The 57671-nt window shown below is 42.1% G+C and carries 51 protein-coding genes (1 of these 51 running past the window's edge); 31 read left to right on the top strand and 20 right to left on the bottom strand.

Translation table 11 applies throughout. The features are described from left to right. On the bottom strand, window positions 1–1476 hold the 5' portion of the coding sequence (polA, locus tag QZT69_RS10720) for a DNA polymerase I (RefSeq protein WP_294673914.1). Its footprint begins 1329 nt before the window's first position; 1476 of the gene's 2805 nt are visible here — the first part of the coding sequence; the start codon lies at window positions 1474–1476; its stop codon lies beyond the left edge, outside the window. 445 nt (window positions 1477–1921) lie between these two features. On the opposite strand from polA, the gene QZT69_RS10715 reads away from it, so the two are divergent. The 6 genes from QZT69_RS10715 (at window position 1922) to QZT69_RS10690 (ending at window position 10126) form a co-directional block, all read left to right on the top strand. Next, complete coding sequence (locus tag QZT69_RS10715; protein ID WP_294673912.1) at window positions 1922–4771, top strand: hypothetical protein; 2850 nt, start codon at window positions 1922–1924, stop codon at window positions 4769–4771. Between the two features lie 171 nt (window positions 4772–4942). After that, the gene (locus QZT69_RS10710) at window positions 4943–6556 is read left to right on the top strand and encodes a hypothetical protein (protein WP_294673910.1); all 1614 of its coding nucleotides are present in this window, start codon (window positions 4943–4945) and stop codon (window positions 6554–6556) included. A 155-nt stretch (window positions 6557–6711) separates the two neighbouring features. Continuing rightward, window positions 6712–7482: a 5'/3'-nucleotidase SurE gene (gene surE / locus QZT69_RS10705; protein WP_294673908.1), complete on the top strand. Its 771-nt coding sequence runs from the start codon at window positions 6712–6714 to the stop codon at window positions 7480–7482. Next, window positions 7482–7793, top strand: a complete 312-nt coding sequence (locus QZT69_RS10700; protein WP_294673906.1) for a hypothetical protein — start codon at window positions 7482–7484, stop codon at window positions 7791–7793. Before surE ends, QZT69_RS10700 begins: the two co-directional genes overlap by 1 nt. Further along, entirely contained in the window at window positions 7793–8902 is a 1110-nt protein-coding gene (gene lpxB, locus QZT69_RS10695; RefSeq protein WP_294673904.1) for a lipid-A-disaccharide synthase, read from the top strand. Before QZT69_RS10700 ends, lpxB begins: the two co-directional genes overlap by 1 nt. Before the next feature lie 42 nt (window positions 8903–8944). Next, entirely contained in the window at window positions 8945–10126 is a 1182-nt protein-coding gene (locus tag QZT69_RS10690; protein ID WP_294673902.1) for a SpoIID/LytB domain-containing protein, read from the top strand. A 67-nt stretch (window positions 10127–10193) separates the two neighbouring features. Here QZT69_RS10690 and QZT69_RS10685 read toward each other — a convergent pair whose 3' ends face one another. The 5 genes from QZT69_RS10685 to QZT69_RS10665 all read right to left on the bottom strand — a co-directional run bounded on the left by QZT69_RS10685 (window position 10194) and on the right by QZT69_RS10665 (window position 15879). Further along, window positions 10194–10478, bottom strand: coding sequence for a septum formation initiator family protein (locus tag QZT69_RS10685; protein ID WP_294673900.1), 285 nt, complete (start codon window positions 10476–10478; stop codon window positions 10194–10196). Window positions 10479–10605: 127 nt separating this feature from the next. Beyond that, window positions 10606–11328, bottom strand: a complete 723-nt coding sequence (locus tag QZT69_RS10680) for a hypothetical protein (protein WP_294673898.1) — start codon at window positions 11326–11328, stop codon at window positions 10606–10608. 316 nt (window positions 11329–11644) lie between these two features. Next, window positions 11645–13777: a methylmalonyl-CoA mutase gene (gene scpA, locus QZT69_RS10675; RefSeq protein WP_294673897.1), complete on the bottom strand. Its 2133-nt coding sequence runs from the start codon at window positions 13775–13777 to the stop codon at window positions 11645–11647. Then, window positions 13774–15102, bottom strand: coding sequence for a methylmalonyl-CoA mutase family protein (locus QZT69_RS10670; protein ID WP_294673895.1), 1329 nt, complete (start codon window positions 15100–15102; stop codon window positions 13774–13776). Before QZT69_RS10670 ends, scpA begins: the two co-directional genes overlap by 4 nt. 12 nt (window positions 15103–15114) lie before the next feature. Continuing rightward, window positions 15115–15879 (bottom strand): hypothetical protein, encoded by a 765-nt coding sequence (locus tag QZT69_RS10665; RefSeq protein ID WP_294673893.1) that lies wholly within the window; start codon window positions 15877–15879, stop codon window positions 15115–15117. A 169-nt stretch (window positions 15880–16048) separates the two neighbouring features. On the opposite strand from QZT69_RS10665, the gene QZT69_RS10660 reads away from it, so the two are divergent. Continuing rightward, window positions 16049–16222: a hypothetical protein gene (locus QZT69_RS10660; RefSeq protein WP_294673891.1), complete on the top strand. Its 174-nt coding sequence runs from the start codon at window positions 16049–16051 to the stop codon at window positions 16220–16222. Window positions 16223–16285: 63 nt separating this feature from the next. Here the strand turns inward: QZT69_RS10660 and QZT69_RS10655 are convergent, their stop codons facing one another. From QZT69_RS10655 to QZT69_RS10635, 5 genes are all read right to left on the bottom strand, one after another. Beyond that, window positions 16286–16735 (bottom strand): DUF1569 domain-containing protein, encoded by a 450-nt coding sequence (locus QZT69_RS10655; protein ID WP_294673889.1) that lies wholly within the window; start codon window positions 16733–16735, stop codon window positions 16286–16288. Window position 16736: 1 nt separating this feature from the next. Then, window positions 16737–17651 (bottom strand): diacylglycerol kinase family protein, encoded by a 915-nt coding sequence (locus QZT69_RS10650; RefSeq protein WP_294673887.1) that lies wholly within the window; start codon window positions 17649–17651, stop codon window positions 16737–16739. Further along, a complete protein-coding gene (locus QZT69_RS10645; RefSeq protein WP_294673885.1) occupies window positions 17648–19546 on the bottom strand; it encodes an LTA synthase family protein in 1899 nt (632 codons plus the stop codon). Before QZT69_RS10645 ends, QZT69_RS10650 begins: the two co-directional genes overlap by 4 nt. 121 nt (window positions 19547–19667) lie before the next feature. Then, the gene (locus tag QZT69_RS10640; RefSeq protein ID WP_294673883.1) at window positions 19668–20117 is read right to left on the bottom strand and encodes an RES family NAD+ phosphorylase; all 450 of its coding nucleotides are present in this window, start codon (window positions 20115–20117) and stop codon (window positions 19668–19670) included. 1 nt (window position 20118) lies between these two features. After that, on the bottom strand, window positions 20119–20547 hold the full coding sequence (locus QZT69_RS10635; RefSeq protein WP_294673881.1) for an MbcA/ParS/Xre antitoxin family protein: 429 nt from the start codon (window positions 20545–20547) through the stop codon (window positions 20119–20121). Window positions 20548–20716: 169 nt separating this feature from the next. Here QZT69_RS10635 and QZT69_RS10630 point away from each other — a divergent pair, with 169 nt between their 5' ends. Further along, a complete protein-coding gene (locus QZT69_RS10630) occupies window positions 20717–21574 on the top strand; it encodes a ChaN family lipoprotein (protein WP_294673879.1) in 858 nt (285 codons plus the stop codon). An 86-nt stretch (window positions 21575–21660) separates the two neighbouring features. On the opposite strand, the gene QZT69_RS10625 is transcribed toward QZT69_RS10630, so the two are convergent. The 3 genes from QZT69_RS10625 to QZT69_RS10615 form a co-directional block, all read right to left on the bottom strand. Continuing rightward, window positions 21661–21990 carry a CRISPR-associated protein Cas4 gene (locus QZT69_RS10625; protein ID WP_294673877.1) on the bottom strand — a complete coding sequence of 110 codons (330 nt, stop codon included), beginning with the start codon at window positions 21988–21990 and terminating at the stop codon, window positions 21661–21663. A 159-nt stretch (window positions 21991–22149) separates the two neighbouring features. Then, the gene (locus QZT69_RS10620; RefSeq protein ID WP_294673875.1) at window positions 22150–22488 is read right to left on the bottom strand and encodes a CRISPR-associated protein Cas4; all 339 of its coding nucleotides are present in this window, start codon (window positions 22486–22488) and stop codon (window positions 22150–22152) included. 285 nt (window positions 22489–22773) lie between these two features. Then, a complete protein-coding gene (locus QZT69_RS10615) occupies window positions 22774–23037 on the bottom strand; it encodes a helix-turn-helix transcriptional regulator (RefSeq protein WP_294673872.1) in 264 nt (87 codons plus the stop codon). A gap of 363 nt (window positions 23038–23400) precedes the next feature. Here QZT69_RS10615 and QZT69_RS10610 point away from each other — a divergent pair, with 363 nt between their 5' ends. From QZT69_RS10610 to QZT69_RS10565, 10 genes are all read left to right on the top strand, one after another. Then, window positions 23401–23607, top strand: a complete 207-nt coding sequence (locus QZT69_RS10610; protein ID WP_294673870.1) for a hypothetical protein — start codon at window positions 23401–23403, stop codon at window positions 23605–23607. A gap of 61 nt (window positions 23608–23668) precedes the next feature. Then, window positions 23669–24568 carry a hypothetical protein gene (locus tag QZT69_RS10605; RefSeq protein WP_294673868.1) on the top strand — a complete coding sequence of 300 codons (900 nt, stop codon included), beginning with the start codon at window positions 23669–23671 and terminating at the stop codon, window positions 24566–24568. Continuing rightward, the gene (locus QZT69_RS10600; RefSeq protein WP_294673866.1) at window positions 24565–25539 is read left to right on the top strand and encodes a hypothetical protein; all 975 of its coding nucleotides are present in this window, start codon (window positions 24565–24567) and stop codon (window positions 25537–25539) included. Before QZT69_RS10605 ends, QZT69_RS10600 begins: the two co-directional genes overlap by 4 nt. A 5-nt stretch (window positions 25540–25544) precedes the next feature. Further along, on the top strand, window positions 25545–25736 hold the full coding sequence (locus QZT69_RS10595) for a hypothetical protein (protein ID WP_294673864.1): 192 nt from the start codon (window positions 25545–25547) through the stop codon (window positions 25734–25736). Continuing rightward, window positions 25733–26815, top strand: coding sequence for a grasp-with-spasm system SPASM domain peptide maturase (gene gwsS, locus QZT69_RS10590; RefSeq protein ID WP_294673862.1), 1083 nt, complete (start codon window positions 25733–25735; stop codon window positions 26813–26815). The genes QZT69_RS10595 and gwsS overlap by 4 nt, the downstream gene beginning before the upstream one ends. Then, window positions 26812–27549, top strand: a complete 738-nt coding sequence (locus QZT69_RS10585; protein WP_294673859.1) for an OmpA family protein — start codon at window positions 26812–26814, stop codon at window positions 27547–27549. The genes gwsS and QZT69_RS10585 overlap by 4 nt, the downstream gene beginning before the upstream one ends. 5 nt (window positions 27550–27554) lie before the next feature. After that, window positions 27555–29756: a peptidase domain-containing ABC transporter gene (locus QZT69_RS10580; protein ID WP_294673857.1), complete on the top strand. Its 2202-nt coding sequence runs from the start codon at window positions 27555–27557 to the stop codon at window positions 29754–29756. Window positions 29757–29766: 10 nt separating this feature from the next. Continuing rightward, window positions 29767–31056, top strand: a complete 1290-nt coding sequence (locus QZT69_RS10575) for an HlyD family efflux transporter periplasmic adaptor subunit (protein ID WP_294673855.1) — start codon at window positions 29767–29769, stop codon at window positions 31054–31056. Beyond that, the gene (locus QZT69_RS10570; RefSeq protein ID WP_294673853.1) at window positions 31053–32342 is read left to right on the top strand and encodes a TolC family protein; all 1290 of its coding nucleotides are present in this window, start codon (window positions 31053–31055) and stop codon (window positions 32340–32342) included. The genes QZT69_RS10575 and QZT69_RS10570 overlap by 4 nt, the downstream gene beginning before the upstream one ends. Before the next feature lie 47 nt (window positions 32343–32389). Next, window positions 32390–32737 carry a hypothetical protein gene (locus tag QZT69_RS10565; RefSeq protein WP_294673852.1) on the top strand — a complete coding sequence of 116 codons (348 nt, stop codon included), beginning with the start codon at window positions 32390–32392 and terminating at the stop codon, window positions 32735–32737. Between the two features lie 68 nt (window positions 32738–32805). Here the strand turns inward: QZT69_RS10565 and QZT69_RS10560 are convergent, their stop codons facing one another. Next, complete coding sequence (locus QZT69_RS10560) at window positions 32806–33651, bottom strand: hypothetical protein (protein ID WP_294673850.1); 846 nt, start codon at window positions 33649–33651, stop codon at window positions 32806–32808. A 66-nt stretch (window positions 33652–33717) separates the two neighbouring features. On the opposite strand from QZT69_RS10560, the gene QZT69_RS10555 reads away from it, so the two are divergent. Beyond that, window positions 33718–36627, top strand: coding sequence for an AsmA-like C-terminal region-containing protein (locus QZT69_RS10555; RefSeq protein ID WP_294673849.1), 2910 nt, complete (start codon window positions 33718–33720; stop codon window positions 36625–36627). 73 nt (window positions 36628–36700) lie between these two features. Here QZT69_RS10555 and QZT69_RS10550 read toward each other — a convergent pair whose 3' ends face one another. Further along, window positions 36701–37366 (bottom strand): DUF4956 domain-containing protein, encoded by a 666-nt coding sequence (locus QZT69_RS10550; protein WP_294673848.1) that lies wholly within the window; start codon window positions 37364–37366, stop codon window positions 36701–36703. Further along, complete coding sequence (locus tag QZT69_RS10545; RefSeq protein WP_294673846.1) at window positions 37338–38138, bottom strand: polyphosphate polymerase domain-containing protein; 801 nt, start codon at window positions 38136–38138, stop codon at window positions 37338–37340. The genes QZT69_RS10550 and QZT69_RS10545 overlap by 29 nt, the downstream gene beginning before the upstream one ends. Before the next feature lie 198 nt (window positions 38139–38336). Between QZT69_RS10545 and purT the strand changes: the two genes are divergently transcribed. Both purT and QZT69_RS10535 read left to right on the top strand, forming a co-directional pair. Next, a complete protein-coding gene (gene purT / locus QZT69_RS10540; RefSeq protein WP_294673843.1) occupies window positions 38337–39503 on the top strand; it encodes a formate-dependent phosphoribosylglycinamide formyltransferase in 1167 nt (388 codons plus the stop codon). 1 nt (window position 39504) lies between these two features. Next, window positions 39505–40674 (top strand): TIGR03862 family flavoprotein, encoded by a 1170-nt coding sequence (locus QZT69_RS10535; RefSeq protein ID WP_294673842.1) that lies wholly within the window; start codon window positions 39505–39507, stop codon window positions 40672–40674. Between the two features lie 78 nt (window positions 40675–40752). Here the strand turns inward: QZT69_RS10535 and QZT69_RS10530 are convergent, their stop codons facing one another. Then, window positions 40753–41133: a hypothetical protein gene (locus QZT69_RS10530; protein ID WP_294673841.1), complete on the bottom strand. Its 381-nt coding sequence runs from the start codon at window positions 41131–41133 to the stop codon at window positions 40753–40755. Between the two features lie 323 nt (window positions 41134–41456). Here QZT69_RS10530 and QZT69_RS10525 point away from each other — a divergent pair, with 323 nt between their 5' ends. The 9 genes from QZT69_RS10525 to ruvB all read left to right on the top strand — a co-directional run bounded on the left by QZT69_RS10525 (window position 41457) and on the right by ruvB (window position 54487). Beyond that, window positions 41457–42794: a cytochrome c3 family protein gene (locus QZT69_RS10525; RefSeq protein ID WP_294673839.1), complete on the top strand. Its 1338-nt coding sequence runs from the start codon at window positions 41457–41459 to the stop codon at window positions 42792–42794. A gap of 33 nt (window positions 42795–42827) precedes the next feature. Then, window positions 42828–46148 carry a TAT-variant-translocated molybdopterin oxidoreductase gene (locus QZT69_RS10520; RefSeq protein ID WP_294673837.1) on the top strand — a complete coding sequence of 1107 codons (3321 nt, stop codon included), beginning with the start codon at window positions 42828–42830 and terminating at the stop codon, window positions 46146–46148. 20 nt (window positions 46149–46168) lie between these two features. After that, window positions 46169–47614: an NrfD/PsrC family molybdoenzyme membrane anchor subunit gene (nrfD, locus tag QZT69_RS10515; protein WP_294673835.1), complete on the top strand. Its 1446-nt coding sequence runs from the start codon at window positions 46169–46171 to the stop codon at window positions 47612–47614. A gap of 9 nt (window positions 47615–47623) precedes the next feature. After that, complete coding sequence (locus QZT69_RS10510; protein WP_294673833.1) at window positions 47624–48160, top strand: DUF3341 domain-containing protein; 537 nt, start codon at window positions 47624–47626, stop codon at window positions 48158–48160. A 45-nt stretch (window positions 48161–48205) separates the two neighbouring features. Next, a complete protein-coding gene (locus QZT69_RS10505) occupies window positions 48206–48955 on the top strand; it encodes a cytochrome c (protein WP_294673831.1) in 750 nt (249 codons plus the stop codon). A 28-nt stretch (window positions 48956–48983) separates the two neighbouring features. After that, window positions 48984–50180, top strand: a complete 1197-nt coding sequence (locus QZT69_RS10500; RefSeq protein WP_294673829.1) for a quinol:cytochrome C oxidoreductase — start codon at window positions 48984–48986, stop codon at window positions 50178–50180. A 33-nt stretch (window positions 50181–50213) separates the two neighbouring features. Continuing rightward, window positions 50214–51494, top strand: a complete 1281-nt coding sequence (locus QZT69_RS10495) for a cytochrome c oxidase subunit II (protein WP_294673827.1) — start codon at window positions 50214–50216, stop codon at window positions 51492–51494. A gap of 51 nt (window positions 51495–51545) precedes the next feature. After that, the gene (locus QZT69_RS10490) at window positions 51546–53354 is read left to right on the top strand and encodes a cbb3-type cytochrome c oxidase subunit I (RefSeq protein ID WP_294673825.1); all 1809 of its coding nucleotides are present in this window, start codon (window positions 51546–51548) and stop codon (window positions 53352–53354) included. Between the two features lie 110 nt (window positions 53355–53464). Then, the gene (gene ruvB, locus QZT69_RS10485; protein ID WP_294673823.1) at window positions 53465–54487 is read left to right on the top strand and encodes a Holliday junction branch migration DNA helicase RuvB; all 1023 of its coding nucleotides are present in this window, start codon (window positions 53465–53467) and stop codon (window positions 54485–54487) included. 93 nt (window positions 54488–54580) lie between these two features. Here ruvB and QZT69_RS10480 read toward each other — a convergent pair whose 3' ends face one another. Together QZT69_RS10480 and QZT69_RS10475 are read right to left on the bottom strand one after the other, a co-directional pair. Then, entirely contained in the window at window positions 54581–54934 is a 354-nt protein-coding gene (locus QZT69_RS10480) for a hypothetical protein (protein ID WP_294673821.1), read from the bottom strand. After that, a complete protein-coding gene (locus tag QZT69_RS10475) occupies window positions 54916–55368 on the bottom strand; it encodes a hypothetical protein (protein WP_294673819.1) in 453 nt (150 codons plus the stop codon). Before QZT69_RS10475 ends, QZT69_RS10480 begins: the two co-directional genes overlap by 19 nt. Before the next feature lie 210 nt (window positions 55369–55578). On the opposite strand from QZT69_RS10475, the gene queG reads away from it, so the two are divergent. Beyond that, window positions 55579–56520, top strand: a complete 942-nt coding sequence (gene queG, locus QZT69_RS10470; RefSeq protein ID WP_294673818.1) for a tRNA epoxyqueuosine(34) reductase QueG — start codon at window positions 55579–55581, stop codon at window positions 56518–56520. The last annotated feature ends 1151 nt before the right edge of the window (window positions 56521–57671 follow it).

Raw genomic sequence — 57671 nt, 5'->3', positions numbered from 1 at the left:
GCCCATATTTCCCTGGCCTTTTCCTTTCTTCCCGATCAGGGTTTCGATGCTGATAGGTGTGTAGTTCAGGTAATATTCCGCCAGGAAGTCCATTCCTTGTTTGGATTCCGGTTGGATCAGGTAATGAGCAATCATGGTGTCGAATAACGGTCCTGCGAAAGCTACTCCATAACGATGCAGTACCTGCATGTCGTATTTCATGTTGTGAGCGATCTTTTCGATTTTCTCACTTTCGAAGAAGGGTTTGAATTCGTCTACAATTGCCTGTGCTTCAGCCCTGTCTTTCGGAACGGCAACGTAATAAGCCTCACGTGCCTGGAATGAAAAAGACATTCCGACCAAATCCGCATGCAGGGCATTTACGTCGGTTGTTTCCGTGTCGAAACAAACGGATGTCTGCTTGAGCAATTTAGTTAGTAAAGCTTTACGTTCTTCTGGCAAAGTAACCAGATGGTATGCTGCTTTTTCAGTTGCAATTGTTTTCACACCGCTTGTAGGCTGTGCCTGTTGTACTTCTACCAAACTTTGAGTACCGAAAAGGTCGAGTTGACCATTTTCATCCACCCCTGCAGAAGTAACGACAATCTCTTCTCCGGTTACACGTTTTGCCAGGTTGCGGAATTCCAGGTCTGTAAAAATATCCAGGATGAGGTTTTTATCCGGTTCCTGGTACTTCAATTCTTCAGGATTGAATTCCACCGGTGAGTCCAGGATAATTGTTGCAAGGAGTTTGGAAATGATTCCCTGTTCCTTGAAATTGATCATGTTTTCCTTCATTTTCCCTTTGAGGGATTCTACGTTCTCAAAAACCCCCTCCATGGAACCATAATCAGCGATCAATTTTTTGGCTGTTTTCTCACCAACTCCCGGAATTCCCGGAATATTGTCGGCTGCATCACCCCATAGTCCAAGAATATCTATAACCTGCAACGGATCTTTCACTTCAAACTTTTCACAAACTTCTTTTACGCCCATCACCGTAGCCGGATCTCCACCACGGCCTGGTTTGTAAATGAAAATATTTTCGCTTACCAACTGACCGAAATCCTTGTCCGGTGTCATCATGTAAGTAATGAACCCTTCTTTTTCCGCTTTTTTGGCTAATGTTCCGATCAAATCATCCGCTTCGTAACCTTCCACGACATACATCGGGATGCGGAAAGCTTCAATAATGCGTTTGATGGGTTCGATCATGCTGCGGATGTCTTCGGGCATTTCTTCTCTGTGCGCTTTGTAGTCTGCGAAATCCACGTTTCGGTTGGTTGCACCTCCTGGAGGATCAAAAACAACTGCGATGTGTGATGGTTTCTCCTTGTTCAGGATATCGATCAACACATTGGTGAACCCAAAAGCGGCGGATGTGTTTTGTCCTTTTGAATTAACTCTTGGATTTTTGGCAAAAGCAAAATATGCCCTGTAAATCAAAGCAAAAGCATCTAAGAGGAACAATTTTTTATCGGATTCCGGAGTAAGCATAATCTTTAAGAATTGTGAAGTACAAGTTTAAGGCAAATTCAGCAATAATTTCCCACGCGGTTTTTGAATTTTTGTTCAAACAGAATTTAAGACGAGGGCAAAGCATTTATGTGACTTAAACGGGAGTGTTTTGTGAAATAAATTTGCCAAAATCACTAAATATGTTATTTAAAACACTGTTGGTATGAAGGGATCGTGGACATGGAGTATTCATTTTGTGGCGTGGAATCTACTTAGTAAATGAAAAACGTATCAAGTACGAAGCTTTCTTAAATGTTAAACTTTTGAACAGTGATGAAAACACTTCTAACATGCTGTATATTAGCCTTCTCACGAATAACTATTCACGCCATGGAAAGAATCCACATCGACTCGTCTTGAACATTTCAATGTTAAAAAAATAACTACTAACAGTTTTATTACACACTATTTACTTTTACATCTTATGAAACAATTTCTAAAATTAGTCTGTTTCGTGCTGCTTTATTGTGCAGGAAACAATTTAACCGCTCAGACCAGTGCTGGGGGACCTTGCCCGGATATCAATGTCAGTACTGGAATTGATGCTGCGGGAAATGCAATTGCCATCGGTGCAACCGATCCTTTCTGGACAATCAGTTCGGGTCCGGTTGGGCCGGCTGCAAAACGTGTACAAAGCTACCTTCCTTATTGGCAAGTAACGCCTGTAGCGGTAACAAATGCTTGCTGGATCAATGGTTCAGGCACGATTTTTAACAATGCAGCTGGAAATTATACGTTCTCACGGACCTTTAACATTGCAGCCGGAACCACCAGTTTTACCACAAATTTTGGTATCGCCTGGGATGACGTTTTGGTTTCAATCCAGCTAGTTCCGCCGGGTGCCGGAACTCCTATTCCGCTTACTGTTCCCCCATCCGCGCCTTACATGGTAAGTCCGCCGATTGGTTATACGGTTGCGTCGCCAGCCGCCGGAACATGGACCATTGAATGCGTTGTTAATTTTGTAGACAATGTTGGAGCTTTTATTCTGTCAGGTTCAATCGACGTAGATTGCAACGATAATCCTTGCACATGTGAAAACATTCATCCTGAATTTACGTACACAACATCTGCTGATTGTATTACTACATTCACTGGGATGATTAACCCTAACTGTGCTAACACTTCGACTCAGATTGAATGGATTATCGATGGAGTTTCAGCTGGATTTGGATCGACATTCAATTATGCATTCTTAACCAACGGTCCGCATACTGTCTGCATGGTTGTAACCGTAACTTTAGCTGATGGAACGACTTGCATAAGGGAATCCTGTCGTACGGTAAACATTGATTGCAACCCTTGCAGTTGTGATCTGGTCATACCTCATTTTACTTTTACGGTTGATAAGTGCATCGCCCAATTCGTAGCAGATCCTTCGTTACCTTGTTGTATTAAAGATATCAATTATGAATGGTATGTGGATGGCTTACCTGTGGGAACCGGACAAAACTTTAGTCACACGTTCACTTCGAATGGATTCTATAATGTCTGTTTGTTTATTACAGCGACTTTAAATGATGGAACAGTATGTTACAAAGAAATATGTCAGTTGGTCGAAATAAATGATTGTGAAGAATGTAATTGTAATCAACTTCAACCGTCATTCAACTTCAACATCGTAAACTGCGAAGGTCATTTCGATGCCGCAGTTCTGGCTCCACCATGTATGACACAATTTACGTATCAATGGTATGTCAATGGACTTCCTTCGGGAACAGGACCAAATCTGATTTATACTTTCCCTGCTAACGGACCATATAACATTTGTCTGCAGGTAACTACCATTATGCCGGATGGAAGTCCTTGTACGAAGGAATTCTGTAAAATCGTTAAGGTGAAAGACTGTGATCCTTGTAATTGTGATCAGCTTGAGATAGGTTTTGATCACTTCTTAGATAATTGCGTCGGGAATTTCACTGGCCTCGTAGGACTTCCTGCCTGTATGCAGATTACTGGATGGAATTGGTCGGTAAATGGTGTTTACGTTGGTTCGGGTCCGGTATTTAATTATACTTTCCCAGCGAATGGTGTCTACAATGTTTGCCTGACAGTAACTACAATTATGCCAAATGGACAGAAATGTTTGAAAGAAGTATGTAAGCTGGTTGACGTGAAAGATTGTGATGAATGCAACTGTCAACAGTTACAGACCAATTTCGAATACCTGATAAACCAGTGTAATGTGGAACTACTAGGAGACGCTTATGGTCCTAATTGTATGTCCAATTACCAATACGAATGGTATGTAAATGGTTCACCTGTAGGAAGCGGACAAAATTTCGTTTGGACTGCTCCGGCTAATGGAACTTACACAATCTGTCTATTTGTTACGGTAACTTTACCTGATGGGACCCTGTGTCACAAAGAACTGTGCAAAGACATTGTGATAACGGATTGTGATCAATGCAATTGCAGTGACATAGTAGCAGGATTTAATTGGCAGATTGCTCAATGCACCGCTTACTTCAACGGATTTTTTAATCAGACTCCATGTATACAAAGCTACTCGATTGACTGGTATGTAGATGGTCTGTACGTTGGTTCCGGAACACCATTCTCTATGCCGGTAGCAGGAAATGGTACTCACACAGTTTGTATGGTGCTTACTACTGTTCTTACCAATGGACAAGTATGCCAGACCGAATCATGCAAAACGATTGATGTAGTTGGTTGTGGATGCCCTTGCAGTCTATTGAATGGAATAATTAATTTCCAGGTTGACAAATGTAATATCAACCTTGTTGCACAACCGCAGATTCCGCAGTGTATGATGAATTCATCGGTTCCAACAAGCTATAGTTGGACAGTGAATGGTTCGTATGCGGGTTCAGGTCCTGTAATTAACTATACAGCCGGAGGAAATGGTACTTACCATGTTTGTGTACTGATCGTTGTTACGAAGCCAAACGGACAGAAGTGTGAAAAAATGATCTGTAAGGATATCGTTGTAAGCAATTGTAATTCAACGCCACCCAATCCACAGACAATTTCTCAGCCAAGTCCAACAATGGAAGAGTCGTTAAAGCTTTATCCAAATCCGGCCAGTACGGAGCTCAATATCGATTTCACAACGAAAGACGCGGGAACCGTAAACATTACCTTCAAAACAATAGATGGTAAAGTATTCCTAAATCAATCGATCGACGCCCAAGCGGGACAACAACGGCTTAAAATGCCTATTCCGCCAATGGTTTCAGATGAAATGATTTTGGTTGAGATCACTATGGACGGTGAAACAACTATCCGCAAAGTAAGTGTTGTAAAGCACTGATTTTAAATCACAGCAAATAACACATTTGAAAAGCCGTTCCTCTCTTCTGAGAGGGATGGCTTTTTTACTTTTCCAATGATTCGTGATTCTGTTTGCGAATTAACAGCTGAAACTTTATAACTATTCCAAATTACTGAACTTTCAGCTCCTGATTTCAACGAAATTTGTAAAGTGATCAAAGCCTTTAAATTAGTTGTTGCTTACGGAATTGTTTTCCTGGTTGGTTACCTGGGAACCGGGATTACCTTACATTACGTAAAACCGGAAATGCGCATACTTCCTGAATTCGTAGAGAATATGTTGGACGGAGGTGCGACCTGGAAGGTCCAATACCCCGAAGAATCGGATGTTTCGATGTTTGACGTGCGAACGTATAATCCGGAAGCACACGATCCGGAAGAAGAAATTCTTTTCACGGATGATTACAATTCGGAGAACGGAATTTTTTGTTTCAGGGGAAATGCCCAACGCAATGCCCCGACACGCGGAATACTGAAGGGAAGGCCAAAAGACATTCGCCTGGATTGGGAATTTACGACGGGTTACGACGGAAGAACGACCGAATACGGTTCCTGGGGTGGCGGTTCGGGCTGGACCGGCCAACCGTTGGTGGTTAAGTGGCCGAAGAATATTGCAAAACGTCTTTACGGAATAAACCCGAAATATGTGAACCAGAAGAATTTCCGGGAAGTAATTGTAGGAAGTTTGTGCGGGGATATTTATTTCATCGATTGGAAGACCGGGAAAGCAACTCGTCCGCATGTGACGATTGAAAATCCGATCAAGGGAACTGTATCCGTAGATCCTAGAATGAATGGTTTGCTCTATGTAGGACAAGGAATTAAGAACGGGGAACGTTTCGGTTCTTACATTTTCAACCTGTTTACCGGTAAGGAAATCTTCTTCCGGAATGGTTTGGATCCGAAAGCACGAAGAGCCTGGGGTGCATTTGACAGCAACTCCCTGGTAGATGCAAAAACGGGATATTGGTTCCATCCTTCTGAGAACGGCCAGATCTACAAGACCAAAATTGCGAAAGGGAAAGAAATCCCGAAACCATTTATTTTCAATTACCAGATTCAAAAACACCCGGATTTGGGGATTGAATCGAGTTTTGGTGCCTGGAATAACCTGGGCTGGTTCGGGGATAACGGCGGAAATGTATTCTGTATGAACCTGATGACCATGAAACCTGTCTGGTACCTGGATAATTACGATGATACGGATGCTTCTATGGTAATCGATCTGCAGGAAGACAATCATCCGTATTTGTATACCGGGAACGAAGTAGATAAGCAAGGTGAGGCCGGTACGGCACATATTCGCAAGATTGACGGACTGACCGGTAAAGAGATTTGGGACGTTTCCCGGAAATCAACCAATACCAGGCTCAACGGACGCGTCAATTCAGGAGGTGTCCTGGCTTCTGTTTTACCCGGAAAGAAAAAGGCAGGCAAACTGGTTTACGGGATTTTCTCTCGTGTGAACGGTACTTTGGCAGGAGAATTCGTAGCTATCGATAAAACTACAGGAAAGGAAAAGTTTTCCATTCCGATGGATTATTACAGCTGGGCTTCCCCGATAGATCTTTACGACAAAGCAGGAAACTGCTATATTTTCTTCACAGATGTCTATGGAACGATTTACCTGGTGGACGGATTGAGCGGCAAGATCATTGTGAAGCGAAAAACCGACTGTGTTTGGGAATCCTCCCCGGTTGCCTGGGGAAATCGGATTGTGGTTGGAAGCCGTGGAAAGAAGATCGTTAGCTTTGTAATAGAATAAGGTGCCTTCGACTCCGCTCAGTTACCTTGTTCGGTCCGTTTTGAATGAAATTCATTAACGGTGGCTGAGCGGAGTCGAAGCCCCGTTGTTACTTTTCAAAACTTTAGCATTTCAGGTTAAACCAGTGAGAAACTAAAAATGTATCTTTGTTTTCAATGAAAAATTCGAATCGCCCGCTCATTTTCGTAACCAACGATGACAGTCTGCATGCAAAAGGAATAGCTTCTTTAGTTACTGTTGCTCAGGAGTTTGGAGATGTAGTGGTAATAGCGCCCGACAAACCGCAATCAGGAATGGGCCATGCCATCACTATTTCACATCCGTTGAGATTATTCCGTTCAGATATTTTTGAAGGAATTGAAGCGTATTCCTGCAGCGGTACACCTGTTGACTGTGTAAAGCTTGGAGTTTATGAAGTATTGCACCGCAAACCGGATTTAATCCTTTCGGGAATCAATCATGGATTAAATTCTTCTACGAATGTTTTGTATTCCGGAACGATGTCGGCTGCGGTTGAGGCTGCTATGGAACACATTCCAAGCATCGGTTTTTCGTACGGTGATTTTGACCCCGATGCGGATTTTTCTGCTTCCATGTATGTGGCAAGACAAGTTATTCCTCAAATCCTTGCACATGGATTACCGCAGGGGGTTTGCCTGAATGTAAATATTCCGAAAGGGCCCGTGGAAGCCTTGAAGGGAATTGAAGTCTGCAGACAAGCTTATGCTTTTTGGGAAGACCGTTTCGATAAACGCATGGATCAGTTCGGAAGACCTTACTATTGGCTGACCGGTACATTTGATTCCCGCGAAGATGCTACGGATACGGATTTACATTTTTTAGATCAGGGGTATGCGACTATTGTACCGACTCAATTTGATCTGACAGCTCACCAAACGATTGCTGATTTGAAAAAGATATTCTAATGAAAAAAAGATTTAACTGGAATGCACGTACAACAGTAGGAATGCTCATCGGCATCCTTTCTCCGTTTATCTGTGTTCCGCTGACTATATGGATCATTTCCTGGGCACAGCATTATCCGTTTTCGCTGTTTTGGGACCGCTTTTTCATCGATCTGAATGTTATGAGCAAATTCCTTTCGCTTTCGATAATCCCGAATCTGGTTTGGTTTTATGTGTTCCTGAATAAGGAACGTTATGACCTGGCACGTGGGATTATTGTCGGATCTGCTTTGTTCCTGCCGTTTATTATTTATGTCAACTTAATTCGATAATGAGTAAAAAACTGTATATCATTTCGGGGGAAGCATCCGGGGATTTGCATGGAGCAAATGTGATGAAGGAGTTGTATGTGGAGCAGCCTGATCTCGATATTCGTTTTTGGGGTGGAGATAAGATGCAGGCGGTCGGTGGAACCATGGCAAAGCACATTCGTGAACTGGCGTTTATGGGGTTTGTGGAGGTGTTGATGAACCTGCCGACGATTCTTCGAAATATACGGTTCTGCAAAGAAGATATTCTCACATTCAAACCGGATGCCTTGCTGTTGATTGATTACCCGGGCTTCAACATGAGAATCGCTGAGTGGGCAAAGAAAAATAATATCAAGGTTTACTATTACATTTCTCCGACAGTGTGGGCATGGAAGGAAAATCGCGTGCACAAGATTAAAAGAGATGTTTTCAAACTATTCTGCATTCTTCCGTTTGAAGCGGACTTTTACAAAAGGTACAATTATGATGTGGAGTACGTTGGTCACCCTCTATTGGATGAAATAGAACAATACCAGCAGCTCCCGAAACAGGAACTGCAAATTACTCCAACGTATAAACCGATTATTGCGATGCTTCCGGGCTCCAGGAAACAGGAACTTCGTACGAAATTGCCTGTCATGCTTCCTTTGGTGGACTTGTTCCCGCAGTATCAATTCGTGATTGCCGGGGCACCTAACATGGATATTGCCATTTACAAAGAGTTGATCGGCGATAAGGCTGTGGATGTCGTGTATGGCCAGACTTACCCCTTGCTGCAGCAATCCGAAGCAGCTGTGGTGACTTCCGGAACTGCTACACTTGAAACCGGTCTGTTCGAGATTCCCGAAGTGGTTTGTTACATTGGAAATGCAATTTCATATCAAATAGCCAAAAGATTAGTGAACGTGAAATATATTTCATTGGTAAACCTGATCCTGGACAAGGAATCAGTTACGGAATTGATCCAGAATGAATGTACAACAGAACGTTTGGCGAAAGAGCTGTCACTGGTAATTAAAGGCGGAAGCAAGCGTGAACAGGTACTAAAAGACTATACCGAACTAAAGAATATGTTAGGTAAGGGTGGTGCATCGAAGAAAGTTGCACAATCAGTGTTGAAAACTATTTGAGTTCGAGCCCATTTCAGTTTGGTACAGAACTAATTTTGTAGGATGTTGCGCTTATTCGTGCTCATAGGGTTCATTTTTCCGTGTTTCGTATTTTCTCAGCAAATGCGGATAGGCGTTTTGCGTGATTATTCCGTACAACGGATTGTCTTTGCTTATTCAGAAGGAAGTTACAATGTGTTTGGTGACACGACGCAGTTCACAACGCTTTTACCCAGTGAATTCGTGGAGCTTTCCGTTACAGCTAATAATCTGATCTCGCTGAAAGTGGGGGTAAATGAAGTAGCTGTCGTTTCCAAAGTGCTTCTGGTTGCCACGAAACTGAATAATTCCTTGGTATATTCCACAAAAACACCTGCGGTTAAAGAACGCAAATACAAGGACGATGTTGAAATTACCGTTCTGAACGGAGCTTTGACAATCGTCAACCTGGTGGATATTAATAATTATCTGAGCGGTGTTGTAGAATCGGAAGGAGGTGGAGGAAAAGGGATCGAATATTATAAAGTTCAGGCTTTGATGAGTCGTACCTATGCCTTAAAGTACAAAACAAGGCATCAAAAAGAAGGATTTGATCTGTGCGACCGAACTCACTGTCAGGCTTATCACCACCAGTTGAGACTGAATCCGATCATTGACTCAGCAGTTCTAAAAACAGAAGGAATGGTGATGGTTGACCAGCAGGGACATTTGGTAGATGCTTATTTTCATGCCAACTGCGGTGGTCAGACCTCTGAACCGGATTATGTATGGAACAACAAAATTCCCTACCTGAGTACTTTTAAAGATACGTTTTGCATTTATACCAAGCAGGCTACCTGGGAAAAACGGATTCCGCAGACAGACTGGATGGAGTACCTGGTAACGGCTTTTCATTATCCTGTCAATGATTCCGTGCTGGGGCCAATGATCTACACCTTCAATCAAACCGATCGATGCGCTTTTTACCAGTATCCCTGGCTTGGAATTCCTTTGAGAGATATCCGGGAACATTTTAAATTGAAATCCACGTTTTTCAATTGTTATCCGGAAGGAACGGAGGTGGTTTTGCGCGGCCGTGGTTATGGGCATGGAGTAGGTCTATGCCAGGAAGGAGCTATGAAAATGGCTAAATTCGGGTTCAATTATGTGCAAATAGCTTTGTATTATTTTCCCGGGGTGAAGGTGGTGAATTACCAGGAACAGCAGTATTTTAATCAACAGCCGAAGATCGTGGAATTGGATTAATTGTCAGAAATGTTCAAATGTTGCTTTAAACTATGTAATTGTTTTGAACGCTTTAACCTTTTGAACATCATTTATACGTGATCACAAAAATATCTTCGTTGTCTTTCTTGAAGTATTTGTCTTCTCGTGCTAGTTTTTCGAGGTAAGAAGGGTCCTTGATCTGTGAAAGGATGTATTTCGTATCCCTCAGTTTCAGGTTCATTTCAGATTGCGCTGAACGAAGCTCCGAGAGCTTTTTATTTTGATTGATGATGGTAAAGATATCCACCTCGTCCAAAAACAAATTGTACACCGTGAAAAGGCACAAAGCAAGGATGTATTTGTTTCTGAAAGGTGTAAGATACTTCTTCATATTCCAAAGTTAGGGCTTATTACTGCGTTTCCGGCTAAAGAAATTTAGGAGATATCCTCCGGTCAATGTTAATAGAAACAAATCGGGCCGTGATTCATCACGGCCCGGTTATTCAATTTGGTTCAAATCAATTGACAATCTGATCGTATTTTGCTTTAAAGTCTTCGTTGTTTTCATACCACTGAGCAACTTTACCCATCACAGCTTTCGCTTTATCCGTCTGCTTAGCGCTCAGGTAACATTCTGCAGTTTGGATCACTCCCATCATCAAGAGGTCTTTTTCAGCCTGATCCCAGCCGGAAATATCCGTAACGTTTTTCAGCATTGTTTCAGCTCCTTTCCATGCAGTGTTTGCACCACCTTTGTCTGAATTTCGGTATTTACAAACACCGTCCAGGTATTTTGCACCGATACTCGACATATTGATTTTATAGAATTTGATAATCCAAGTGGAAGCTTTCCTGTAATCTTTTACATCAATTTCATTTCTAATCATTTCCACCAGGCTATTCTTGAATTCATCATAAAATTCAGCGTATTCAGCCTGAACGCTTCCGTCTTTATCGTACTTGATACTTTTCCCAACTTCTCCGATCGCTTCTTTGTAAGCATTTTTATACTTTTCGTCATCGGAACCGCTTAAAGAAACTTTGTAAAGACCTCTTCCCATCCACATGTGCGGCAGGGGATCGCTCTTTGTTTTGTCATTCATGGTATATTTTTCAGACGCACGAACCAGTTTTTCATAGTCACCGTCCGCAAAAAGAATGCGCAAATCGTTGTATTCCGGTGCTTGTGCAACCAGTAATTTGGTAGTAAGAAGAGCACCAATCAGAACAAGCTTTTTCATAATATTTAATTTCGTTGAATGGGTAAAACCAATAACTATGCCGAATGTACGAAAACTTTAAATAAAAGTTTCGTTGTTGTTTTAAAAACAACTCAATTACCGGAATGTTACCAAACTTACTTTAAAAAATGTTCAAATGTTCAAATGTTCAAATGTTCAAATGTTCAAATGTTCAAATGTTCAAATGTTCAAATTGAATTTTTTAAAAGCTTGAACCTTCGAAGCTCTAAGAGCGTTTTCAAATCCTGACACCGAAGGTCGTCAGTGAAAGAAGATTTGAACCCTTTGAACCTTTGGAACGTTTTTGAAGCTTTAATTATTGAGCACTTTGGATCAGCAGTTCCAGAATTTTCTGAGCGGCCTTAGAGATCTTTGTCCCGGGTCCAAATACTCCGAAAACTCCGGCGTCGTACAAGAAATCATAATCCTGAGCGGGAATAACGCCTCCGGCAACCACCATAATATCCGGTCTGCCCAATTTTTCCAATTCGCCAATAACCTGCGGAACCAGGGTTTTATGTCCTGCTGCCAATGACGAAACTCCCAATACATGGACATCGTTCTCAATAGCTTGTTTGGCAGCTTCTGCAGGTGTTTGGAAAAGGGGTCCTATGTCTACATCAAAACCAATGTCAGCAAAGGAGGTCGCGATGACTTTCGCTCCGCGGTCGTGTCCGTCCTGGCCCATTTTTGCGATCATGATGCGCGGTCTTCTTCCTTCCAATTTTGCAAAGGTTTCGACCAGAGTTTTAGCTTTTTCAAAATCGGTATCACTCATACTTTCCGCTGAATAAACTCCGCTGATTGAACGGATGGTTGCCTGATGTCTTCCGAAGGTCTCTTCCATTGCCAATGAGATTTCACCCAGGGATGCACGTTCCCGGGCGCATGCTACAGCAAGCTCCAGTAGGTTACCTGTTCCCGTGCGTGCCGCTTCGGCTAATTTTTCCAATGCAGCTTTCACACGTTCCGGATTTCTGGTTTCGCGAAGTACCTTTAATCGTTTTAACTGGGATTCACGAACCTTGGTATTGTCTACTTCCAGGATGTCAATCACGTCTTCTTTTTCCAATTGGTAGCGGTTAACGCCAACAATAATGTCCTTTCCTGCGTCAATTCGGGCCTGCTTGCGTGCTGCCGCTTCTTCGATGCGCATTTTAGGAATACCGGTTTCTATAGCTTTGGCCATTCCACCCAATTCTTCTACTTCCTGGATGAGTTTCCAGGCTTCGTCAACCAATTCCTGTGTCAGGCTTTCTACGTAATAACTTCCGCCCCACGGATCGATGAGGTCTGTCATTCCAGTTTCCTGCTGCAGGTAAATTTGGGTGTTGCGGGCAATACGCGCCGAGAAGTCTGTCGGTAGTGCGATGGCCTCATCCAATGCATTGGTATGAAGTGATTGTGTTCCGCCGAAACCGGCTGCCATGGCTTCGATGCAGGTTCTTGCTATGTTATTGAACGGATCTTGCTCGGTTAAACTCCACCCGGAAGTTTGGCAGTGCGTTCTAAGCGCCAGTGATTTCTCACTTTTCGGGTTGAACTGGGAAACAAGTTTTGCCCAAAGCAGTCTTCCTGCGCGCATTTTCGCGATTTCCATAAAGTGGTTCATCCCGATCGCCCAAAAGAAGCTCAGGCGCGGAGCAAATGTGTCTACGTCCATTCCTGCGCCGATTCCTGCACGCAGGTATTCCAATCCGTCTGCTAAGGTGTAAGCCAATTCAATACTGGCAGTTGCACCTGCTTCCTGCATGTGGTAACCGGAGATGGAAATGGAATTGAAGCGCGGCATTTTTTCAGCCGTGTAAGCAAAAATATCTGCAATGATGCGCATTGATGGAGCGGGCGGGTAGATGTAGGTATTCCGCACCATGAATTCTTTGAGAATGTCGTTTTGAATAGTTCCGGAAAGTTCCTCTTGCTTAACTCCCTGTTCTTCGGCTGCTACGATGTAAAATGCCATGATCGGAAGTACGGCGCCATTCATGGTCATGGAAACCGACATCTCGTTCAATGGAATCTGGTCGAAGAGAATTTTCATATCCAGGATGGAATCAATCGCCACTCCTGCTTTTCCTACGTCACCGACTACGCGCTCGTGATCCGAATCGTATCCGCGGTGCGTTGCCAGGTCAAATGCAACGGAAAGACCTTTTTGACCTGCCGCCAGGTTCCTGCGGTAAAATGCGTTTGATTCTTCTGCAGTTGAAAATCCTGCATATTGTCGGATTGTCCACGGACGAATCGCATACATGGAACCGTAAGGTCCGCGCAAAAACGGAGCTAAACCACTTACGAATCCTAAATGTCCGACCTTTTCAAGATCTGCTTTGTTGTAATAACTTGCCAGTTCTATTTTCTCCGGTGTGGAAAAGACTTCCTTTTCGGCTTTCCCTGACAGTGCATCCGAATTTAAGGATACGTTTTCAAATGATTGACGGATACTCATAGGGTTTGTTCTAAAATTAAAGGTTTCAGATTATTCCAGCATGCAGGGAGTTCTGTCCAGCTGTTCTCAACCTGTTCCGGATTAGGGAAAATATTGATTCCTATCCTTTTTTCCGTTTTGTCTTTGATCTCTGCCGTGCGCATAGCCGCTTTTTCTTCGATTTCCGAAGCAAGTGTTTTTCGCACTTCGGAATTGGAAATACTTCCGTTTCGTTCTATCCATTGGAACGAACTCCATGCACGTTCGGCAATAGTTTCGGTTAAAGCATCCAAAGCATAAGAACCACCTGCCGGATCAAGTACGATCTGTAAATAGGATTCTTCTTTCAGAAGCAGGGAAATATTGGTTGCCATGCGGCGTGTAAACACCGTATTGGAATTTGTGGAGTACCAATCATATGGCTGAATGTTCAGGTGTTGAATTCCACCCAAAACTGCAGACATTGCTTCGGTAGTCTGGCGCAGCAAATTGGTGTACGGATCTTTGAGACTTGTGTTCAAAAAGCCGGTGCGGGCTGTAATTGTAGCAGCTAATGAGCAAGTGTGTTTCGGAGAATAAGCCGAAACAATCTGCGCCCAGCAAGTTCTGAATGCGCGGATTTTTGCCAATTCGAAGAAGTATTTGCTTCCGATACCAAGTGTGAAATGAATGGCTGCTGCGGCTGTATCACAATCGATGCCTTTTTCCAGTTGTTTGAGGAGTAATTCATGACCTTCCGCTAAAGCGATGCTCAATTCCTGCCAGGTTGTTCCACCGGCTTGCTGTACCAGAAATGCGTCTATATGGTATAACTTCAGATTTGGATTTTTATCCTGGCAAAGTTGAAGATTGGTCTTAAGTAATTCGTCATTGTCGGCGTATTCGATCAAAACAGGAGCTTCTTTGGCGAAGATTAAGAATTGATTTACCTGATCAATACTTTTCGCTTTAAGGGTGGTATGGATAAAGGACAAACCAACTTCGTGCAAAAGCATTTGAAAATCAATGGGCTCTGAACTTGTTGCTTCCAGTACCAAATGATCCGTACCTGCCATCAGCGCAGCAATAATTTCCCGGTTTGTTTCTTTTAAATCACCGATACGGAAAGTCGTTGCGATGGTCCAGTCGTTGTTTTTGGATTGGATACCACGGGTGTAAGGAGCTAAGCCCGGATCGGAGAAATGACTTTTTTGATCTTCGCGGTGGAAATAGGCCGGGAAAGCAATTTCTTCTACGCGATTGATCTTGTTTAATGTATCGATCGATTCACCCTTCAATTCCTTTTTCAGGATGGCGATCCATTCTTCTTTAGAACTTGCCCGGAAGGATGAGAATAATTCATTCATGTGTTTATTCTTTTATTTATCTAATAGATCTTGATCTTTAATGGCAGGAGCAGGCTGTGTTTCCGGTTTTTTATTCATCAGGATGTAAACAGCTGTTGAAAGCATTGCTGTTAGAACCGGCGCCACAATAATCCCGATTACCGGTATTTTGATCATCAGGGTAAAAATTCCTCCTGTGATCAGCATGTAGCTCATTCTGGAGAATCCCATTCCCCAGCTTTTGAAGAAGTTCAAACCATAGCGTTCCATGCTGTAATCGTAGAAAGAAAATCCTACGAAGAAAGAGGCGATTAAGAAGAAGACTGTTTCTCCGATGAAGTCAGGTATAACCCAGGAGAAAAGCCACCAGATCCCAAGGAAAACATACTCCAAAAATAAGGCGCTGATCACAATCAGGATCATTCTCAGGAAGTCGTTAAATAATCGAATGAAATCGAATTTATACTCATTTCCGGTCAGGTAACTATCGAATTTTTCGGAAAGAATACAGTTTACCGGAGAGAGAACCACTAAAATGACAAATTTGTAGAATTCCGAAACAATCAGGTCGAAGATGCTGAAGATACCATCTGCCAGCCATCCTATTGCAGATCCAACTAACGGAACATCATCAGCAACGTGAGCAACAGCCAGAACTTTTTCAGCCTGCCATTTATAGTAGAGATAAATCAATCCAACGATTAGTCCGGGAACAAAAAACCACAAAAACTTCCCTTTCAGTAACGCTTTTGCAACTTGTTCTATTCCTGTCCAATGATTTTTAAAGGCTTGAACCATGTCTTTGTTGTTTCGCTTTCAAATATAGTGAAAGTTAAAAGGTTTAAACCGTTCAAATGCTCAATTCTTTGACTACCGAAAGATTTTGAACCTTTTTACCGTTTGAACCCATTTGAACTTTATGTATATTGGCATATAAATTGTAAATCCTTCGTAAAAAATTAAGAACATGAAAAATTTAGCGATTATTATCATTGCAGTTCTTGGAACTTCTGTTGCAGTTTTTGCACAAGATGGAACAAAGAAACAAGAGCCCAAAAAAACAGAGCGCAGAACACCTGCTAAGAAACAAATTTCTGTTGAGAAGAAAAAAGAGGTTCCCGCAGAAAAATTAAAGAAATAATAAAAAAACCCTGATCGATCATCAGGGTTTTTTAGTGCCTTTTTAATTTGGTTTCCGGACTATTTAAATAATCCCGAATTGGGTAAAATGATGCGTCAGGTGTTTCTTATGCAGCAAATCCCATTGTTCGTAATTCAAAGGACCGTAATAAGCATGGATCGTTTTCAGCTCGGGATTTTCAGCAAAAAGTTCCTGGAAATCCAGGTATACTTCCACAAATTCATCTATTGCCAATTCCAGTTCTTCATGACGAAGCGGAGTGTCTTCTTTCGCGAAAGGAACCTGCATATCCTGTGCCATTGGTTTATCGGTATACAGGAAAGCAACCATGCGTTCCACCTTGTCTTCCGGAATGAGTAATTGCTGCGGGTTTTCTCCTGTCGCAATGCGGAGGGTGTCTGTTAAATGTTCCACCATTCGCTGGGCAGACATTTTCCCCCAAGCCGGCTTTTTATCAGCTGTCAATTTATTCAAATGTGACAATACGGTTTCCAAATCAGTTTCAATAAACATCTTATTCTGTTTTAAGTTTCAAATGGACGAAATCCAGGTAAGCTTTTCCGCAAAGTACGGAAAGACTGGAAGGAACTATCTCTAAATTAATTTCTTTTCTGACTTCAAAAGGTTCACCGTCATAATGGGCCAACGGAACTTCCAGGATAATCCGCGCTTTTTGGAAGGGAATAATACGAATATACCGGGAACCTTCAATCTTTTTAAAGAAAAAACGGCTGATTACCCCCATGGTCCTCCACCAGGAAAACTTGCTCAAAAGCACCAATTCCATTTGTCCGTCAATAACGTTGGACTTGGGAGAAATACAAAATCCATTTCCAAACTCGGAAGAATTTGCTATTGAACACAAGAGGAAGTTTCCCTTGATCTGCTCATCCGGAAGAGTGATCTTCATTCTTGGTGGTTTGTAAGAGAAATATTCTTCATAAACCAGTTGAGTATACCCCCAAAAACCTCGAATGTGGTACTCATCGAAACGTTTGGCAATATAGGCATCAAAGCCGTAACCTCCCACACCCAAAAAAGGTTTGTCGTTTGCCAGACCTGTGTCCATGCGGATACTATTCAGTTCATTGATATTTTGAATGGCCTGTGGTGTTTTCAGCGGGATTTTTAAATGCCTTGCGAGCCCGTTTCCGGAACCTGTGGGAATAATTGCTAAGTGACATTTTGTTCCGATCAATGCGGTTCCTACTTCGTGAACGGATCCGTCGCCGCCTACTGCACAAACGATATCAATTCCTTCCTGTGCGGATTCTTCTGCAATGGATTTGGCGTGCTGTTTATATTGCGTAATTGCGATATCATAGTCAAACAGGTCATGGTTCAGGTGCTCCTCGATCATCTGAGGAACCCTGGCCTTTTTGACCCCGCCCGAAATGGGATTGATTATGAATCGAATTCTTTTTTTCATCGAACAATCGTCTGATTGTGGATTAAATCATGATTATATCTTTGAATGATGGCCTTCAATCGTCTTGCCATCCTTTCTGCTTCGGCTTTTTTGGCTGACAGCAGGTTTTTTGGGTTCCTGGTACGAATGGTAAAGTCAAATAATCCGGCAATCTTATCATTCGAATATACCAATAATTTATTGTTCCGGAAGTAGTAATAAGATCCTTCCAGGTAAGTAACTGCTTCACGCGGTTCTTTGGAGAAGTAACTGTTCCCGAAACTGTAGTAATCGGTTTTGATATTTACCAAATCCAGCACGGTAGGCATAATGTCTATTTGCTGGAAGATTACTTTCTCACGTCTGCGTGGAAGTTTTCCGCTTGGATCATAGAATGCGATAGGGATGCGGTACATTTCCGTGCGCTGGTTGTAAATTTCACTGTTGCTGGAAGGAGTGTGGTCTGCAACAATTACAAAAAGTGTTTTCTTAAACCAGGGTTCTTTGGCTGCCTGTTCGAAGAATTTGCGCAAGCTGATATCTCCGTAGTGAATGCTTTTACAGATAGGGTGAGGTCCTTTTTTGACTACTGAGCGCCATTCTTCCGGTACAAAATAAGGGTGGTGTGAAGAAAGTGTAAACAGGTTCGCCATGAAAGGCGCTTTTAGTTTGGTTAACTGTCTGGCGGTCCATGGATTGAAATATTCATCCAGGATTCCCCAGGTTTTATCAAAATGTTTGTCGTTGTTATACTCAAAACGCCCGATGTATTCCTCGTAGCCCATTTGAGAGGCAAAGCTGTTAAAGCGCATAGAGCCATTGGTTGCTCCATGATAAAATGCCGTACTGTAACCGTGTTTTGTAAGAATATTCGGAAGACTTTGTAACTGGTTGTTGCAATAAGCTGACGAGATGTACGGATTGTCCATTAATGTCGGTATCGATGCGGAAATGGTCGGTACAGCTTCAATGGATTTCTTTCCGTTAGAGATCCCGTATTCGAAATACCAGCATTCATCGAGCAGTGAGTCCAGATAGGGAGTGTAGGAAACACTGTTGTTGAATTGTCCTACCCATTCATTCCCGAAGCTTTCCAGCATAATGATCATTACGTTGGTACCGTCAGGGAGAATGTGCTGCGGATGACTGGTCCTTCTCGGGTTGAAAAGTTTGTCCAACTCTTTTCCCGAATAATAGTGCTGTTCCGTTAAATCATCTTTTCCGATGGACTTCAACAAAGTGAATGCTGAATTGAGTACCAACGCAGAATTTTCAGGTTGTGTATATAAGGTGGCATCAATGGATGAAATGGGCCGCAGACCAAATCCACCTCTTCCTATCAGGAAAAACAAGGGAACAACCAGGAAGAAGACAGCAAGTTCTTTTCGCAGTGTGCTCTTCGAAACATTTTTCAATTTCCGGATACTGGTTCTTCTGTAAAATCTTACCAGGAGCCATGTGCCGATAATGAAGATGAGGATGAGCATCCAATAGTCGGCAAAGAAACTTCCGAGTAACTGTCCCACATCATTTCCGGCGGAAACAATCACAAAGAGATCCGCTGTGGATCGTTTCAATGTGAAATTGTAATAGGCCGTGTCCATGAGGTTCAGGGCAACAATTAATAAAGTTGGAATAAAGAACGTTACTGCCTGCAATGCCCGGATAATCCAATTTTGCTGCCATTTTTCAGGCAGTAAACTGAAAACGATGAAAGGCATGAGCAGCAACCCTATGGTGGAAAGGTCGAACCAAATTCCGGCCAGCCAATCTGTGAAATTTACATGGGCAAAGGAATCCAGGTTGAAAAAATAGAATACCAGTCGGGTTACGGTCATCAATAACAAAAGGATTCCAATCCGGAGCAACAAGCTATGCAGGGTTATCGGAAGAGCATGACGCAGTTTTTTCAACATAGTGCAAAAATAATGAACCTTTTTGAGGTAGGTGTTGTCTTTGTGTTACTTAAAAATAGATAGAATTCGTGTTCCAAAATTTTCGTGCGAATCACACAGTTTTTTGCGTGATGACGAACAATTAATGTAGTCTGTTATCCAATACAAATTCTTCCTGACGAACCAACGTTATGTGGTTTTTGAATTCGGGATGGTTGGCATTTATAATGTAGTTAAATTCCTGGGGAACAATTACCGAAGGCACCTGTAAGACCAGTGATTCTTTACTATGATACCACTTACTTCCTATGTCCTGCAATTTTGAATACGCTGAAATATCTCTCCAGTTGGAAGGTAAATCACTTATTCTCTTCCTGGAAAAAATACCTTCTGAATCTGTAATTGATAGGATCATAGTCTCATAATCCAATCCCGTTTGAATGGACTTATGGACGATGTTTTCCAACATCGCTAAGGACCTGGTTTCTCCGGTATAAATAACAAACTCACCATCTTTATTCCATCTGGCTGCTTTCCCTGATGCGGTTAGTTCTTTGGAATATTTTGTGCTTGATACCCTGAAAACCTCCATATCAAGCGTTGTCTCCGAATTCAATCCCGGTTAACCGGTCATCAATAAATTTAATTCCGCTTACCGTGTCGATATAGTGTTCCGGTTCTTTGTTGCCAAAATAGAAGTTTGAAGTTGTCAGCCATTTTTTAAACTGGTGGGGAGTACCAAAGACTTCAATGCCATGTTTAAATAAAGAAATTAACATAACGAGATGTTCCATCAGGTTGGATTTAACCGCCCGGTCCTCGTTTCGATAGTTTCTATAAGTTTTTTCTGTCATGCCGAGCCAGTCTGATATTTCCTTATCGTCCTCCTCACTGATAGATTTTAGGGCGTTGAAGTATTGTTTACTCTGTCCTTCATTGGAAATATAGTATATGATACTGAGCATTTCATTTTGATCAATTCTAGAAGGAATGGTATTGTATATTTTTTCTGCTGCTCCCATAATTTTAATCTTGAGAATAAATGTAGTTATTTTTACCGAAAGCTAACGGTAATTTTACCGTTTTTCCCACAATTTAACAGATCATCTACTTGGTGAAAGGTAGTTAAGTTGATCCATCTTACTTAAAACGGTTAGGAATGACTTTTTTCAAAGTTCCTATCTTTGGCGGATGAAATATCTTGTAATCTGTTTATTGATAGGTTTTGGCTCGCATGCGCAGGACCTGGAGGCGTTCCGCATTTTTGATGCTAAAGGAAAAGAAGTGTCTTTCGGGAAAATGATGGATAACGTTTCTCAGAACCAGGTGGTCTTGTTCGGAGAATTTCACGATAACCCGATTTCACACTGGTTGGAGCTGAACGTGCTGATGGAATTGAATAAACATGCCAAAGGCCCTAAGCTGGCAGTAGGCTTTGAAATGTTTGAGCTGCACCAGGCAAAGGCACTGAATGATTACATCAGGAACAAATCTTACAAGGCTTTGAAAGATTCAACGGAATTGTGGGTCAATTTCAAAACAGATTACAAACCGGTGCTGGATTCTGCCATTGCACAAGGGAATATTCCGTTTGCGGCAAATGTGACCCGTAAATATGCCAGTTTAGTCTTTAAAAAGGGATTAGCGGCTTTGGATACACTTCCGGAAGACCAGAAAAGATGGATGGCCCCGCTGCCTTTTCCATTTGATTCTACACTGACACAATATGTGGAATTAATCGAAATGGGGAAAGAGATGCATGCTTCGGGGATCAATTTTGCATATGCACAGGCAATCAAAGATGCTACAATGGGTTATTCCATTACACAGCATGTAAAAGCCGGAAAGAACGTGTATTTCCTAAACGGTGCTTTCCATTCGGATTTCCACCAGGGAATTATGTGGTACGTGCAGCAATATGCTCCGGGAACCAGTGTGGGAACAATTACAACGGTTTCACAAAAAGAGGTGCGCAAACTCCGGAAAGAACATTTGAATCGCGCTGATTTTATTGTGGTGGTGAATGAAACGATGCTTTCCACGCATTAATTGAAAATTGGGACTTCGACTCCGCTCAGTCACCAATTATAACTTACAAAAAACTACGACGAGGGATGCCGAGCGTAGTCGAGGCATTATTTCTCGTTTGTACGTTTCAATAATTCGTTATAGTCCTCCAGGAGCTTCAAATACTTGTTTTTCCAGTATTCTTTGGATTGGTTGGAGTAAGGATTTTCAGGATCTTCGAAAGAATGATTGTTCATGGAACTCAATTCCTTGATCTCATCCGAGAAATCGTGGTGAATAATATTTCCGATGGACATAACTGTTTCCAGGTCCACTTGCGTATTATCAAACATCAGGTACATCCATCTGCGGCTTCTACCCAATTTTTTGGCAATTGAACTGATGGGATACCCACTTTGCCGGATTGCTCTTTCTACTATTTCACCACGGTGTTGCATAGTGACAAAAATCTTCACTTGACCGAGTATAATGTTAAACACAAAATACTCGTTTACGGGAATTTGTAGTCATATGCGGGAATTTCGGGTAAAAATAGTGTAATTACGCAGATGTGAGCTATAAGTGAGAATGAATTTTTGGCTTTATTTTCGCCCTTTTCAGTCCGTTTTATCCGGATTGGTTTTCTTAAGTAATGCGTTGTAGCTTTCTAATACTTTCAGGTACTTATTCTTCCAGTAATCTTTGTTCTGTTTATTGTACTTGGATTCTTGTTCGGAAAAGGAATCTGGATTTACGACGCTGAGTTCCTTGATTTCATCAGAGAAATCATGGTGTATGATCTTGCCGATCGAAATAATTGATTCGATATCCACCTGGGAATTATCGAACATGAGGTACATCCACCTCCTGCTTTTTCCCAATTTTCGCGCAATCTGGCTGATGGGATACCCACTTTTCCGAATTGCTCTTTCCACTATTTCGCCACGATGCTGCATAGTGACAAAATTGTTTACTATTTTGAGTAAATTAATTACCAAAAAGTATACAATAATGAGAAATATTTTATAGATTTGTTTCGTGCTTGTGAACTGAAGGACGAAAAATGATTCTCAAAAGAGAAAAATGTAAGTTCAAAAAGAATCCGGGCACCCGGTAATTTCGATATAACTGTTTGATTTTAAAATAATTAAAACATGAGCCTTGAAAAAGAACATGCGGATTATTGGTCGGGTGGAAGTGACCGAATGGTGTGGGGATCGCGATTCCCATGCCATTCCTTTTTATTCGATCGGAAAATGGAAAAGTTCATTCAACGGAATCTCCAAAGCCTTGGAAATCTGATAGATCATGCAGGTAGAGACATTATTTTCTCCCCTTTCGATACGTCCGATTTGTTTGCCGGAGTTTCCAACAAGAAATCCCAGGTCCTCCTGGGTCATATTCCTGGCCAGTCTCAGCTCGCGCACCCTGTTTCCAAGGGCATTCAGGAAGTTTTTGTCAACCACATTTTGCACATACAAGAGTGGAGGTTTCGTAAAAACCATAAAAGCCCATATATGGGTTATTTTGGGGTTTTTGATTATTTTTGATCAAACAGGAAAGACCTGAAAAATTAGAAATAACCAACATTTTGTTCACTTATAACTACTAAATATTCTAGATAAATACCCTATTCTATATGAAAAGAACCTATTCCGGAAAAGACATTCTTACCAATACCTGATTTAAAGTCGGGGCGAAATCCTTGAAAATAGTTTTAAAAAAATGGAGGTGCGGTAACACCTCCCTGCATTTCGGCAGTTTACCGGCTCCTGACAATGCAAACACTCTGCCTTAGCAGTGCAGCCGAAAATGCTAGGGTAAAGTTAAAGAAATAGAGTAGGCAAAACAAAATAACACATTCAATTATGAATAAAACACTTGAATCTTTACAATCAAAGAAGTTTGATTCAAAGAACCTGATGGGAATATCAGGAGGTGAAACTACCTACGGACCGGCACGCGAAACTCGTCATGATGGATTTGGAGGACAAGACGGAGATACTGCCGCGATGACTTACAATCCGCCAAACTATCCGTCAGGAACCCAAGGTTTGGATTACATCAAACGATAAAAAGTCACCATTATCCCCTGCTTTGCAATGAAGCGGGGGATTCCAAAAATAAACCAGCAAAATGAAAAAGGCACTCTTCCTGCTTGGCATGCTTGTCAGCATCTGTTCTTACGGACAATTCAACCACATCCAATACAAAAAGGATTGCGATGTAGCTTACCGCTTAGCCATTGATGATTCAAATTATTCAAAAAGTTTGAACCAGTTGTCGAAAGTGAAAAAACAATATGGAAAGCTCTATTCCGAGGAATATATCCTCATGGCTCATTGCTACAAAAAACAAGGGAAGGAAACTAAAAGTGCCAAATGTTTGAGAAGTGCCTGGTCCAATTATGGTTTTGATATGGCTTGCTTTGGTCAGGTAAAGCAGATCGACCTTGGTGAAATTAATAAAGACTATACAGCTAAACAACAAAAATTGGTACAGCAGGGTTTTGACAATTTTGCCAAACTGAAACGAAGCAACACTGATTCCCTGATGCTTGTTTTACAGACTATGCTGGAAGCCGACCAGGTACCGAGAATGAAGTTCTATTCGGATACGCCAATTGATACCATTGCTGTTAACCGGGAAATGGCGCTAACCGACTCCATCAATTTAATCGCATTTAAAAATATTATTTACAAACTGGGTTATCCCGGTGAATGGATACTTCCGGGCAATTCTTCACAGGTATTTGTATTGCTCGTTCATTCTTCCTACAACCAGGCATTCTTTGATGAAATGAAAGATGTTTTGCTTAAAGAAGTGATTGCCGGCCGCATGCCGCCAAGTCATTATGCAATCTGGCTCGACAGGCATTATTCCGTGACGGATTTACCCCAATCTTATGGAATGCTGGCTGTTCCTGAGAACCTTAATCTTTCGGAAAAACAAAAACAGGAGATCACCACGGAACGCTTAAAGATCGGTTTGATCAAGAATTGCCCGATACCCACTCAATTATTGATGTTCGAATGATACTGGTTTTTACGGAACGGGCTGATTTGAATTCACGGAGTGTTCTTGCTTATTTGAACAATCACCGGGAACCGTTTGAAGTATTCCTGGAAGATGATGCGATTGAATTGGAATACCTGATTGATCGGAATCAATTTGATTACCGGATTTATAAAAATGATCGGTTTGTATGCAATTCCGGTGATGTGAAATCGGTTTGGTACCGCAGAACAGATATCCAGGTTTATCGTTTCGGAACCGGTGAATTTTCCCAGGAAGGATTAAAAGTTTATTCGGATGAACACCTAAAAACAAGGACCGAACAAATCCGCCGGTGTTTTCACGCAAAAAGGTGTTTGGGGAAATTCGGGCATGGAAACTACAATAAAATTGAATTCCTGGAAATATGTACTTCGCTGAATATCGAGGTTCCAAAGACCCTGATCACAAGGTCCAAACAACACCTGCTGGATTTTTGGAAGAACAACAAAGAAGCAATTATTACGAAATCACTCGCATTCCCTTTTGAATGTGTCCATTATACCAAATCGGGAGAAGCAGACAGTTACCGGATGGGGTACACTGTTCCGGTGGGTGAAGTAGAATTGGAGTTACTGCCGGATTTTTTTGATCTGAGTATGTTCCAGGAAAAACTCGACAAGCTGTTTGAGATCCGTACGATTTACCTGGACGGCAAGGTTTATTCGCAAGCCATTTTCTCTCAAAGCCGGGAGGTTGCGGCATTGGATTATCGGTTGGGATATGATTCCGGGATGCGGATGTGCAACTACACCCTGCCGGAAGCAATTGAAAAACAGGTTGGTGAACTGATGAGAAAATTGGATCTGAATTTCGGATCGCTGGACATCGTGGTTACGAAAGATAAAAAATACGTGTTCCTGGAAGTCAATCCGAACGGTCAGTACGGAGCGGTTTCCCAGACAACAAACTCGAATGTGGATTACGAGGTGGCCAAATTTTTAATGAATTGAACGCTATGGAAGGAATTGAAACAGCAGATGCGATTTTAGCTAAAAAATTTCCCGGTGCGGACTTGGATCAAAAAAGAAAGCAAAGGGAAGAACGAGCACGGATTACCATCCAAAAATTAAAGATGGATAGGCTGGAATGTTTGTACGAACCAATGCTGCCCATTTCATTAATGATCGATTATTCCCAAAAGCTATGAATACGGTTGAAAGCAGGCAGGTACTGAAATTATATCCGAATGTAATTCCGGTGAAGGGATACAATCGTTCTTTGCTGGTTGACCTGCAAAAGGCAAAATCGCATTTGGTCCCGAATGATCTGGTGGATTGCCTGGAACTGGACAGGACGTTAGTGAAAGAATATGAAACGTTTATTCTTGAAAACGAATTGGGTTTGCTGATTGACGAAGAGATCGGAGCATGTTTAACACCGCTCCCGACGGATTATTACCCGGGATCAGCCATCAATAACGCCATCCTTGAACTGGATGAGAATTCATCCTGGAGCATTCCTTCTGTTCTGAATCAGTTGGATGAACTGGGAGCACAATTCCTGGAAGTGCGGTTTTTGGATTTTTATTCGGTAGTGAAGAATCTTCGGATTTTGCAGGTTTATAGCAATGAAACAACTATCGAGTCGATCCAAATATTGGTTCCTTTTCACAAAGATCTGAAAGCCTTTTTGGATTCAGCTTTGAAAGAGCGTTTTTTTCGCTTGAGTACGATCCTGATTTACAATGCCTCGGAAGGTTTCGAATTGGATGTGAATTTTTACAAATTGGTATTTACCCGGCAGGAAGCGGTTTCACACGACCATTGCGGAAATATTTCAATGGCTCAGTTTCGACAAAATACGCAAGCCTATGTTCGGAACATGAATTATAACAGCTGTTTGGCCCACAAGATAAGTGTTGACCGGAATGGATGGATAGGAAATTGTCCATCTATAAATAGTGCATTCGGTCATGTTGACGATACTTCCTGTGCTGAAGTAGTTTTGGAGAACGAATTTCAAAAGAAATGGAAATGGACAAAAGACAAAATCAGTATTTGTTCTGTCTGCGAGTTCCGGACTATCTGCAGCGACTGCAGGGCTTTTACCATGGACAATAGGGAGAATGGCAAGCCTTCCAAATGCGGTTACAATCCATTCATCAGTCTGTGGAAAGGCGACGAAAATTACCTGTCGGAAGAAGATTGCGGAATACGCATTGAAAACGGAAACATGATCATTCCGGAAGAAAAAGTGAATGAGATAAATACAAGAATATGGGGATGAAATTATATCTATTGATAATTGGGCTGTTTGCCTATTGCGGATTAAAGGCACAGGATTTTGCTGAAGTGAAATTGGCTGATTCCCTTTCCATCTCATTTGATGTGGGCAGTTCGACCGTTAAAAATCCGGCAGCATTTTTAAGCAGGATCAATCAATTAAAGCTGGCTTACGGAAAAATAAAAGTCATTGCTTATACGGATACGGTGGGAACTGCAGCATACAATAAAAACCTCGCTTCAAAAAGAATGACTTCGGTCTTAAAGCTTATTGGGTCATCGAACATAAAAGCATTTGTGATTGATACGCTGAACAAGAATGAAGAGCGCAAAAAGGGAAGGAATAACGAAGAAACTTTCCGCAGGGTCGATGTGTTTGTGTACAGCGTAAAGCCGGCTATTAAGTACAATACTCCCGTGAACCTTAAGATCAATTTCAATTCGGGAACGACCACTATCATAAAGAATTCTATAGAGAATTTAAAAATGCTTGAGATGATTTTGCAAAATGATACCACTGTCCAGGTCAAATTAAACGGACATGTTTGCTGTCAACCCGATTTGATATTATCTCTTAACCGAGCAGAGAAGGTAAAGGCATATCTCATGAACCACGGTATAAATGGAAAACGAATCACTTGTTATGGCTATTCCAATACAGTTCCGTTAGTACCCGAAAAAACAGATAAAGACGAAAACAGGAACATGCGTGTAGAAGTTGTCTTTCTTAAACCTTAGAAATCGTGAAGCCTTTCCCGGTATACAAACAGCCAGATTCTATGGATTGCGGCCCGACTTGCATTCGCATGATTGCAAAGTATTATGGTCGTTCCATCAGCCTGGAGAAACTGCGGGACCTTTCGGAAACAACCCGTTTGGGGAGCAGTCTGCAGACACTCAGCAATGCGGCTGAAAGAATCGGGTTGCGCACACTGGCTGTGAAAATTAACTTACAGAGTCTCAAACAAGATGCTCCCTTGCCTTGTATTTGTTTTTGGAACGAGCGTCATTACGTTGTTTTGTACAAGATCAGGGGAAGCCGGTTTTATGTGGTCGATCCGGCAAAAGGAAAGCGAATCTATTCCAAAAAGGAATTCTTAACCAATTGGATTGGCACTCATGCCGATGAAAATACCGAAGAAGGAATCTGCCTGCTGCTCGAAACTACGCCTTCGTTCATGGAAAAGGAAGCGGGAGAAATAACGGGAGGAAACGGATTCCGGTTTTTATTCCAATACCTGAAAAAGTATCGCAGATTCCTGGTTCAGTTGAGTTTCGGATTGCTGGCATCAAGTATCCTGCAGTTGATCGTTCCCTTTTTAACGCAAAGTGTGGTGGACATCGGGATACAAAATAAGGATTATCACTTCCTGTACTTAATCCTTTTCGGACAGTTATTTGTTTTCCTGGGCAGGATGAGCGTCGATATTGTCAGGAGCTGGATCTTGCTGCATTTGAGCGCACGGATCAATATTTCGCTCGTGTCGGATTTCCTGGTCAAACTAATGAAACTGCCCATTTCATTTTTTGATATTAAGAAAATGGGCGACTTGATGCTGCGGATTGACGATCATTCGAGGATAGAAACCCTGCTTACGAATCAGACACTGAGCGTATTGTTTTCGTTTTTCAATTTCTTGATATTCAGTATTGTGTTGATGGTTTACAGTCTGCCTGTTTTCTTCATTTTCCTGGCAGGAAGCATGGTGTATTTCGGGTGGGTTCAGCTTTTTCTAAGGAAGAGAAAGGACCTGGACCAGGAGCGTTTTTCACGGGGTGGAGAAGACAAGTCGAAAATAGTTGAGTTGATCCACGGGATACAGGAAATCAAACTCCACAATGCAGAAAGGCAAAAGCGCTGGGATTGGGAGCGGATACAGGTGAAGTTGTTCAAACTAAGCATCAAAACCCTGCGATTGGAGCAGTTCCAAAGTAACGGTGCAACATTCATCAACGAACTGAAGAATATCCTTGTCAGTTTTTATACCGCCAAGTTAGTAATAGACGGACAGCTGACCCTGGGCATGATGTTATCGGTTTCGTATATCATAGGTCAGTTAAATGCCCCGATTTCCCAGTTTTTGGGATTCATTTATTCGGTACAGGATGCTAAAATTTCCCTGGAACGCCTGAATGAGATTCACAACAAGGAAGACGAAGAGCCGGAGGATTCGCATAGGTTCAATGAACTTCCCAGGGAGAAAGACCTCGTCCTGGAAGGAATCAGTTTTCGATACAAAGGAGCCGAAAAAGATGTGCTGGAAAACATTGACCTCACTATCCGATCCGGTAGCTTGACTGCAATCGTGGGGGCAAGTGGCAGTGGTAAAACAACTTTGATGAAACTGCTTCTGCGGTTTTACGAGCCTACGAGCGGAAAAATAAGGATTGATTCTATGGATCTGGAAAACTTTACGCAGCAGGTTTGGCGGGCTCATTGTGGTTCGGTTATGCAGGACGGATACATTTTTAATGATACGATAGCTAATAATATTGCGCTCGGGGAGGAAATTATTGACCGGCAGAAATTGAGAAATGCCGCTGAAACAGCAAATATCCGTGAATTTATTGAAGGGCTTCCGTTAAACTACAATACGAAAATAGGGAATGAAGGAATGGGGATCAGTGGCGGACAAAAACAACGCATATTGATTGCCAGAGCCGTTTACAAGAATCCCGGATTTTTATTCTTTGACGAAGCAACCAGTTCCCTGGATTCGAAAAATGAACGGATCATTATGGATAACCTGAATGCATTTTTTGGCGGTCGAACAGCAGTTGTCATTGCACATAGACTGAGTACCGTAAAGCATGCAGATCAAATTGTGGTATTGGACAACGGTTCGCTGGTTGAAAAAGGAACACATCATGAGCTGTTGGCCCTCAGGGGATCTTATTATTCCCTGGTGCGGAGTCAATTGGAACTGGAAAAAGCGGTCGGATAAATTGGAACCAATGAAAAAGGAACACGAGGAATTCACCGGGTTAAGAAGTGAGGAAATGAATGAACTGCTCACAACTCCGCCGAAATGGATCGTCAATTCGGGAGGCGGTGTGTTGTTGCTGGCCTTGTCTCTTTTGGTAAGTTTGGCCTGGCTTGTCCGTTATCCGGATGAGATTCCCGGTGAAGTAATTGTAACCACTTCTAAGGCGCCAATCGAACTCTCGAACCAGAGTTATGTCCAGCTGAAGGCTTTAAATGTCGTTGAAAACCAAGAGGTAAGAGCCGGGGATCTGCTTGCCCAGTTTGACTTTAGGGTCAATTCGCATGACTTTGAAAAAGCACTGGCTTATTTGCAGGAACTGGAAAAGTTGGCTGATGAGTTTCCATCGGAAATTCCCGTTTTCGATCAGCAGCTGCAACTTGGGAGTTTTGGGGAGCGATGGACAAACCTGCTTTCAAAGATCCGGGAATGGAACCTGGAATACGCTTTAAGCCCGGAACAGGAAGAACTCAAACTGATCCGCAGGGAAATTGCTTTTCGGGAACAGCTGCAGGTTATTTCAGGTAAGAAAATGAAACTTTCGGAGAGCGAATATGCTTTGATGGAAGAACAATTGGCCGGCGGGGAACGTTTGGCTGCGCAAAATGCCATTTCCAGGCAATCCCTCACCCAGGAAAAACATTCCAGGAATCAGTCCATGCAGGCAGTTGAAGGACAAAAAGAACAAGCCATTCAGAATTTGATTACATTGAACAGTTTGCGTAAAGAGATCCTGAAGCTCGAACACGATACCCGTTCGGAGCGACTTCAACGATCAGCTGAAATTCGGCAGATGCTTACGGGATTGACCAATGAGCTCCTAAACTGGAAGAAAGATGCTGCCTGGACAGCTCCATGTTCAGGCAAAGTAATTTTTAACAAGATGCTTCAGGTCAACAGATACTACAAAGCCGAGGAAGCTTCCCTTATTATTGTTCCTGATGGGAATGGTTATCAGGCCGTGGCTTCTGTAATAAGTTCCGGATCTGGGAAAATTAAAAAAGGACAAAGGACATTTATTGAATTGACGGATTATCCGAAAACGGAATTCGGAATGCTGGAGGGAAGAGTGAGCGCGATTACTCAAATGGACAAGAATGGAAAATATGAACTGCGTATTGAACTTCCGAATCAGCTGAAAACAACTTACAACCTGCAGATTCCACCCAGGGCACAGCTGAAAGGGAAAGCAATCGTTATTACGAAAGATAAGCGTTTGTTGATGCGGTTTTTTGAACAATTTACAGCACTGATCAAATGAATTATCCGGTATTTTTTATTTTGTTTGGATGTTTTTCGCCGCCTGCTTTAGGTCAGGAAATACTCACGTTGCAGTCTTGCCTGGATAAAGTAGGGAATAACTCACTCCAAACAGCCGCTGAGTCAGGAGTACTCAATGTTTCCGGGATTAATAAACAATTCCATTGGTGGACATTGCTTCCCAATATCTCTGCAAATGCGGGATTGAACACTTCTTTTGGAAGAAGATTGGATGCTTTTACGAATACGTTTGCAACGAATTCTGTTAATTCCCAGTCTTTTGGATTGAATTCGAGCCTTCAGTTGTTTAATGGCTTTTCTTATTTCCACAAACAACAGTTATTCCGGACAGCGATTGAAAGGGATCAGGCTGGTTTGGAGAGGAAAAGAAACGAATTAAAGGTCCGGGCGGTCGAAACCTACCTGGATTTATGTAAACTTTCAGTTCAGGTCCGGTTGGCGGAATCACGCGGGGAGAAGTACCGTCAGATCCAAACCGTTCAAAGATTGCTGATAAAGGAAGGCAGGATTCATGTGATTGATACGCTTAGGAGCCATAATATCCTGTTGGAGGAAGAAGATTTATGGAGAAACCTGGATAACGAATCCAAATTGAAATGGATGGATCTTAACTTTCAAATGGGACAGCCACTGAAATCGCTTTACAGAGTTGATTTGTCATCCATTGCAGTGGTGAGGGAAAACATTCGCTTGGACGAGGTGTTTCAATTAGAATTGATAGAGTTGGAATCCGAATCATTGCGAAATGAATGGAAGACCGAGCGGGCGAAAATTCTTCCGGTTGTTTCATTGAACGGACTTTTGGGAACGGGATTTTCAACCAACAATAAAGATTATCTCCTTGCCGGAAATCCAACAAAATCTTATTCCAGGCAAATCAACGAGAATTTATATGAAGGAATTGGGATTTATCTGAATGTGCCCTTGTTCAACCGCGGGGAATGGCTCAAAACCAAACGGATCAATGCCGTTAAGCGGGAAGAATTGGAGAGCCGGAAAGAGCTGATCGATTTGCAATTGGAAAAACAAACGCTGGAATTGAAACAAAAACGATTGAATCTGAAAGTAAAGCTGGAACAGTGCAAACAAATAAACGATAACCTGGAAATAATCTATGAAAAGAGTCTGCTGCTTTACAAAGAGGGCCGCTTAACTTACCCTGAAATAGAAGCGGTTTTTATGGAGTGGCAGCAAAAATTAATAACATACGAAACACTGCAGTTTGACCTTTTATTACTGGAACTATTTGAGCCGGACTTCCGCTAAAGTGGATTTCGCTCCTGTTAATGCATAAAACAATAAACCATTTAAAAATGAATAACACTAATTTACTGAATATTGCCTTCGAGGATTTGTTTAAACTCACCCTTGGGCTTATTGTCGATGATCTGAAAGTACAGAAGCATTTGTACCATTTAAGCCTGGGCGGGCTTCACACCACTTTACAGCTAGATCTTTATCGTGGCATCTTTATACTAGCGGGTTTTAAGGAATCCGATATAACCGAAAAGCTGGAAGACTGGTATTTTGAGCAGACCCAGCGGGTGAATGGCATAGAAGTCACATCCGATGAACAAGCGCTTTCGGACTTAGCTGTGGAAATCCTGGAAGGATTGCTGAAAATGCGGAATGAGAATTACAGCAGAAAAATTCATTTCTAACCGGATGTGTGAAAACAGTAGGGGCGCGATTAATCGCGCCCCTACTGTTTTATAATAAAAAATAGATGTTACCACTCAAACACTTTCTTCGCGTTCGGGTCTTTTACCTTTTTGGTGCGGGTCTTTGTGGATTCCGGGAAATGGAATGCCGCCCCGAAGCGGATATTTAAAGCATTCAACCATTCTCTATGCGGTTCCTGCTTGGAGTAGATGTTGGTCAATCCCAAAGAATAAGCCGGGATGACGTAAGCGGAAACATACTTGGAAAAGCGATACTGAACACCAGCAGAAAACAATAAATTAATTCCTGCGCTGTTCAACCCTTCAATAGTCTTTGACTCGTCCGGGCTAACGTCTGAACCCAATGAATCAATGATCGAGTATTTTGTTCTCATACCCATTGGGATATAAGGCTGAAATCCTGCGCCTGCCAGAACCTGTACGCGTTTTCCGTACGTGAAATACAGGATAACCGGAAGAGCGAGCATATTGTATGTGCGGTCATAAGAATAAGCACTGTCTGTAGTTGTAGATTCGTACTTGTAAGATTCACCGTAACGGTCAATAGACAATCCGGCTTCGAAGCTCAGGAACTTATTGATTCGGTTTCTTACACCTGCCTGGTAGGTCCAGCGGTTTACCATTTTTTCATCTGCCCGGATACCAAGTGGTCTCCCGAATAAATCGCCGTTTTCTTCCAGTCTGTGAGACCCGATGCTGTACCCGGCTCCGATAAATACCGTGAAATCCATCATTCCCGTTTCCGGATTATACTTCGTTGAAGGGTCTTTTGCTTCTTTACCTGCCTCGGAAGTAGTTTTCTTTTTAGCGTCTTCTACCTTTCCGGTAGAAATTTGTGCCTGATTCACAAAAGGACTAAAAATTAATAACGTTAGGACTGCTAATTGTTTCATGAAAAGCTTATTTTTGGTAGAATTGTAAAGATACAATCTTTGGTTAATACTTAAAAATACCTATCAATGGCTAGAAAAGAAAAATTGCCTAAAAAGAAGAAAAGTTTCATTCGCAGACTTTTTAAATGGACAGGACTTACCCTGTTATTCTTGTTAATAGCAATCATCCTTATTCCTATAATTTTCAAGGATGAAATTAAGGAAATGGTATTGAAAGAGGTGAGTAAATCATTGAAGGCCGATGTAACCATCAAAGACTTTGACCTGACTTTTCTATCCACATTCCCAAATGTCACTATCCAATTATATGACACGAAGGTAACAGGTAGAACGGAATTTAAGGGCGTAGAGTTGGCAAGTGTCAAAAATATTGAGGCACATGTAGGTTTATGGGATGTAATCGGTGGAGATGAGATCGAAATTGATGAGGTACATATCTCAGACGCCAAATTTGATGTACGCGTGGATCCGGAAGGAAAAGCGAACTATGATATCGTCATTCCAACTGATTCACTACCCGAAGCAGATCAGGAACCTTCGAAGTTCAAAATGTCTTTGAAAGAATATTCGTTGAAGAACATCGAGATTGTTTATGACGACCAGGCTTCTGACATGTATGCCAATATCAAGAACCTGAATCATACCGGTGAAGGAGATTTGACGGCGGATGTGATTGATTTTGCAACGAGCACTCAAATGGACGAGCTGACCTTCGAAATGGAGGGCCTGAGCTATTTGTCGAAAGTAAAAACCAATGCGGATGTGAACCTATTGATGGAATTCAAGGAAGATGATTCCAAATTTACTCTGAAAGAGAACCATTTTACACTGAACAACTTCAACATGTCTTTGGACGGGTTTTACCAAATGCTGAAAGACTACGACCAGATCGATTTGAAATTGAATACGAAAGAAATCAGCTTCAAGGATCTTTTATCACTCGTTCCAAGCTTCTATCAAAGTGGATACGAAAGCATGATCGCGAAAGGGAACCTGAAAATGAATGGGGAAGTAAAAGGCCGTTTGGACGAGAAAAACCTTCCGGGATGGGATTTCGGGTTGAATGTCAATAAAGCGATGATTCAATACGCAGGCTTAGGATCTATCAGCAATATTAATGTGGATGCAGGTTCAAAGTTTGCGGGGGGGTCTAACCTGGACAAAATGACTTTGGATGTCACGAAATTCCACTCCGAGTTTGTGGGGAACCTGATCGATGCAAACCTGAAATTACGCAATCCTATCACAGATCCGTTGATCAATTCCAATATCAAAGCACGTGTAAATATGGCTACGATCGGGAAAGTGATGCCTCTGGCCGAAGGTGAATCTTACAAAGGAAAACTGAATGCCGATGTAGCTTTAAACGGACGTATGAGCGCCATCGAGACAGAACAATACGAGAAATTTGATGCCAAGGGGCTGATCGAACTATTCGATTTCCTATACAAATCCAAAGACCTGAACGAGGATGTAAACGTGAAAGATTTGACTTTCCGTTTCAGTCCGCAGAACCTGTCATTGGAGAAAATGCACGCGAGCATGGGTAAATCCGATTTCGCGATGGATGGAAAGATCGATAACTATTTGGGGTATTTATTCGGAAATAACGAGAAAGACCAGTTGTTGAAGGGAGCATTCAATTTCAACAGTAACAACCTGGATCTGGATCAGCTGATGGGAGTTTCAGGAACAAGTGCTCCGGCAGCAAACCCGGAATCTGCTCAACCGGCTCCTGTAGATCCAAATGCAGAACCTTTACTGATTCCTGAGAATGTGGATTTCAACCTGAATACCAATGTTCAGAAACTGCATTACAACGGAATTGATGTGAACAATATCAAAGGAAATGTAAACGTGAAAGAAGAAGTTGCTTCTTTGAACGGGTTGACCATGAACACGATGGGTGGAACAGTTGGTCTTCGTGGAAGCTACAGTTCGAAAGATCACAACAAACCGGCAATCGATTTGGGCTACAACCTGAAAGAGATCGATATCAAGGAAATCACATCCCACTTCTTAACGATCGGGAAATTGGCGCCGGTTGCCAAATACGCAACCGGGAAGTTTAGTTCCAATCTAAACATGAAAGGTGATTTGACAAAAGCCCTGGAGCCTGTTTACAATACATTGACCGGGGATGGTGACTTTTTTACCAATACTGTTACGGTGAGTGGTTTTGAACCATTGAAAAAACTCGGAGACGCATTGAGTATGGATAAGATTTCGAATCAGACGTTTAAGGATGTGAAAGCATTCTTCAGCTTTAAGGATGGGAAAATGAGCCTGAAAAAGCCATTGAAGATCAAAATGAGCGGAATTGATACCGAAGTTACCGGTTCTACCTCGTTTACGCAGGATATCGATTATAAAATGGCGATGCAGATCCCGAAAGAAATGATCCCGGGAGGAATTATCAAGGCAGCCGAACAGGGAATTGCAAAAGTAAACGGGATCGCTCCGAAATTGAGTTTAGCATCTATTCCGGATGTTATTCCTGTAAATGCGTTGGTTGGTGGAACAGTGACCAAGCCGGTAATCAAAACAGACTTCAAAGAGGCCTTGCTGAAAGCAACGGGGAACCTGAAGGATAACCTGAAAGAAAAAGGCAAGGAAATGCTCGATAAAGCGAAGGATTCCGTTAAAACGATCGTCAAAGACAAGGTCGATGAAGTGAAAAAAGACCTGATCGCGGAGAAAAACAAAATCATGGCCGATGCGCAGAAAGAAGCTGACAAAGTAAAAGCTGAAGCAAAGAAAGCCGGTGATCAGATCCGCACGGAAGCAGATAAACAGTGTAACGACGCAATGACTGCTGCAGGGTCAAATCCACTTAAGAAAAAGGCTGCTGAGATTGCTTGTAAAGAAGGCAAGAAGAAGGCAGACAACAGTGCAAACAAATTGGAACAGGAAGCACAGACTAAGGCTGATAATATTATGAATAAAGCCCAGGAAAAGGCAGATGCTGTGAAGTAAGGAAAATTATAATCATAAACGAATAGGGCTGGAAAATTTTCCGGCCCTACGTTTTTTTAATATGTAATATTCATTACTCCGAGTCATTTGGCCCGGTACCGGTGCCAAATGATTGAATATCTCCATCGTAAAAAATCATGATTTGGGCAACATCCCGCAGGAAATCTATTTTTCCGATCTCAATACGATTAATTTTCAAGCCGGTTCTTTTTTGAACATCAGTCAACATTTCGTCGTATTTCTCAGGTTGGATCAGGTCAATGCGGTCGTAAACAATAATCTTCCTGGTTTCGTGCTTTAGCAGCCATAAATATTCCAAACCGGCAGTCAGCAGAATCAAACATCCGTTCATCAAAGCCATTTCGGCCAGTGAGATTTTATTGGATGCCAATGCATTGATTACCGAAAGACCAATAACCAGGAACAGGTAAGTCATTTCCTTGATCTCTATTCCTTCCGTGCGATACCTTAAAATTCCGAAGATAGCGAAAAGCCCGAGTCCCATTCCGGTATCGATATCAAGCTTTTTCAGTCCGAAACACAGGAAAAAAGTGATCATTCCGATCAAAAAGTAGGTAAAGAGGTAGTCTTTTCGTCTTGCTTTGGTGTAATACATGAAGCGGATCAGGATGACAAGAACCGCTAAGTTGATGCACATTCTGAATAAAAGCGCATAAAGATCTTCGTTGAAAAAGGAGATGCCGAACAGTTTAAAAGCCGGCTGATGGGCGAGAAGCATGTGATGAATTGTTTATTAGTTTTTGTATAAGTAGCTTTTTTGCTTTGAATCGGTTTGCCTTTAATTGGGTTTCCTCGTAAAGGTCAATCATTCCGAAGCAAAATTTAGATATGCGAAACGGACGAATTAATTCGCGTTTCATTAATTGATAGAAGGGAGAAGTTCTATCGAGTTTGGGCTGTTTCAATTCTGCAATAACAATTGCCGAAAGTGTTTGGTTTTTGGACTCAGGAGAGTCCAATGTTCCGTTTACAATATCAAAATCGATCGTGAGACGTTCCTCAACCAGTTTGTTTACCAGCGTAATGCGCCGATAACTATTCACCATTACCGGTTTTAGGTCTATGTGTTTGCGCAGCCTGCCAAGCAGGAAGGAACGCTGCTCCTGTGAAAAGTCAGAGGTAAAGCCATCAATATTGATTCGGTTCTTGTCTGTTCTTCCCTTGATCTTTTCTTTTACCTCCAGGTAAGATTTGTTACTGTCCAGATAAGTACGGATACGTACCTTAAAACGGTTTGGGATCGATTTGTGATGGTCCTGGAAAAAAGAATAGGAAGGATTGTCGAAATACTGACTGGTGTAATCAAAGATTACTTTTCCGTCTATATTCAAAACATCGTAATATGGACGCATCTCATCAAGGAAAGCTTCCAGTTTACTGATCGGAAAGGCAAACTTCTCATCTACACGGTTCATTAAGGGAGCACGGGATAATTCATCCAATGAAATTCCGTCATAAGTGTGTAACAAGTCAGTTAATCTTTCCTTCATGATTAATTCAAATATAGTTAATAATCTAAATGACGTGATTTTTACGGATGAAGTTGTTTAATTTTTGCAGTAAATGGTTAAAAAAAAGTGGTGTAGACTGGTTTCTATTTAGCGAAAGGTTCAAAAGTTGAATGGGTTAAAAGTTCAAAATCAATTGAACCCGGTGGAACTTTTGAACTCTTTATACTACTTTTGGATATGCAAAAGAAAATTTTACTCCTTGGTTCCGGTGAACTTGGAAAAGAACTGGTAATCGCACTGCAGCGTTTGGGACAAACAGTAATTGCTGTTGACAGCTATGAGAACGCACCTGCCATGCAGGTGGCGGATTCCTTTGAAGTGATCAATATGCTGGATGCCGTTTCATTGGATGCAATTGTTGCAAAGCACAATCCCGATTTAATCGTTCCGGAAATCGAAGCAATCCGTACGGAGCGTTTCTACGAATACGAGAAAATGGGAATCCAGGTGATTCCTTCTGCAAAAGCAGCTAATTTTACGATGAACCGCAAGGCGATCCGTGATCTGGCAGCTAAAGACCTGGGAGTAAAAACAGCTAATTACCTGTATGCCAAAACGGGTGAAGAATTCGAGCAGGCAGTTTTGGAGATCGGTATCCCTTGTGTGGTAAAGCCACTCATGTCGAGTTCCGGGAAAGGCCAGTCTGTTATCCGTTCGAAAGAAGAGATCTCCAAAGCATGGACTTATGCTATTGAAGGTTCCCGGGGGGATTTGAAAGAAGTAATCGTGGAAGAATTTATTCCTTTTGATTACGAGATAACGCTTTTAACAGTAACACAAAATAACGGCGAAACTTTATTTTGCGCGCCGATCGGTCACAGACAGGAACGCGGAGATTACCAGGAAAGCTGGCAGCCAATGCCCATGCATACGGAACATCTGAAAGAAGCACAGGAAATGGCCGCAAAAGTAACGAAAGCACTTGGCGGTTCAGGTTTGTGGGGAGTAGAGTTCTTTATTACAAAAGACGGTGCCTATTTCTCCGAATTATCCCCGCGTCCGCATGATACGGGTATGGTAACGCTTGCAGGAACTCAGAATTTCAGCGAATTTGAACTGCATGCCCGTGCTATACTTGGTTTGCCTATTCCATCGGTTGTTTCTTTGAAAAACGGAGCAAGTGCTGTGGTTCTGGCAGATAGAGAATCCGATTATGCACCCGCTTTTTCCGGTTTGGAAGAAGTGTTGAAAGTGGAAGGTTCTGATGTGCGCATTTTCGGAAAACCAACAACGAGACCTTACCGAAGAATGGCGGTGGTATTGTATTCCGGTGATGAGGAAGTGAGTAAAATTACGGATAAAGCAAAGGAATTGGCTAAGAAAATTACGATTAACTACCGCTGATTTGAAACGCGTAATAATCATTGGCGGAGGTCCCGCCGGATTAATGGCTGCAACGCAATTACTGAAAAGTGATTGTGAAATCTTGCTGTTGGACCAAAAAGCAAGTGTAGGACGTAAATTCCTGGTTGCCGGAGATGGTGGGTTTAATCTCACACATTCTGAAACGCAAAGTGAATTCCGGGAAAAGTATGATTCCGATTGGATTAAGCAGGCTGTCAAACAGTTTTCGAATAAGGATTGGATCAAGTTCCTGAAACAGATCGGCATTGAGACCAAGGTTGGTTCTTCCGGGAAAATCTTTCCGGAGGATGCCATTAAACCGATACAGGTGCTGAATGCCTGGAAACAGCTTTTGGAACCGAGAATTCAGTTTATACTAAACACCCGCTTTGTTGACTTCGATGAAAAGCAAGTGGAGGTAGAACGGGACGGAAAGCTGGAAAAAATCGATTTCGATTACCTGGTATTGGCACTGGGAGGGAAATCCTGGCCGGTTACCGGTTCTGACGGATTTTGGACAGCTGTTTTTGAACAGAAAGGAATTGTGTTGAATCCTTTTCAATCAAGCAATTCAGGATTGGTTCTTTATGAGAACTGGTTGGGAGATTTGGAAGGGAAAATCCTGAAAAATATCCGGGTTTCTGCAGGAGACCAAAGTTGTTCCGGAGATTTGGTCTGCACAAGCTATGGTTTGGAAGGAAAACCGGCTTATGCGATCAATGGAGCATTGCGAAAAATGGAAAAACCGTTTTTCAATGTAGATCTGAAACCTCAGATGACACAGCAAAAGGTGTTTGAGGTGCTGAAAAAGGCAAAAAATCCGTCACAAGGGCTGAAAGAACTGAAATTAGGCGAAGTAGCCATTTTTTGGATCAGGAATTTTGTTTCAAAACAGCGGTTTTTGGATCCTAAAGAACTGGCGAAGGCAATCAAAGAGTTTTCTATAGGAATTAAGGGTTTTCGCCCCATTGAAGAAGTCATTTCCTGTGCCGGAGGTGTTTCGGATGCTGAAATCTCGGAATCGGGTGAGTTGAATAAATTTCCAAATGTATTTGTTGCAGGTGAGATGATTGATTGGGATGCACCTACAGGCGGTTATTTAATCCAGGGATGCGTTTCGAGCGGATGCATTTCTGGTAAAACTATACGAAATCGCCTGCTCGCAGAATGATTTGGGAAATTATCAATTTTTGAATGATCAATTATCAAGGTTGTTCTTCTTGATAATTATCTAATTCATAATTGATAATTATTGATCGATTCTGGGCAAATTAATCTTCTCTTTCACGATAAAGCCGGTAGGAAATTGTGCGGCAGTAGCAGTTTTAACCTTCTCGGCTTCCAGCTGCGTTCTGAAATCACCTACTTTTAAAAAATAATGCGGAGCAACGAATTCTACATAAGTGTCCACTTTGGGAAATTGTGCTGAAAAACGTGATCGGGAATCATCAATAACCGACTTGCTGGAATCAAATGTCAATTGCAAACGGTATCCGATGATTTCAGAGGAAGATCCCTGACTTTGAGCATGCACCAAATCATCGATTCTACTGTCCTTTACAATAGTTACCTGTGCATTTCCAAAGTAAGAAATACCAGTAAGAGCTGTTACCAAAATCAATTTTTTCATATCCGGGAGCTTTTGACAAAGTTAACCGATTTTTTTTAGGTACTCGATTCATTCTGTATTTGCTGATTTCATTGAAAAAAATCATGCCAAAAAACCGGGTCTGAAACCCCATAAAAGAACGTAAGTTGTAGCAAATTAGGGGATTGTTAAGAAATGTGAAAGAATCGAGTTATTTAGAATCATTTTAAATTAAAAAAACGGGTGCAGAAATTGTCATAAAACTGTCACAGAAACCCCTTATTCTTCTAAATTTGCCATCGTCAATTGCTGTGTTAACATAGGGTTGACAACTTATTTTAGAAACAAAAATATCTAATAATCAGATGTTTAGAAGTATAAAACAATGGTGTATCGGTGCGCTTTCGACAGTATTTGTTGTTGGTGCATTTGATAGTTTCGCTCAGGTTGATGGCGGAGCGTTATTTAAGGCGAAGTGCGCTACATGTCACTCTCCACACAAAGATGGTACAGGTCCGAAACTTTTTAAAGTCCGTGAAAAATGGGCTTCAGAAGGTGCGAAAGAAGGATCTATCTATTTGTGGGTGGCGAACTGGAATGCTGCTGCTGCTGCGGATCCGTATGCGAAAAAAGTTTCTGGTTTAAAGTCAACGGCAATGAACACATTCCCGGATTTGGCTGGAAAAACCGAAGAAATTGATGCAATCTTTAATTGGGTTGACGAACAGCCTGATCCGGCTGCTGCTGTTGCGACAGGAGATGCTGGTGCGGGTGCAGGTGCTGTCGGAGAAGTAGAAGAGGACGGACTTTCATGGGTTTGGATCCTGATGGGTGTTGTCTTTGCTGTAATTATTATGGCTGTTGGCGGTGTTCGTCGTCAGTTGAGAAATGCAACAAGAGAACATGAAGGTCACGCTGTGAACGATGAGCTTTCATTCGGACAGGAGTTCAAGGCGTGGGCTTGGAAATACAAGCGTTATGTTGGTCTTGGAGGATTAGTGATCGTAATGTCTTTGATTGTTTCATTATTCCTTTCCCTTTATTCAATTGGAGTATTGGAGGATTATCAGCCATCACAGCCGATCGAATTCCCGCATGATATCCACGCAGGAAAGAACGGGATTGATTGTAAGTATTGTCACAACTCTGCTGATAACGGAAAAACGGCAGGTATTCCAACGGTGAACGTTTGTATGAACTGTCACAAGCAGATCAATGGAAATACTCCGGAACAACAAGAGAAAATCGCTAAGATTTATGCTGCTGCCGGTTACGATCCTGCAACTCAGAAGTACTCCGGGAAAACAAAAGAGATTATCTGGAACAAAGTTCACGTTTTACCTGATCACGTTTACTTCAACCACCAGCAGCACGTAGTTGCAGGACAGGTAGATTGTAAGCAGTGTCACGGTGATATGACAAAAATGAATGAAACTGCTAAAGTTCAGCCGGTTTCCGAATTGAACAAGATCGAAGGTAACGTTCCGTTGACAAAAGCAACTTTGACAATGGGATGGTGTATCGAATGTCACGCTGAGAAAGAAATTTCTTCAGGGTCATTGGATTCAAAAGGAAGCAATTATTACAATGAAATACATAACCGTTTGTTAAAAGACAGAAAATTATACAACAAGTTCCTTGAGGACAAGAAAATAACGGTTAAAGAATTAGGTGGTTGGGAATGTGCTAAATGTCACTATTAATCAATCCAGAACAGTAGAACAAAGATTATGGCTATGTCAAAAAAATATTGGAAAGGTCTTGATGAATTGCATGAAACGCCAGCATTCATTGAGTCAAGAGACCAGGAGTTTTCTCCGTCTGTTTCTGTTGACGAATTCTTAGGTGATGATCAACTTGCTGAAACATCTACGGCACGTCGTGACTTCTTGAAATTCTTAGGATTCAGTGTCGCAGCTGCTACAGTTGCTGCATGTGAAGCGCCGGTTACAAAAGCTATTCCTTACGTTGTTAAACCGGAAAACGTAACACCGGGTGTTGCAACCTGGTATGCTTCCACGTATTACGATGGAAATGCTTACGCAAGTATTGTTGTTAAAACACGTGAAGGTCGACCTATTTATATTAAAGGAAACCGTGATTTCGGATTTACGCAGGGAGCTCTGACTCCTCAGATCGTTTCATCCGTTCTTTCTCTTTACGATAATGCTCGTTTAAAAACAGCACAGGCTAAAGGTGGAAAAGATATTTCATGGGATAAGTTGGATGGAGCTGTAAAAGCTGCATTGGCTGATATCAAGAAATCAAACGGTAAAGTTGCTTTCGTTGCAAATTCGGTAATTTCTCCTTCTATGCAAGGTGCAATCGTAGACTTGTCTACAAGCATCTACGGAGAAGTGAAAGATGCAAATGGAATGGCAACTGTTCACCCGAACTTTAACTTTATCCAATACGACGCAATTTCTTACGCCGGAATGCGTGAGGCTAACCTGGAGTCATTCGGAATGCGTGCTATTCCTGATTATGATTTCACACAGGCTAAAACAATCGTTAGTATTGGTGCAGACTTCTTGTCAACCTGGTTGCTTGGAAATGCTTTCTCTGCTGATTACGGAAAACGCCGTAACCCGGATGGAGAATGGATGAGCAAACACTTCCAGTTCGAATCAACAATGTCTATCACAGGTTCAAACGCAGATTACCGCGGAATGATCAAGCCTAGTGAGCAGGCAAATGTATTGGCTTATATCCTTGGTAAATTCGGGGTGAATGCAGGAGTTTCTTCTGCTCTTCCGAAAGAAGCACAAGCGGTTGCTGATCAGGCTGTAAAAGCATTGAAGGCATCCAAAGGTATGTCAGTGGTTGTTTCCGGTTCCAATAACAAAGCGATTCAGATCTTGACTAACAAACTGAACAGCGTATTGGGAGCTTACGGAAAAACAATCCTTTTCGATAAACAATTACAAATGTTCCAATCAGAAGATGCGAAAATGCAGAAATTGGTTTCTGATGTTATCGCAGGAAAAGGACCGGATGCGGTATTCTTCTTAGGAACAAACCCTGTTTACAACTTACCGAATGGTAAAGCGTTTGCAGCGGCACTTGAAAATGTAAAACTAAGCCTTTCATTATCCGGATACGGAGATGAAACAGCTACAAAATGTACATACATTGCTCCTGACCACCATGCATTAGAGTCATGGATGGATTACAATCCGAAAGCAGGTCATTATGCAATCGCACAGCCTACAATCCGTCCGTTATTCGATACAGCTTCAGCGATGGAGTCTCTATTGGTTTGGGCAGGAAAGAAAAATCGTGGAGGAAAAGATTCACGTGTAGCATACGAATACATTCAAAAGAATTGGGAAATGTATGGTTTCCCAATGCAGACAAAATACACGGATTTCAATACGTACTGGGAAATGGCTATTCACAATAGCTGTAACGAAGATTTCGTAATGCCGGGTGCTCCTGTAGCGTTCAATGACGCTGCTATGGGTAAAGTGGCAGGTAAATTACCTAAATCTGGTTCTCTTGAAGTTGTATTGTACCAAAAAGCAGGTATCGGAAACGGAGATATGGCTGGTAACCCATGGTTGCAAGAGATGCCGGACCCGATTTCCAAAGTGACTTGGGATAACTACATCACCATGTCGCCTGAGACAATGAGAAAAGAAGGTTACGCAACAACTTTCGACCAGGAGAACGGATTGAACATGGCAACTGTAAAAGTTGGTGGTGAATCAATCACACTTCCTGTTTATCCTTCACCGGGGCAAGCTGCGGGTACTATCGGTATCGCTCTTGGATACGGACGTGGAGAAGGAAACGAAAACATCGGTAACGCGGCATTCGTAACAAAGCAATACGGAGGTTTCGAAACAGATGCTAAAGGTAACCGCGTATCAGTTGGTAAAAATGCATTCCGTTTCCTTACATGGGAGAATGGAACTTACCAAAACAACGTAGTTGGTTCCATTGCAAAAGCAGGAAACGACCTTTATCCGATCGCAGCAACGCAAATTCACCATACGGTAATGTCCCGTAACTCTATCGTTAGAGAAACAACTTTGGATATTTACCAAAATGAAGAGCCGGGAGCTTACAACCACAAGCACGTGTTACATACGCATGAAGGTGAAGTTCCGATCTCTGAATTCGATTTATGGGATGCACATCCGGTAGAAAATATCGGTCACCGTTGGGGAATGACAATCGACTTGAACCAGTGTTTTGGTTGTGGTGTTTGTATCATTGCTTGCCAGGCTGAAAACAATATTCCTGTAGTTGGAAAAGACGAAGTACGCAGAGGTCGTGAAATGCACTGGTTGCGTATCGATCGTTACTTTGCATCCAGCGAAGAAGCAGCAGTAGGAACACGTAAAGATCCTGTTCTTGGACATTTGGATTACGTAGAATCTGAAATCCCTACTGCAAACCCGGCTGTAGTTCACATGCCGATGATGTGTCAGCAGTGTAACCACGCTCCGTGTGAAACGGTTTGTCCGGTTGCTGCAACAACACACTCAAATGAAGGATTAAACCAAATGACTTATAACCGTTGTATCGGTACTCGTTACTGTGCTAACAACTGTCCTTACAAGGTTCGTCGTTTCAACTGGTTTAACTACCCATCTTATAAGAAATTTACAGAGATCAACCCTGCTCAGGACGATTTAGGACGTATGGTATTGAACCCTGACGTTACAGTTCGTACACGTGGTGTGATGGAGAAGTGTTCATTCTGTGTTCAGAAGATCCAATCTGTAAAACTAGAAGCTAAAGTTCAAAACCGTACGGTTCAGGACAGCGACTTCGAATCTGCTTGTTCAGATGCGTGTCCTGCAGGAGCAATCGTATTCGGTGACTGGAATGATGTCAACTCTAAGATCCGCAAAGTATCGGGAGATAAGCGTTCATACCAGGCTTTGGAAGAAGTAGGAGTGAAGCCGAATGTTTGGTACCAGGTTAAAGTTCGTAACAACGACAATACGGAATTGGACAGATTGGTTGCAGAAGCTAAGAAAGAAGAAGCTGCTGCTCACCATGGTGGACACCACGCTGGAAAACATGAAAGTAAGTCAAATCATTAATTGCTTAAAATTAAAGTCTAATGCATAAGGAAGCTGCAATTCGTGAACCCCTCATATTAGGTCACAAAACGTATCACGAGATTACCGAGGACGTATGTAAACCGATTGAGGATAAAGCACCGCGCATGTGGTACATTTTATTCGGTATCGCTTTAGTTATCGGATTATACGGAGTAGGATGTATCTTTTACTTGTTAGGAACAGGTATCGGAGTTTGGGGTCTTAACAAGACCATTGGTTGGGCTTGGGATATTACCAACTTCGTTTGGTGGGTAGGTATCGGTCACGCCGGAACCCTGATCTCAGCCGTATTGTTATTGTTCCGTCAAAAATGGAGAATGGCGATTAACCGTTCTGCTGAGGCGATGACAATCTTCGCGGTATTCATGGCAGGTTTGTTCCCGCTGATCCACATGGGTCGTTTATGGGTAGGTTACTGGACTCTTCCATTGCCAAACCATTTCGGTTCATTATGGGTTAACTTCAACTCACCGCTATTATGGGACGTATTTGCGATCTCTACGTATCTTTCCGTATCACTGGTTTTCTGGTATATCGGTTTGATACCTGATTTCGCTACGATCCGTGACCGTGTTAAGAAGCCGATTCCAAAGAAAATGTATTCAATCCTTTCTTTCGGTTGGTCAGGACGTGCTAAGCACTGGAACCGTTTCGAATTGGTTTCCCTGGTACTTGCAGGTGTTGCTACACCACTTGTATTCTCGGTTCACTCGATTGTATCCTTTGACTTTGCTACATCGGTTATTCCGGGATGGCATACCACTATCTTCCCTCCGTACTTCGTTGCGGGAGCGGTATTCTCCGGATTCGCGATGGTACAAACGCTTCTTTTGGTGATGCGTAAGGCGATGAAATTGGAAGCTTACATCCACACGAAGCACGTAGAGTATATGAACATCGTAATCATGGTTACAGGTTCGATCGTAGGTACGGCATATATCACCGAGTTATTTATTTCCTGGTACTCAGGTGTTGAATACGAAGCATACGCATTCTTCAACAGAGCAACGGGACCATACTGGTGGGCTTACTGGGCGATGATGACATGTAACGTGGTTTCTCCACAGTTGATGTGGTTCAAAAAATTACGCAGAAGTTTATTGTTTACATTCATCATCTCGATTGTTGTAAACATCGGTATGTGGTTTGAGCGTTACGTAATTATCGTTACTTCCATCCACCGCGATTACTTACCTTCTTCCTGGTCTATGCACTACCCGAGTCACATCGACTTAGGTGTATATGTAGGAACGATCGGTTTATTCTTCGTATTCTTCTTGTTGTTCGCTCGTTTCTTCCCGGTATTGGCGTTGAACGAATTGAAAACAATCTTGAAATCATCCGGTGAATCTTATAAGAACGATACCGCTCCGGTTCACCCTTATTTTGCAAAAAACGGTCATGGTAGTCACGGACACGATGATCACGATACTCATAATCATTAATAGAGAAACATGGCAGAGAAAGTAATTTATGCAATGTATGACGACGACGATGTACTAAAAGATGGTGCAAAGAAGTTAGTCGCTAAAGGAGTTAAAGTAGCTGACGTGTTTTCTCCGTTCCCGATTCACGGTATTGATCCGATCATCGGTGTTAAGCATACACGTTTGGGTATTATGGCATTCTTATACGGTTTGACAGGTACTGCACTGGCAACTTTGGGAATGAATTATTTCATGATTCATGACTGGCCGATGAACATCGGTGGTAAACCAAGCATGACCTATTTGGATAACGTTTTGGCTTTCATTCCGATTACATTTGAGTTTACAGTATTGTGTGCTGCTCACGGAATGGCGATCACTTATTTATTATTGAATAAGACATTGCCAGGAATGCCGGCAACAAACCCTGATCCTCGTACGACAGATGATAAATTCGTAATGGAATTGCGTTTGTCAGACAACGGTCAGTTCTCGGAAGGGGAATTGATGACGATGTTGAATGAGACAGGAGTGATAGAAATAGATCAAAAAGATATTCATTAATTAACTGTAGATCTTAAGTCTTACAGCGTTTAAAGACCAATACAGATGAAAGTAAAATTCAAGGCATTTGCACAGTTTTCAGTAGTAGCGTTGCTAGCGGCAGCGTGTACTTCGGATCCTGATAGTGCAGGTTTAGAATACATGCCTGATATGTATCGTTCTCCTGCGGTTGAACCATATGTTGATTATGGTGAAGTTCGCGGACAAATCAATGACGAATTCAAAATGCGCCGTTCCGCAATGGTTCCGCCTCGTTATGCAATTCCTTATTGGGGTACTGATTCGGCAACTGTTCATACCTTACTTCCATACCACCGTATGCCGGGTAGATTGTTTGCAGAAACTCACGGTTTGTACCAATATGATTTGTCTTCGAATGAAGATGCGGATTACGAATACAAAATGGCTGCTGCTGATGTGAATCCATTGAAGTTGACTTCTCAGGAAGTTGCTGATAAAATTTTCGCTGAAGGAAAGGCATTGTACCAGGTAAACTGTAATCACTGTCATGGTGAGAAAGGTGACGGAGAAGGTCCAATGGTTAAATCCGGAGCTTATACCGGTGCGGCTGTGTTGAGTGGCTTAACGATTGCTGAAGGTCAAATGTTCTATTCTATTTACTACGGTAAAGGAATGATGGGGGCTCATGCATCTTTGTTGAACAAGAAAGAGATCTGGACTTTGGTTCACTACGTAAGAAAATTCCAGGACCAAAAGTATGGAACGTTCGATGCTAACGGTGCTCAAGCATGGGGAACTATGGCAGTAGCAGTAGATACAACTGCAAAAAAGTAATATTTACTAAGATAGAAAACGAATAGAAATGGAATTCAAGATTTCATCAAAAGCAAAATCCCTTACGGTAGTCCTGATGTTGTTAGGAGTTATCGGCCTGTGTTTAGGTATTTGGGTAGAATTTAGCTGCCATGGAGGTGAGCATTTTAAAACACGTTTCTTAGGAAACCTGTTGGTAGATAGCTTCTTCTTCTTTGCAATCGGTTTGGGAGCATTGTACTTCTTGGCTTTGCAGTACGCCACTGAAACAGGTTGGTATGCATCTGTAAAGCGCATTATTGAAGGAGTAGCAGGTTACCTACCTTACGGTATCGGATTAATGTTGATCACTTTGTTGACACTTTCTTTGATGAAAGGCGGAGGTATCTATATGTGGATGGACTCTGAGCACGTACAGCACGACCCGATCTTAGTAAAGAAGTCAGCTTATTTGAACCAGGTTTTCTTCTGGATCAGAACATTGGCTTACATGGGAGTTTACTTCATCTTCTGGAGAGGTTTCAAAATGCGTTCATTGGAAGAGGATCGTGTGGGTGGATCAGCTATTCACTTCACGAACTATAAAAAAGGAGCATTGTTCTTAGTATTCTTTGCGGTATTCTCCTCAACTTCTGCCTGGGACTGGATCATGTCAATTGATGCGCACTGGTTCTCAACATTGTTCGGATGGTACGTATTTGCTGGAATGTGGTGTTCTACAATGGTTGTTTTGGTAACATTGACATTGTACCTGAAAAAACAAGGATACCTTTCTAAAGTAAACGAAAACCACATCCACGATTTAGGAAAATGGACATTCGCTACTTCTTTCCTGTGGTCTTACTTGTGGTTCTCTCAATTCATGTTGATTTGGTATGCCAACATTCCTGAAGAGGTAACTTACCACTTGACTCGTATTGAAGACTTCAAATTATTATACTTCGGTATGTTCTTCATCAACTTCGCATTCCCAATGTTGTTGTTAATGTCCCGTGATGCGAAAAGACACGCTGGTGTATTGACTGCAGTAGGGGTAATCATTTTCGCAGGTCACTGGGTAGATGCTTACTTAATGGTAATGGGAGGTTCAATGGGTAAACATGCTTACATCGGGGCAATGGAAATTGGAATGGCGTTATTGTTCTTAGGATTCTTCATCAGAGTGATCTTAACGAACCTGACAAAAGCTCCATTGATGCCGGTAAATCACCCGTTCCTGGACGAAAGTATTCACCACGAAATTTAATAAGGCACTTGTTGTTACGATAAAATAAAAAACATGACAAAGCTAATCGTATTAATAGTTATCATTTTAGGAGTTATTGCCATCGCACAGTTGGTGCGTATGTACGAGCTTTCTTCTAAATTAAGAAACCGTCGTGAGGAAGATATTCCGAATCGCGATAACCGTTTAAACGCAACCTTATTATTGGTGTTTATGTTCGCGTTTTTCGCGTCCGTATTGTACTTATTCGCTGAATATGGATTTACTGGTCGTGGAGAAGCTGCTTCCGTTCATGGAAAAGGAACTGACTGGTTGATGGATTTGAACTTGTGGATCATTATTGCAGTATTCTTCTTAACGAATGCTTTACTGTTCGGATTCGCATTTAAGTACGTACGCAAACCGGGAGTGAAAGCATACTGGTTCCCGCATGACAACCGTTTGGAGTTGGTTTGGACAGTGGTTCCGGCAATTGTTCTTGCAGTGATCATCATCTTAGGTTTGAGATCATGGAATGAGCAGACTGATAATGCTTCCAAAGAAGCAATCAGAATCGAGTTGTTCTCCAAGCAGTTTGACTGGACAGTTCGTATGTCAGGTGATGACAATACACTGGGGTATTTCGATTACAAATTGACAAACGAAAACAACCCAATGGCTTTGTTAACTACAAAGACAATCCAGGATGCAATCGACAGTATGGAAAACAGTTCAACAGGAATTCGTGCATTGGAGGCTAAATTGAACGATCCTAAATTGATTTTTGTTCCTGAAGACCATGACTTAATGGTGAAGGATTTGGCTAGAAAAGAGCGCATGATTCGTTTGCTTTACCAATTGAAAGCACGTCACAACAGCGCATTGGATGCACGAGCAATGGACGATATCGTATTCAACGCAAATGATACATTATTCTTGTGTAAAGGACAGGAGTATGAATTCAACTTCCGTTCGAAAGATGTGATTCACTCTGCATACTTCCCTCATTTCCGTGCGCAAATGAACACGGTTCCGGGACAAACGACACGTTTCAAGTTTACACCGTCCATCACAACATCTGAAATGCGTGACAAAATGCATAACCCGCAGTTTAACTACGTGTTGATGTGTAACAAGATCTGTGGTTCTTCGCACTACAAAATGAAGTTAATGGTTGTTGTATTGGATAAACCTGCTTACAACAAGTGGTATAAGAAAGTTTCTAAATTGGATCCTAAGGCAGCTGATGCTTGCAAGACCTTCAGAAACATTTATGCAGTTGGTAAACCAAAGGCAGCGGCTCCGGCTGATTCAACTGCTGTAGCAGCAAAGGACTCTGTTCCGGCAGCAATGTAATCAATCGGAAAGTAATTAATTAAGTAAACAATAAAGTAAAAAAATAAAATCATGGCAGCTCACGAAGCACACGCACATCAGGACGCTCATGGACATCACCACCATGAAGAAGGTTTTATTTCTAAATATATTTTTAGTCAAGACCATAAAATGATTGGAAAGCAGTTCTTGATGACTGCTGTATTTATGGGGGTAGTAGCAATGTTGCTATCTATTTTGTTCCGTATCCAATTGGCTTGGCCGGGAGAGGAATCAGATTTCTTATCCTTTTTCTTGGGTGAAACCTGGGCTCCGGGAGGAGTAATGAAGGAAAGTATGTACTTAGGTTTGGTTACGATCCACGGTACGATCATGGTATTCTTCTTGCTGACAGGTGGTTTGTCCGGTACTTTCTCGAACTTACTTATTCCGTTGCAAATTGGTGCGCGTGATATGGCTTCCGGTTTCCTGAATATGTTGTCATACTGGATGTTCCTGATCTCTTCATTGATCATGTTGTTTTCTTTGTTTATTGAAACAGGACCGGCATCTTCAGGTTGGACGATCTACCCTCCTTTGTCTGCTTTACCGCAAGCAATCGAAGGTTCCGGTTTGGGTATGACTTTATGGTTGGTTTCCATGACTATTTTCATTGCTTCGTCTTTGTTGGGTTCATTGAACTACATCGTTACAATCTTTAACTTGCGTACAAAAGGAATGAAAATGACTCGTTTGCCATTGACAATCTGGGCATTCTTCATTACTGCAATCTTAGGGGTATTATCTTTCCCGGTCTTATTATCTGCTGCTTTGTTATTGATGATGGACCGTTTGGCAGGAACTTCTTTCTACCTTTCCGATATCATTGTTGGTTCTGAAATGTTGGAAAACCATGGTGGTTCTCCGTTATTGTACCAACACTTATTCTGGTTCCTTGGTCACCCGGAAGTATATATCGTATTATTACCTGCATTGGGTCTGACTTCAGAAATTATCTCTACGAACTCACGTAAGCCGATCTTCGGTTACCGTGCGATGATCGGTTCAATCCTTGCGATCGGTTTCTTATCGTTCATTGTATGGGGTCACCACATGTTCATTACAGGTATGAACCCGTTCATCGGATCGGTATTCGTATTTACAACTTTGTTGATTGCAATTCCTTCAGCTGTAAAAGTGTTTAACTACATTACTACAATCTGGAGAGGATCCAACATCTATACTCCTGCCATGTTGTTCTCAGTTGGATTGGTTTCCACGTTCATCACCGGTGGTGTTACGGGGATTATCCTTGCTGACTCTGCTTTGGATATTGCTGTTCACGATACGTATTTCGTTGTCGCTCACTTCCACATTGTAATGGGGATGTCGGCTGTATTCGGAATGTTCGCAGGTGTTTACCACTGGTTCCCTAAAATGTACGGACGTATGTTGAACACTCGTTTAGGATACGCTCACTTCTGGGTAACTATCGTTGGAGCTTACGGGGTATTCTTCCCGATGCACTTCGTTGGATTAGCGGGAGCACCTCGTCGTTATTACGATTATTCGGTTTACGGTGATTTTGATAAACCAACACAAGACATGATTATGGACCTGAATATCATCATCACGGTGTTTGCGATTATCGCAGCATTCGGTCAGTTGATTTTCTTGTTCAATTTCTTCTATAGTATTTACAGAGGTCCGAGAGCGGTTCAAAACCCTTGGAAGTCAAATACACTTGAGTGGACTACACCGGTTGTTCATGTACACGGAAACTGGCCTGGGGCAATTCCTGAAGTTCACCGTTGGCCTTACGATTACTCGAAACCGGGAGCAGAGGAGGATTTTATTCCTCAAATTGTTCCTTTGGCTGAAGGCGAAGAAGGAGATCACTAGAATCTTGATATAAAATTGAAATCCCTGCTTGGAAACGAGTGGGGATTTTTGTGTTAACACGGAATCTATGTGGTTTAATGAAATCTGATTTTGTATTTTTGTACTTAACAATGGAAGAAGAATCATTCGACTATAGATCTGAGACATCGAATCCTGAGAAGGAATACGACAAAGTATTACGCCCGAAATTATTGAACGATTTCGCAGGTCAGCCTCAGGTCGTGGAGAATTTGGAGATCTTTGTTCAAGCTGCTGTTAAGCGCAACGAACCATTGGATCATGTTTTGCTGCATGGACCTCCGGGACTTGGAAAGACCACTTTGGCAAATATCATTGCGAATGAGTTGAATGTTGGATTTAAAGTCACCAGCGGGCCTGTTTTGGATAAGCCAGGCGATCTTGCGGGACTTTTAACCAATCTCAGTAAAGGCGATGTACTTTTCATTGATGAAATCCATCGTTTGAGCCCGGTTGTGGAAGAGTACCTTTATTCTGCCATGGAGGATTATTGCATTGATATTCTAATTGATTCAGGAGCGAATGCCAGAACGGTTCAGATCAGTCTGAACCCTTTTACCCTTATTGGTGCTACAACGCGTTCAGGCTTGCTTACAGCGCCTCTTAGGGCCCGTTTTGGTATTAATTCCCGTTTGGAGTATTACAACGTTGAAACGCTGGCTTCCATTGTGGAACGCTCGGCAGAATTACTGGACATTCCAATTCAGGAACAGGCGGCTTTTGAAATTTCAAGAAGAAGCCGGGGAACACCACGAATTGCCAATGCAATTTTACGTCGGGTTCGTGACTTTGCACAAGTAAAGGGAGACGGAACGATTACTTTGGCTATCACACAACATGCACTGGATGCATTGAACGTTGACAAATACGGTTTGGACGAAATGGATAACCGAATTTTGAAAACACTGATCGATAAGTTTAAAGGCGGACCTGTGGGATTAACCACTATTGCTACAGCAATCGGTGAAAATGCCGGAACTCTGGAAGAAGTGTATGAACCCTTTTTGATCCAGGAAGGATTTTTGATGCGGACCCCGCGCGGAAGAAAAGCAACTGAAAAAGCATTCAAACACCTGGGCTTCGATATGGGGTGGCAGCAAGGTGGATTATTCTAATACTCTTAGTTATATAACGAAATCCTAAAAATAGGATATCATGTTTTAAACAGTAGGGGCGAATAATTATTCGCCCCTACTGTTTGTATGATCTTATAAATACTGATTGGCAACCAGCCATTTCACAATGCGCTCCAATACCCATTGATTGCGGTCAATAGCAGACGCACTGAACGTAATATTATCTGCCGAAGCCATCGGTACTACACGCTTCAAATTGTCTTTCATAGTCTGCATCTCGCAATTTTTTGCGTTGTTGCCTCCTGTGAATGTCGCTTTGGCAATAGTCACCCCGGAAGGCAGCTTGAACTCATAGGTATCGTTTCCGGTACTTTTAACGCTGATATCCTTAAAGCTTCCGATTGTTTTGGAATCCTGTTCAATGGTTTTATCCTCTTTTAGATTAAGAGGCCAGCTTTTGTTGCGGTTTACCAAAGTGTAATCCATAGCGATCTTAGGTGCTTTCCCTTTTTTGGCAATGAATTCCTGGACTTTTTTATCATCCAGTTTTCCATCGGCAAAAATTCCGCTTTCCCTAACAATTTGGCAAAAGACTTCTCCGTTCCCATTTTGGACACGGTGAAAATACCGATTTGATTAGCCGTTAAAAACGTAAGACGGTAGAAGTGGTCCATGTTGTTATTGGGATCTTGTTCGAATTCTCCGGCATAAGCCCCGATAATTAATTTTTCCCCGTCCATGGAACTCACTTCAAACGTGCTGGTTAAACCCATGTTCTCGGAATCTTTGATTTTAGTAATCCGGGCTACGTCCACGCCGTCAATTGTTAAAAGACCGTCTACATAAGTGTACTCGGATTTTTGAGCTAGTAAAGAAAATGCTCCGAATAAAGGAAGCATTAAAAGAAAGAGTTTCTTCATATAAGTGATTTTTGTTTGGAATATTTACACTTAACCGTTTAAAGTGTTCAACAAAGATACCGAAACAATTTAGTGTCAACGGATTAATTCATTTTTTGTATTCCCGGTAAACCCGGGAACGAAATGGAACATCGGGTTCACTGGTTTTCAAAACTCGGCTGGTATTACTAATTTAGCTTCTGTATTCCGGAGAAGACTTTGTTTTAAATCATGCAGCAGGATCAGTTAAAAAAACGCATTCGAACGAAAGCTGAAGACATCGGCTTCCTGCACGTGGGTTTTTCCAAGGCTGATTTTTTAGCCTCTGAAGAACCGCGATTGGTTAATTGGCTGAAAGCGGAAAAGCACGGGAAAATGGGATACATGGAAAATCACTTCGATATGAGACTGGACCCGCGTATTTTGGTTCCCGGTGCTAAAACAGTGATCTCCCTGGCGTACAATTATTTTCCTGCGGAAACGCAACGGGCAGACACATTCCAAATTTCCAAATACGCTTACGGCAAAGATTATCACGACGTTGTCAGAGCTAAATTGAGACAATTGGTTTCTGAACTGCAGCAGGAAATCGGGGAAATAGAAGGCCGGGTTTTTGTCGATAGTGCACCGATTCTCGAGAAAGCATGGGCAGAAAAAAGCGGTGTGGGCTGGGTAGGTAAGAACGGGAATTTAATCCAGCCGAAGACCGGTTCGTTTTTCTTCCTTGCCGAAATCATTTGTGATTTGGAAATCGAACCCGACGGACCAATGCGTGATTACTGCGGTACCTGTACGAAATGTATAGATGCCTGCCCCACAGATGCGATCGAAGCGCCTTATATTGTGAACGGGTCCAAATGCATTTCCTATGCCACTATTGAATTGAAAGACGCAGATTTACCGGAATTGTTTCGCGGAAATATGAATAACTGGGTTTATGGCTGCGATATCTGCCAGGATGTTTGTCCATGGAACCGGTTTTCGAAGCCTCACAGTGAACCCGAATTTGAAGCGAAGCAAGAGATTTTGTCTTTTTCTCCGAAGGAGTGGCTGGAATTGGATGAACTTGCATTTCAAAATATCTTCAAGGGAAGTGCTGTGAAACGCACGAAATTCGCGGGATTGAAACGGAATATATTCTTTGTGGATCCCGATTCAGGTTTCACGAACTAAATTTTCTTCCTGTTTATTTAATGATTTATTAAACCATTGATAATAAATCATATCATAGGTGAAAACTACAACATGAAACAAACTATCTTACTGGCCGCACTTGCATGCAGCTTTATCACCGGATCAGCCTATTCACAAGGATTATACGACCGATCTGCCGTTCAGAAAATTGAAATTTTCTTTGGCTTTTCGAATTGGGATTCCCAACTGGATGCGCTTGCTTCCACAACGGAAGATTATTTGCTCGCAGATTCTGTCCGTATCAATGGAATTGTTTTCGACAGCGTCGGTGTAAAATATAAGGGAAACAGCTCCTACAATGCAAACAACAATAAAAATCCGATACATATTGAGCTGGATTACATACATGGAAGTTATGATTATGAAGGATATACGGATATCAAATTACAGAACGGTTACCAGGACCCGTCCATGATCCGTGAGGTGCTTTCGTATGCAATACTGGAGCAGTACATGGATTGTCCGAAGGCCAATTTTGCAAACGTTTATATCAATGGAAGCTTGCGTGGTTTATACTCAAACGCAGAAAGTATCAACAAGAAATTTAACGGTGACCATTATTACACTTCCGATGGAACATTCTTTAAATGCAATCCTATCGGAGGAGCTGGCCCCGGAGCGGGAGTAAACCCCGATTTGAAGTATTTGGGTTCCGACAGTTCACTTTATTCCAACGGGTATGAATTGAAATCGGATTACGGATGGAGCGACCTGGTTGATCTGACTAATACATTGAACAATAACTTTTCGGACATTGAAACGAAATTGGATGTGGACCGGGCCTTATGGATGCTTGCATATAACAATGTGTTGGTTAACCTGGATTCATACTCAGGGGCTTTTCGACAAAACTATTACCTGTACCGGGATTTGAATGATCGGTTTGTTCCGACAGTTTGGGATCTGAATATGAGTTTTGCCGGTTTTCCCGGAGGTCCTGCTCAGGGGCAGTCTTATACAGCTGCCACACTTGATCCCTTTTCAAACAGTACATCTGCGGATCACCCGTTAATCAAAAAAATGATCGCGGATCCGATGTACAAGCGTATGTACATCTGTCTCTTATACACATCTCCGAGCCCACGAGACTCCTGAGCATCTCGTATGCCGTCTTCTGCTTGAAAAAAAAA

Origin of the sequence: uncultured Fluviicola sp., assembly GCF_902168135.1 — a bacterium.
Classification (GTDB): domain Bacteria; phylum Bacteroidota; class Bacteroidia; order Flavobacteriales_D; family Crocinitomicaceae; genus Fluviicola.
The sequence above is the reverse complement of the archived record's forward strand: the minus strand, read 5'-3'. Positions and strand labels throughout refer to the sequence as shown.

What these genes read in the sequence shown, in the direction of transcription:
- QZT69_RS10660 (WP_294673891.1), top strand. Translation starts at nt 16,049, where the DNA reads ATGAAAAATTTAGCGATTATTATCATTGCAGTTCTTGGAACTTCTGTT.
- QZT69_RS10475 (WP_294673819.1), bottom strand. Translation starts at nt 55,368, where the DNA reads ATGAAGAAACTCTTTCTTTTAATGCTTCCTTTATTCGGAGCATTTTCT.
- scpA (WP_294673897.1), bottom strand. Translation starts at nt 13,777, where the DNA reads ATGAGTATCCGTCAATCATTTGAAAACGTATCCTTAAATTCGGATGCA.
- QZT69_RS10490 (WP_294673825.1), top strand. Translation starts at nt 51,546, where the DNA reads ATGGCAGCTCACGAAGCACACGCACATCAGGACGCTCATGGACATCAC.
- QZT69_RS10560 (WP_294673850.1), bottom strand. Translation starts at nt 33,651, where the DNA reads ATGAAACAATTAGCAGTCCTAACGTTATTAATTTTTAGTCCTTTTGTG.
- QZT69_RS10715 (WP_294673912.1), top strand. Translation starts at nt 1,922, where the DNA reads ATGAAACAATTTCTAAAATTAGTCTGTTTCGTGCTGCTTTATTGTGCA.
- QZT69_RS10520 (WP_294673837.1), top strand. Translation starts at nt 42,828, where the DNA reads ATGTCAAAAAAATATTGGAAAGGTCTTGATGAATTGCATGAAACGCCA.
- QZT69_RS10630 (WP_294673879.1), top strand. Translation starts at nt 20,717, where the DNA reads ATGAAATATCTTGTAATCTGTTTATTGATAGGTTTTGGCTCGCATGCG.
- QZT69_RS10605 (WP_294673868.1), top strand. Translation starts at nt 23,669, where the DNA reads ATGAAAAAGGCACTCTTCCTGCTTGGCATGCTTGTCAGCATCTGTTCT.
- QZT69_RS10690 (WP_294673902.1), top strand. Translation starts at nt 8,945, where the DNA reads ATGTTGCGCTTATTCGTGCTCATAGGGTTCATTTTTCCGTGTTTCGTA.
- QZT69_RS10550 (WP_294673848.1), bottom strand. Translation starts at nt 37,366, where the DNA reads ATGCTTCTCGCCCATCAGCCGGCTTTTAAACTGTTCGGCATCTCCTTT.
- QZT69_RS10530 (WP_294673841.1), bottom strand. Translation starts at nt 41,133, where the DNA reads ATGAAAAAATTGATTTTGGTAACAGCTCTTACTGGTATTTCTTACTTT.
- QZT69_RS10610 (WP_294673870.1), top strand. Translation starts at nt 23,401, where the DNA reads ATGAATAAAACACTTGAATCTTTACAATCAAAGAAGTTTGATTCAAAG.
- QZT69_RS10480 (WP_294673821.1), bottom strand. Translation starts at nt 54,934, where the DNA reads ATGGATTACACTTTGGTAAACCGCAACAAAAGCTGGCCTCTTAATCTA.
- QZT69_RS10505 (WP_294673831.1), top strand. Translation starts at nt 48,206, where the DNA reads ATGAAAGTAAAATTCAAGGCATTTGCACAGTTTTCAGTAGTAGCGTTG.
- QZT69_RS10655 (WP_294673889.1), bottom strand. Translation starts at nt 16,735, where the DNA reads ATGTTTATTGAAACTGATTTGGAAACCGTATTGTCACATTTGAATAAA.
- QZT69_RS10680 (WP_294673898.1), bottom strand. Translation starts at nt 11,328, where the DNA reads ATGAAAAAGCTTGTTCTGATTGGTGCTCTTCTTACTACCAAATTACTG.
- queG (WP_294673818.1), top strand. Translation starts at nt 55,579, where the DNA reads ATGCAGCAGGATCAGTTAAAAAAACGCATTCGAACGAAAGCTGAAGAC.
- QZT69_RS10645 (WP_294673885.1), bottom strand. Translation starts at nt 19,546, where the DNA reads ATGTTGAAAAAACTGCGTCATGCTCTTCCGATAACCCTGCATAGCTTG.
- QZT69_RS10510 (WP_294673833.1), top strand. Translation starts at nt 47,624, where the DNA reads ATGGCAGAGAAAGTAATTTATGCAATGTATGACGACGACGATGTACTA.
- QZT69_RS10565 (WP_294673852.1), top strand. Translation starts at nt 32,390, where the DNA reads ATGAATAACACTAATTTACTGAATATTGCCTTCGAGGATTTGTTTAAA.
- QZT69_RS10585 (WP_294673859.1), top strand. Translation starts at nt 26,812, where the DNA reads ATGAAATTATATCTATTGATAATTGGGCTGTTTGCCTATTGCGGATTA.
- lpxB (WP_294673904.1), top strand. Translation starts at nt 7,793, where the DNA reads ATGAGTAAAAAACTGTATATCATTTCGGGGGAAGCATCCGGGGATTTG.
- QZT69_RS10665 (WP_294673893.1), bottom strand. Translation starts at nt 15,879, where the DNA reads ATGGTTCAAGCCTTTAAAAATCATTGGACAGGAATAGAACAAGTTGCA.
- nrfD (WP_294673835.1), top strand. Translation starts at nt 46,169, where the DNA reads ATGCATAAGGAAGCTGCAATTCGTGAACCCCTCATATTAGGTCACAAA.
- QZT69_RS10625 (WP_294673877.1), bottom strand. Translation starts at nt 21,990, where the DNA reads ATGCAACACCGTGGTGAAATAGTAGAAAGAGCAATCCGGCAAAGTGGG.
- gwsS (WP_294673862.1), top strand. Translation starts at nt 25,733, where the DNA reads ATGAATACGGTTGAAAGCAGGCAGGTACTGAAATTATATCCGAATGTA.
- QZT69_RS10615 (WP_294673872.1), bottom strand. Translation starts at nt 23,037, where the DNA reads ATGGTTTTTACGAAACCTCCACTCTTGTATGTGCAAAATGTGGTTGAC.
- QZT69_RS10640 (WP_294673883.1), bottom strand. Translation starts at nt 20,117, where the DNA reads ATGGAGGTTTTCAGGGTATCAAGCACAAAATATTCCAAAGAACTAACC.
- QZT69_RS10620 (WP_294673875.1), bottom strand. Translation starts at nt 22,488, where the DNA reads ATGCAGCATCGTGGCGAAATAGTGGAAAGAGCAATTCGGAAAAGTGGG.
- QZT69_RS10575 (WP_294673855.1), top strand. Translation starts at nt 29,767, where the DNA reads ATGAAAAAGGAACACGAGGAATTCACCGGGTTAAGAAGTGAGGAAATG.
- QZT69_RS10570 (WP_294673853.1), top strand. Translation starts at nt 31,053, where the DNA reads ATGAATTATCCGGTATTTTTTATTTTGTTTGGATGTTTTTCGCCGCCT.
- QZT69_RS10700 (WP_294673906.1), top strand. Translation starts at nt 7,482, where the DNA reads ATGAAAAAAAGATTTAACTGGAATGCACGTACAACAGTAGGAATGCTC.
- QZT69_RS10685 (WP_294673900.1), bottom strand. Translation starts at nt 10,478, where the DNA reads ATGAAGAAGTATCTTACACCTTTCAGAAACAAATACATCCTTGCTTTG.
- QZT69_RS10650 (WP_294673887.1), bottom strand. Translation starts at nt 17,651, where the DNA reads ATGAAAAAAAGAATTCGATTCATAATCAATCCCATTTCGGGCGGGGTC.
- QZT69_RS10595 (WP_294673864.1), top strand. Translation starts at nt 25,545, where the DNA reads ATGGAAGGAATTGAAACAGCAGATGCGATTTTAGCTAAAAAATTTCCC.
- QZT69_RS10545 (WP_294673846.1), bottom strand. Translation starts at nt 38,138, where the DNA reads ATGAAGGAAAGATTAACTGACTTGTTACACACTTATGACGGAATTTCA.
- purT (WP_294673843.1), top strand. Translation starts at nt 38,337, where the DNA reads ATGCAAAAGAAAATTTTACTCCTTGGTTCCGGTGAACTTGGAAAAGAA.
- ruvB (WP_294673823.1), top strand. Translation starts at nt 53,465, where the DNA reads ATGGAAGAAGAATCATTCGACTATAGATCTGAGACATCGAATCCTGAG.
- QZT69_RS10600 (WP_294673866.1), top strand. Translation starts at nt 24,565, where the DNA reads ATGATACTGGTTTTTACGGAACGGGCTGATTTGAATTCACGGAGTGTT.
- QZT69_RS10495 (WP_294673827.1), top strand. Translation starts at nt 50,214, where the DNA reads ATGACAAAGCTAATCGTATTAATAGTTATCATTTTAGGAGTTATTGCC.
- QZT69_RS10555 (WP_294673849.1), top strand. Translation starts at nt 33,718, where the DNA reads ATGGCTAGAAAAGAAAAATTGCCTAAAAAGAAGAAAAGTTTCATTCGC.
- surE (WP_294673908.1), top strand. Translation starts at nt 6,712, where the DNA reads ATGAAAAATTCGAATCGCCCGCTCATTTTCGTAACCAACGATGACAGT.
- QZT69_RS10635 (WP_294673881.1), bottom strand. Translation starts at nt 20,547, where the DNA reads ATGGGAGCAGCAGAAAAAATATACAATACCATTCCTTCTAGAATTGAT.
- QZT69_RS10500 (WP_294673829.1), top strand. Translation starts at nt 48,984, where the DNA reads ATGGAATTCAAGATTTCATCAAAAGCAAAATCCCTTACGGTAGTCCTG.
- QZT69_RS10525 (WP_294673839.1), top strand. Translation starts at nt 41,457, where the DNA reads ATGTTTAGAAGTATAAAACAATGGTGTATCGGTGCGCTTTCGACAGTA.
- QZT69_RS10670 (WP_294673895.1), bottom strand. Translation starts at nt 15,102, where the DNA reads ATGAATGAATTATTCTCATCCTTCCGGGCAAGTTCTAAAGAAGAATGG.